At 35.5% G+C, this 57,671-nt stretch carries 42 protein-coding genes (2 of these 42 cut by a window edge); 16 read left to right on the forward strand and 26 right to left on the reverse strand.

Going from position 1 to position 57,671, the window contains the following annotated elements; all coding sequences use genetic code 11:
* Together GGR32_RS02480 and GGR32_RS02485 are read left to right on the forward strand one after the other, a co-directional pair.
* Positions 1–820 carry the 3' portion of an efflux RND transporter periplasmic adaptor subunit gene (locus GGR32_RS02480; protein WP_183476021.1) on the forward strand. Its footprint begins 356 nt before the window's first position, so 820 of the gene's 1,176 nt are visible here — the last part of the coding sequence; its start codon lies beyond the left edge, outside the window; it ends in the stop codon at positions 818–820.
* 44 nt (positions 821–864) lie between these two features.
* Positions 865–4,401 carry an efflux RND transporter permease subunit gene (locus GGR32_RS02485; protein WP_183476023.1) on the forward strand — a complete coding sequence of 1,179 codons (3,537 nt, stop codon included), beginning with the start codon at positions 865–867 and terminating at the stop codon, positions 4,399–4,401.
* 316 nt (positions 4,402–4,717) lie between these two features.
* On the opposite strand, the gene GGR32_RS02490 is transcribed toward GGR32_RS02485, so the two are convergent.
* The 11 genes from GGR32_RS02490 to GGR32_RS02540 form a co-directional block, all read right to left on the reverse strand.
* A complete protein-coding gene (locus tag GGR32_RS02490) occupies positions 4,718–5,629 on the reverse strand; it encodes a DUF3078 domain-containing protein (protein ID WP_183476025.1) in 912 nt (303 codons plus the stop codon).
* Positions 5,630–5,704: 75 nt separating this feature from the next.
* Positions 5,705–6,217: a DUF2480 family protein gene (locus GGR32_RS02495; protein WP_183476027.1), complete on the reverse strand. Its 513-nt coding sequence runs from the start codon at positions 6,215–6,217 to the stop codon at positions 5,705–5,707.
* A gap of 3 nt (positions 6,218–6,220) precedes the next feature.
* On the reverse strand, positions 6,221–6,547 hold the full coding sequence (locus tag GGR32_RS02500; protein WP_183476029.1) for an SUF system Fe-S cluster assembly protein: 327 nt from the start codon (positions 6,545–6,547) through the stop codon (positions 6,221–6,223).
* A gap of 182 nt (positions 6,548–6,729) precedes the next feature.
* Complete coding sequence (locus GGR32_RS02505) at positions 6,730–7,149, reverse strand: SufE family protein (RefSeq protein ID WP_183476031.1); 420 nt, start codon at positions 7,147–7,149, stop codon at positions 6,730–6,732.
* A 5-nt stretch (positions 7,150–7,154) separates the two neighbouring features.
* Positions 7,155–7,562 (reverse strand): META domain-containing protein, encoded by a 408-nt coding sequence (locus tag GGR32_RS02510; protein WP_183476033.1) that lies wholly within the window; start codon positions 7,560–7,562, stop codon positions 7,155–7,157.
* A 37-nt stretch (positions 7,563–7,599) separates the two neighbouring features.
* Entirely contained in the window at positions 7,600–8,814 is a 1,215-nt protein-coding gene (locus tag GGR32_RS02515) for an aminotransferase class V-fold PLP-dependent enzyme (protein WP_183476035.1), read from the reverse strand.
* 9 nt (positions 8,815–8,823) lie between these two features.
* Positions 8,824–10,140 (reverse strand): Fe-S cluster assembly protein SufD, encoded by a 1,317-nt coding sequence (sufD, locus tag GGR32_RS02520; RefSeq protein WP_183476037.1) that lies wholly within the window; start codon positions 10,138–10,140, stop codon positions 8,824–8,826.
* An 84-nt stretch (positions 10,141–10,224) separates the two neighbouring features.
* The gene (sufC, locus tag GGR32_RS02525; protein WP_183476038.1) at positions 10,225–10,980 is read right to left on the reverse strand and encodes a Fe-S cluster assembly ATPase SufC; all 756 of its coding nucleotides are present in this window, start codon (positions 10,978–10,980) and stop codon (positions 10,225–10,227) included.
* Positions 10,981–10,990: 10 nt separating this feature from the next.
* The gene (locus GGR32_RS02530; RefSeq protein WP_183476040.1) at positions 10,991–11,404 is read right to left on the reverse strand and encodes a hypothetical protein; all 414 of its coding nucleotides are present in this window, start codon (positions 11,402–11,404) and stop codon (positions 10,991–10,993) included.
* A gap of 18 nt (positions 11,405–11,422) precedes the next feature.
* Positions 11,423–12,871: a Fe-S cluster assembly protein SufB gene (sufB, locus tag GGR32_RS02535; protein ID WP_183476042.1), complete on the reverse strand. Its 1,449-nt coding sequence runs from the start codon at positions 12,869–12,871 to the stop codon at positions 11,423–11,425.
* Between the two features lie 54 nt (positions 12,872–12,925).
* The gene (locus tag GGR32_RS02540) at positions 12,926–13,255 is read right to left on the reverse strand and encodes a HesB/IscA family protein (RefSeq protein WP_183476044.1); all 330 of its coding nucleotides are present in this window, start codon (positions 13,253–13,255) and stop codon (positions 12,926–12,928) included.
* Between the two features lie 248 nt (positions 13,256–13,503).
* Here GGR32_RS02540 and thiL point away from each other — a divergent pair, with 248 nt between their 5' ends.
* The gene (thiL, locus tag GGR32_RS02545) at positions 13,504–14,568 is read left to right on the forward strand and encodes a thiamine-phosphate kinase (protein WP_183476046.1); all 1,065 of its coding nucleotides are present in this window, start codon (positions 13,504–13,506) and stop codon (positions 14,566–14,568) included.
* 52 nt (positions 14,569–14,620) lie between these two features.
* On the opposite strand, the gene GGR32_RS02550 is transcribed toward thiL, so the two are convergent.
* The gene (locus tag GGR32_RS02550; RefSeq protein WP_183476048.1) at positions 14,621–15,277 is read right to left on the reverse strand and encodes a hypothetical protein; all 657 of its coding nucleotides are present in this window, start codon (positions 15,275–15,277) and stop codon (positions 14,621–14,623) included.
* 98 nt (positions 15,278–15,375) lie between these two features.
* On the opposite strand from GGR32_RS02550, the gene GGR32_RS02555 reads away from it, so the two are divergent.
* Positions 15,376–16,698, forward strand: coding sequence for an aspartate kinase (locus tag GGR32_RS02555; protein ID WP_183476049.1), 1,323 nt, complete (start codon positions 15,376–15,378; stop codon positions 16,696–16,698).
* A 45-nt stretch (positions 16,699–16,743) separates the two neighbouring features.
* Here the strand turns inward: GGR32_RS02555 and GGR32_RS02560 are convergent, their stop codons facing one another.
* Positions 16,744–17,520, reverse strand: coding sequence for an alpha/beta fold hydrolase (locus GGR32_RS02560; RefSeq protein ID WP_183476051.1), 777 nt, complete (start codon positions 17,518–17,520; stop codon positions 16,744–16,746).
* Between the two features lie 64 nt (positions 17,521–17,584).
* Complete coding sequence (locus GGR32_RS02565) at positions 17,585–18,877, reverse strand: aminopeptidase P family protein (RefSeq protein WP_183476053.1); 1,293 nt, start codon at positions 18,875–18,877, stop codon at positions 17,585–17,587.
* Positions 18,878–19,139: 262 nt separating this feature from the next.
* On the opposite strand from GGR32_RS02565, the gene GGR32_RS02570 reads away from it, so the two are divergent.
* The 8 genes from GGR32_RS02570 to GGR32_RS02605 all read left to right on the forward strand — a co-directional run bounded on the left by GGR32_RS02570 (position 19,140) and on the right by GGR32_RS02605 (position 32,491).
* Positions 19,140–19,799 carry a succinate dehydrogenase cytochrome b subunit gene (locus tag GGR32_RS02570; protein WP_183476055.1) on the forward strand — a complete coding sequence of 220 codons (660 nt, stop codon included), beginning with the start codon at positions 19,140–19,142 and terminating at the stop codon, positions 19,797–19,799.
* 14 nt (positions 19,800–19,813) lie between these two features.
* Complete coding sequence (locus GGR32_RS02575) at positions 19,814–21,817, forward strand: fumarate reductase/succinate dehydrogenase flavoprotein subunit (RefSeq protein ID WP_183476057.1); 2,004 nt, start codon at positions 19,814–19,816, stop codon at positions 21,815–21,817.
* Positions 21,818–21,891: 74 nt separating this feature from the next.
* The gene (locus GGR32_RS02580; RefSeq protein ID WP_183476059.1) at positions 21,892–22,638 is read left to right on the forward strand and encodes a succinate dehydrogenase/fumarate reductase iron-sulfur subunit; all 747 of its coding nucleotides are present in this window, start codon (positions 21,892–21,894) and stop codon (positions 22,636–22,638) included.
* A gap of 270 nt (positions 22,639–22,908) precedes the next feature.
* Positions 22,909–24,303, forward strand: coding sequence for a tetratricopeptide repeat protein (locus tag GGR32_RS02585; protein ID WP_183476061.1), 1,395 nt, complete (start codon positions 22,909–22,911; stop codon positions 24,301–24,303).
* A 144-nt stretch (positions 24,304–24,447) separates the two neighbouring features.
* A complete protein-coding gene (locus tag GGR32_RS02590) occupies positions 24,448–26,796 on the forward strand; it encodes a T9SS type B sorting domain-containing protein (RefSeq protein WP_183476063.1) in 2,349 nt (782 codons plus the stop codon).
* 75 nt (positions 26,797–26,871) lie between these two features.
* Complete coding sequence (locus tag GGR32_RS02595) at positions 26,872–27,807, forward strand: PorP/SprF family type IX secretion system membrane protein (protein ID WP_183476065.1); 936 nt, start codon at positions 26,872–26,874, stop codon at positions 27,805–27,807.
* 38 nt (positions 27,808–27,845) lie between these two features.
* The gene (locus GGR32_RS02600) at positions 27,846–29,711 is read left to right on the forward strand and encodes an OmpA family protein (RefSeq protein ID WP_183476067.1); all 1,866 of its coding nucleotides are present in this window, start codon (positions 27,846–27,848) and stop codon (positions 29,709–29,711) included.
* 116 nt (positions 29,712–29,827) lie between these two features.
* The gene (locus GGR32_RS02605; protein ID WP_183476069.1) at positions 29,828–32,491 is read left to right on the forward strand and encodes a T9SS type B sorting domain-containing protein; all 2,664 of its coding nucleotides are present in this window, start codon (positions 29,828–29,830) and stop codon (positions 32,489–32,491) included.
* Between the two features lie 90 nt (positions 32,492–32,581).
* Here the strand turns inward: GGR32_RS02605 and GGR32_RS02610 are convergent, their stop codons facing one another.
* On the reverse strand, positions 32,582–34,495 hold the full coding sequence (locus tag GGR32_RS02610) for a DUF5689 domain-containing protein (RefSeq protein ID WP_183476071.1): 1,914 nt from the start codon (positions 34,493–34,495) through the stop codon (positions 32,582–32,584).
* 18 nt (positions 34,496–34,513) lie between these two features.
* Positions 34,514–37,279, reverse strand: a complete 2,766-nt coding sequence (locus tag GGR32_RS02615) for a carboxypeptidase-like regulatory domain-containing protein (protein ID WP_183476074.1) — start codon at positions 37,277–37,279, stop codon at positions 34,514–34,516.
* 136 nt (positions 37,280–37,415) lie between these two features.
* On the opposite strand from GGR32_RS02615, the gene GGR32_RS02620 reads away from it, so the two are divergent.
* Positions 37,416–38,480 (forward strand): endonuclease/exonuclease/phosphatase family protein, encoded by a 1,065-nt coding sequence (locus GGR32_RS02620; RefSeq protein WP_183476077.1) that lies wholly within the window; start codon positions 37,416–37,418, stop codon positions 38,478–38,480.
* Positions 38,481–38,561: 81 nt separating this feature from the next.
* On the opposite strand, the gene GGR32_RS02625 is transcribed toward GGR32_RS02620, so the two are convergent.
* The 5 genes from GGR32_RS02625 to GGR32_RS02645 all read right to left on the reverse strand — a co-directional run bounded on the left by GGR32_RS02625 (position 38,562) and on the right by GGR32_RS02645 (position 44,943).
* On the reverse strand, positions 38,562–38,993 hold the full coding sequence (locus tag GGR32_RS02625; RefSeq protein ID WP_183476080.1) for a hypothetical protein: 432 nt from the start codon (positions 38,991–38,993) through the stop codon (positions 38,562–38,564).
* 100 nt (positions 38,994–39,093) lie between these two features.
* Positions 39,094–41,709, reverse strand: a complete 2,616-nt coding sequence (locus GGR32_RS02630) for a TonB-dependent receptor (protein WP_183476083.1) — start codon at positions 41,707–41,709, stop codon at positions 39,094–39,096.
* A gap of 121 nt (positions 41,710–41,830) precedes the next feature.
* Positions 41,831–43,099: a M23 family metallopeptidase gene (locus tag GGR32_RS02635; protein ID WP_183476085.1), complete on the reverse strand. Its 1,269-nt coding sequence runs from the start codon at positions 43,097–43,099 to the stop codon at positions 41,831–41,833.
* A 120-nt stretch (positions 43,100–43,219) separates the two neighbouring features.
* Positions 43,220–44,176, reverse strand: coding sequence for an OmpA family protein (locus tag GGR32_RS02640; RefSeq protein ID WP_183476088.1), 957 nt, complete (start codon positions 44,174–44,176; stop codon positions 43,220–43,222).
* Between the two features lie 2 nt (positions 44,177–44,178).
* On the reverse strand, positions 44,179–44,943 hold the full coding sequence (locus GGR32_RS02645) for an exodeoxyribonuclease III (protein WP_183476091.1): 765 nt from the start codon (positions 44,941–44,943) through the stop codon (positions 44,179–44,181).
* Between the two features lie 113 nt (positions 44,944–45,056).
* Between GGR32_RS02645 and GGR32_RS02650 the strand changes: the two genes are divergently transcribed.
* Complete coding sequence (locus GGR32_RS02650; protein WP_183476093.1) at positions 45,057–48,488, forward strand: hypothetical protein; 3,432 nt, start codon at positions 45,057–45,059, stop codon at positions 48,486–48,488.
* Between the two features lie 2 nt (positions 48,489–48,490).
* On the opposite strand, the gene hflX is transcribed toward GGR32_RS02650, so the two are convergent.
* Positions 48,491–49,714, reverse strand: coding sequence for a GTPase HflX (hflX, locus tag GGR32_RS02655; RefSeq protein ID WP_183476096.1), 1,224 nt, complete (start codon positions 49,712–49,714; stop codon positions 48,491–48,493).
* A gap of 91 nt (positions 49,715–49,805) precedes the next feature.
* Between hflX and GGR32_RS02660 the strand changes: the two genes are divergently transcribed.
* Both GGR32_RS02660 and GGR32_RS02665 read left to right on the forward strand, forming a co-directional pair.
* A complete protein-coding gene (locus GGR32_RS02660) occupies positions 49,806–52,103 on the forward strand; it encodes a M20/M25/M40 family metallo-hydrolase (RefSeq protein WP_183476099.1) in 2,298 nt (765 codons plus the stop codon).
* Positions 52,100–52,894: a Rossmann-fold NAD(P)-binding domain-containing protein gene (locus GGR32_RS02665; RefSeq protein WP_183476101.1), complete on the forward strand. Its 795-nt coding sequence runs from the start codon at positions 52,100–52,102 to the stop codon at positions 52,892–52,894. The genes GGR32_RS02660 and GGR32_RS02665 overlap by 4 nt, the downstream gene beginning before the upstream one ends.
* 60 nt (positions 52,895–52,954) lie before the next feature.
* Here GGR32_RS02665 and aspS read toward each other — a convergent pair whose 3' ends face one another.
* From aspS to GGR32_RS02685, 4 genes are all read right to left on the reverse strand, one after another.
* Positions 52,955–54,709 (reverse strand): aspartate--tRNA ligase, encoded by a 1,755-nt coding sequence (gene aspS / locus GGR32_RS02670; protein WP_183476103.1) that lies wholly within the window; start codon positions 54,707–54,709, stop codon positions 52,955–52,957.
* A gap of 141 nt (positions 54,710–54,850) precedes the next feature.
* Positions 54,851–55,090: a virulence RhuM family protein gene (locus GGR32_RS02675; protein WP_183476105.1), complete on the reverse strand. Its 240-nt coding sequence runs from the start codon at positions 55,088–55,090 to the stop codon at positions 54,851–54,853.
* Between the two features lie 261 nt (positions 55,091–55,351).
* Positions 55,352–57,103, reverse strand: a complete 1,752-nt coding sequence (locus tag GGR32_RS02680) for a restriction endonuclease (protein ID WP_183476106.1) — start codon at positions 57,101–57,103, stop codon at positions 55,352–55,354.
* 222 nt (positions 57,104–57,325) lie between these two features.
* Positions 57,326–57,671, reverse strand: partial view of a hypothetical protein gene (locus tag GGR32_RS02685; protein ID WP_183476109.1) — the 3' portion only. The gene runs 353 nt beyond the window's last position; 346 of the gene's 699 nt are visible here — the last part of the coding sequence; its start codon lies beyond the right edge, outside the window; its stop codon occupies positions 57,326–57,328.

Here is a 57,671-nt window from a genome sequence, read left to right on the forward strand (position 1 = left end):
ACAATCGGTAAAAAAAGGACAGCTATTGGCTAAAATAGACGATGGCGGTTTAAGCCAGCAATTAGCGCAAATAAAAATTGAGGCCAACTTAGCCGAAACTACCTATGCGCGCCAAAAACGTTTATGGAATCAAAACATTGGAAGCGAGATTCAGTACCTACAAGCAAAATCTACCTATGAAGCACGTAGCAAAGCAGTAAAACAATTAGAACAGCAAATTAATAAAACTACCGTAAAAGCACCTTTTTCAGGAACTATAGATAACATCATCACAGAGCAAGGTAGCGTTGTAGCCGCAGGACAAACTCCCCTAATACGTATTGTAAACTTAAACGATATGTATATAGAAACCGATGTACCCGAACGCTACCTAACAAGCGTTACCAAAGGTAAACAAGTAAATGTAGAGCTTCCTGTTTTAAACAAAACAGTAACTACAAAAATAAGACAAGCAGGCGATTACATAAATCCAGACAATCGTACATTTAGAATAGAGGTAGCTATCCCTAATAAAGAAAAGGATATTAAACCCAACCTAACAGCAAAACTAAAAATTAACGATTACATAAACCCCAAAGCCATTTTAGTTCCTCAAAGCATTATCTCAGAAAACGCAGAAGGCCAGCAATACCTTTACTTAGTTAAAAACAAAAAAGAAAACAACGAAGGCATTGCCACCAAAACAATTATAAAAACCGGAAAAACACAAGGCGATTATATTGAAATTTTAGAAGGAATCTCTGATGGTGATGAAATTATCAATGAAGGAGCAAGAAGCGTAAAAAACAAACAAACCGTAAAAGTAATAGGAATAAAATAACCTTATTGCTATAAGGAATATAACTTCAGACAAGATCCCTATTTATGGAAAAACAACAAAAAAGTACAGAGAAAGAGTTTCCAATTTCTTCGTGGGCAATAAATAACAAAACAACCATTTATGTGCTCATCCTAATTATTTTTTATTTAGGAATATCGGCATTTTTCGATATGCCCAGAGAAAGCTTTCCAGAGGTAAACGAAACAAAAATATACGTAAGCACTGTTTACCCAGGAAACACCGCCGAAGATATTGAAAAACTTATTACCGACCCTCTAGAAGACCGCCTAAAAACGGTAAGCAATGTAGTCGAAATAACCTCTACTTCTAGTGAAGACTATGCAATAATTATTGTTGAGTTTGATGAAAATATAGAGGTAGATGCCGCCAAGCAAAAAGTAAAAGATGAAATAGACACCGAAACCTCTAGCGAAGATTGGCCAACCTTTAATGGAGCAAAAGTAGAACCCGATGTATTTGAGCTAACCATCTCGGAGGAAATGCCCATCTTAAACATCAATATCGCCGGAGATTACCCTATAGAAAAGCTAAAAGAATATGGCGAATACCTTCAAGATGAAATTGAAGACTTGATGGAAATTAAAGAAGTAGCCATACGTGGAGCACAAGAAAAAGAAGTAGAAGTAGCCGTAGACATCTATAAAATGATGGCCGCAAAAGTTACTTTTAACGATGTTATTAATAGCATTAATGGCGGAAACACCACCATGTCTGCAGGGAACATTGTTACCAGTGGGCAACGCCGAACCATTAGAATTCTAGGGGAAATAGAAAACCCACAAGACCTCAACAATTTTGTAGTAAAATCTGAAGGAGGCCATCCCATCTACCTAAAAGATATTGCTCAAGTTACATTTAAAGAAGAAGACAAAACTACTTACGCCAGAGAATTCGGTCACTCGGTAGTCATGCTCGATGTAAAAAAACGTGCAGGAAAAAACATGGTAGAAGCTGCCGAAAAAATCCAAGAAATTGTAAAAGAAACCAAAGCAAACATCTTCCCCCAAGATTTAGAAATAAGCATAACCAACGACCAATCATCGGTAACCATTGGACAAGTAGACGACCTTGTAAACAACATTATTTTCAGTGTCCTGCTAGTAGTTACGGTACTTATGTTTTTCTTAGGCTTTAAAAATGCCATTTTTGTAGGTTTTGCAATCCCTATGTCTATTTTCATGTCGCTTATGATTTCAAATGCCGTAGGCTATACCTTAAATACTATGGTATTATTTGGACTCATCATGGGACTTGGAATGCTTGTAGATAACGGAATTGTAGTAGTAGAAAACGTTTACCGCTTAATGGATGAAGAAGGCATGAGCCGAAAAGAAGCGGCAAAAAAAGGAATTGGAGAAATTGCTTTCCCTATCATTATTTCTACAGCAACTACCGTAGCCGCCTTTATGCCACTAGGCTTTTGGCCTGGAATTATGGGAGAGTTCATGATGATTTTACCCATTACACTCTCATTTGTATTAGGCTCATCGCTATTTGTAGCCATATTCTTCAACTCTGTGCTTGTAGCCAACTTTATGAGTACCGAAGATAAAAACATGCCGCTAAAACATATTATCGCACTTACCGCTATTATGGGTGTTATTGGGCTGTTAGTATTTTTTACAGGAAACGAGTATCGCGGTCTAGGTACACTCATGATTTTTACTGCTGGAATGCTCTGGATTTACAGAATTTTCCTACGCCGATGGGCAAATTACTTCCAAGCAAACACCCTTGTAAAACTAGAAAACTGGTATGAAAAACGCTTACGAAATGCCTTATCTGGTAAGAAACCTTATATTTTAAGCATAGGAACCTTTGTTTTACTTATTATTTCTTTTATGGTATTTGGCATGTCGCTTAGCTCTCAACGTACCAAAGTAGAGTTTTTTCCAGACAACAAACCTAATCAGATTATTGTATATATCGAATATCCTGAAGGCACCGATATAGAGAAAACCAATGCCATTACTAAAGAAATTGAACAACGCGTATATAAAGTATTAAACAGCAAACAATACAAAGACGGCGATTACAATTTTATGGTAGAAAGTGCTGTTTCTCAAGTAGGAGAAGGAGCAGGAAACCCACAAACCGATGGGGGTTCTTCGGCAGAAATGCCACATAAAGCAAAAATTACCGCCTCTATGCGCGAATATAAATACCGTAGAGGAGAAGATAGCGAATTGCTAAGGCAAAAAGTACAAGAAGCGCTTGTAGGTATCTATCCAGGGGTACTTATCTCTGTAGAAAAAGATGCTGCAGGACCCCCTGCAGGATCGCCAATTAATATAGAAATAGAAGGCGCCGACTATAATGAACTTATTAGTACCGCCGAAAAAATGCGCGACTTCATCAATACAAAAAACATCCCCGGAATAGATGAGCTAAAAATAGATGTTAATAAAAATAAGCCTTCTATGCGTGTAATTATTGATAGAGAAAAAGCGGGAGAACTAGGTATTAGCGCAGCACAAGTAGGGCAACAACTCCGAAACTCTATTTTTGGTGCTAAAGCAGGTATTTATAAAGAAGACGGGGACGATTATGATATCTATGTACGTTTTAACGAAGAAAACCGCTACAATACCAGCGCTTTGTTTAACCAGTATATTACTTTTAGAGATAATACAGGGAAAATTAAGGAAATCCCCGTATCGAGTATTACCAAGTACGAAAACACTTCTGGATTTAACGCCATTAAACACAAAAACACCAAGCGTATTGCTACAATTTATTCTGCTTTAGCCCCTGGACATACCGATGCTGGGGCTGTAGTTAGTCACATCCAAAACGAGATGAAATCTTTCGAAGGCATGCCAGAAGGTATTAAAGTAGATTATACAGGGCAAATTGAAGAACAAAATAAACAAATGACCTTTCTTGTTTCTGCCTTTTTTATTGGGTTAGGGCTTATTTTCTTTATCTTAATTTTTCAATTTAACTCCATTTCTAAACCGGCTATTATTATGCTTGCTATTTTCCTAAGCTTTATTGGAGTTTTTGGAGGAATAATTATCACTGGAAGCGCTTTTGTGATTATGATGACCATGGTAGGGATAATTTCTCTTGCCGGAATTGTAGTAAACAACGGGGTTGTATTATTAGATTACGGGCAGTTATTAATAGACCGCAGAAAAGAAGAATTAGGATTAAACGAAGACGAATATCTAGAAACTAAAGATCTTTATGAATGTGTTGTAAAAGCAGGTAAGGCGCGTTTACGCCCTGTACTCCTTACTGCTATAACTACAATTTTAGGACTTATACCACTCGCTATAGGACTTAACATTAACTTTTTCACCCTTTTTAATGATTTTGACGGAAATGTGTATTTTGGAGGAGATAACGTAATTTTCTGGGGCCCTCTAGCATGGACGGTAATTTATGGACTATTTGTTGCTACATTCCTAACCTTAATTATTGTGCCTAGTTTATTTTTCTTATCTATAAAATTAAAAATGTGGTTAAAGAAAAAATTAAAATCAGAAAACACAACAGCTTTGGTTGTTACCGAAGAAAAAATTAATGATAACTTAGAACCAAACGAAGCTTCATAAACAACAAGCTTCAAAAAAGTAAAAACAGCAATCTTTACCATGAAGATTGCTGTTTTTTTTTATGGGGTTATCCCTTCTATTTCTTCTAAAAATTCTCTTGATAAAACATCTAAAAAAAACGGGGATTAATTTCCGTAAAAACCACTTCTAGTTTACAACCCATATATCAGGTTTATTATTAAAGTAAATAATTCATAAAGCTAGTAATAAAAAAACAGCAGTAACCATAAAGTTACTGCTGTTTAAGTTGTGTAAATTTCAATCTTAAGAAACCTTATATAATAAAGTACCCGATTAAAATTAGATTCTTACCTTATTATAGAGCATAATTAAACCCTACGCCTAACACTTCTCTAACCTGAAATCCTGAAACAGCATTATCATCATATATTGTTTGGAAGATAAAATTAGCCGATAAGTGCTTATTAACTTTCATATTTAAGTTCATAGTGTAGTTTAAATCTATATTCTGAGGCTTATCTAAGTAATTAGAATATAAAGCTAACATGTTTTCCATGCTTACGTTATCTGCTAATTTAAATTTGTAATATCCGCTTACAGATGCACCAAATTCAAAACGGAAAGTTTCTCCTTTATCTATTCCAAAATAATCACCATCTACATAAGGATCTCCTGTAAGCACATTGTTCTCTCCCGTAAATCTATCCGAAACAAAAATCATACGTGCAGTTGCTGGAGAAACATTTACTTTTAGGTTTTCGCTATCTTTCCAAAGCATACCTGGACCAAACTGTAAGTATCCTGGAGACATAAACTCGGTATATTTTTTTCTGCCATCTGGATATGTATCATCATACTCGTATCCTTGTGCAAATTGCGTTCTGAAGTTCAAGAAGAAAGAGTAAGACCATTTTGTTTCTTTATTTAATTTATAGCCCACTACAGAGTTCAGTTCTAAACGGTCGTTAGTTTTTCGAGACCAATCTTCATCTTTAATTTTTGTCATCCCATAATCTCCTAAAAACTTGTTATCCCACGTAAGTCTTCCTTTAGAATAATTCAAGTCGTAGCTTATGGAAATATTCCCAGCATAATTTGAGCTTCCACCGCCTTGCCATTCTGCATTAAATGCTGCCTGGTTAAATAACACTTGAAAAGTTCCTGAGCCTTTCCAGCCTTCTTTTTTTTCTGTTTTTCCTTTGTCTTCTTGAGCAAACAAAAATCCTGCTTGCACTGTTAACACTACCGCTAGTAATAATTTTCTCATAGTATATTGATGATTAAAAATTTCTTGTAAAAATAATTATTTATAAAAGTTATAGTTTAAGGTTTTTAGTAAAATTTAAGTTTTTCTTTTTTTATATAAAGGTACAGAAGAACAAGCCTCGCCAAACATAAGGCTTTTTACCACTGGCTGTAATTTCTGTACAATGGCTACATAAGCACTTTCTGGCACGGGTTTATTAGCACAGCCTTTTATAATAACGGGGAGGTCTTTATATTCATTGACAGGTAATTTCTCTATAAGCTGGTTATAGAGTATGGTATCTATATCTGAAAGCTCTCCTAAGATAACTTGGGTGGCATAAGGCTGCAACTTGGTAGTAACTAACATATATGCCCAAGATGGTATTATTGCGTCTGTACTGCAATGTAGCGCAACGTAAGCTCCAGAATAAGCTTCCCAATTATGCGCTTCTACTGCGGCTCTAAACTTTTTTTCTTGAAGTACAATGCCTTCTAAAAGCCAATCTTTAATGTCTATTTGCTTTCGTTCTCCCGATGGGTATAAATCTTCTAGGTCGAAGGTTTTTAGCTTACTATTAGCAACTCTATTTACAATTTCTTTTTCCATAGCTTAGAGCATTCCTAATGCAAGTTTGGCTTCCTCGCTCATTAAATCTTGAGACCAAGGTGGATCGAAGGTTAATTCTAAATCAACATCATTAATCATCTCTATCATTTTTACCTTTTCTTGTACCTCTTGCGGAAGGCTTTCTGCAACAGGGCAGTTTGGTGTGGTGAGCGTCATTAAGATTTTAACATCGCGATCTTCATTTACAAAAACATCATAAATTAGTCCTAGTTCATAAATATCTACAGGGATTTCTGGGTCGTAAATGGTTTTTAGTACGCGAACAATTTTTTCACCTAATTCATTTACATCTATATCGTTTTCTGCCATTTTGTTTCGTTTATGGGGTTTGTATAAAAGTGTATTTCTATCTAACCAAAAGTAGAAGTAATACAACCTTTGCAAAGTTAATTAATTCTAAAATAGTATAGAAAAATAATAATTCCAACCTTTTTTGATAAAGATTGGAATTACCTTGTTTTAAAAATTGTGTATTTCTGAGAATTGTAAAATCAGCCTTTTGCTTGAAAGGCTAATGCATACATCTTTAATTGTTTTAGCATACTTAGCAAACCATTTGCTCTGGTTGGAGAAAGGTGTTCTTTTAGCCCTATCTCATCTATAAATGCGGTATTCGCCTCTATAATTGCTGCTGGAGTTTGATTGGAATATACCCGAATTAAAATGGCAATTATACCCTTGGTGATAATCGCATCAGAATCTGCAGTAAAAACCACTTTCCCTTCCTGCATTTCTGCATGTACCCAAACTTTACTTTGGCAGCCTTTTATGATATATTCGTCAGTTTTATATTGCTCGTTTATAAGTGGTAACGATTTTCCTAACTCTATCATATACTCATAGCGTTGCATCCAGTCATCAAACAGGGCAAATTCATCTATAATTTCTTCTTGTATGGCTGTAATTGTCAAGACGCTTATTTTTTCTGAAGTTGTGCTTTAATGAGTGTTTTTCCTTCTGTAGTATTTAAAAGTAGGACTTCGCCATCAAACATATAATTAGAAACGGCTGTCATGGCTTCTATAAAACTGCGTTCTATCTCCATCTGATCTTTACAATACATTCTTGTTAGTCCTAATTTATCGGCATCAAAGGTATTGTTTTCTCCTAATGTTAAAGCTCCTGCATAACTATTACATGCACTTTTACCGCTTAGTTTTGTTTTGGTCTCGTCTATTACAATGCTAACATTAAATGTGGTTACATCTTGTGTTTCTACATTAGTTACGTTGTAAGTTCCTTCAACCAAATCTTTAGATGGGCTTGTGTTTTGGCAAGCCATAAGGCTAAATGTTACTGTAAGAAAAAGAATTATTTTTTTCATCTATTTTTTTATTTTTTTAGTTCTATCGATTTACTTTTTAAGCTAACATAATTTTAGCCCGTTTTACCGCTTTTACAAGGTCGTCTATTTCTTCTTTTGTATTATAAAAGGAGAACGAAGCACGTACGGTACCTGGTATTTTGTAGTAATCCATAATGGGTTGTGCGCAATGATGTCCTGTTCTAACAGCTATACCTAATTTATCTACGATAGTACCTATATCATACGGATGCAAGCCTTCTATATTAAACGAAATAACGGCTGTTTTTTCAGGAGCGGTTCCATAAATTTTTAAGCCCTCTATTTTTAATAACTCTTGAGTAGCATATTGCAGTAATTCGTCTTCATACTGTGCTATTTCATCAAAACCTATTTCGTGTAGATATTCTATAGCACGACCAAAAGCAATCCCTCCGCATATATTTGGCGTTCCTGCTTCAAACTTATGTGGTAAACCTGCGTAAGTTGTTTTCTCGAAGGTTACTTGGTCTATCATTTCTCCTCCACCTTGGTACGGAGGCAATTTTTCTAAGCTGGCTTTTTTTCCATACAAAACACCTACTCCTGTAGGTCCGCACATTTTATGAGCAGAAACCACATAATAATCTACATCTAGCGCTTGTACATCTGCCTGAATATGTGGTGCTGCCTGTGCTCCATCTATCAAGACTTCTGCATTATATGTATGGGCAAGCTCTATTATTTCTTTAATAGGATTTATTGTACCTAAAGCATTAGAAACATGGTTTACAAAAACTAATTTTGTATTCTCCGAAACTAGATTTTTGTAAGCAGCATAATCTAACTCTCCGGCATCGGTCATTGGGATAACCTTTAGTTTTGCGCCTGTTTTCTCACAAAGCATTTGCCACGGCACAATATTAGAGTGATGCTCTAAGGCTGAAACAATTACTTCATCACCTTTATTTAAAAGCGAAACATAACCATTAGCTACTAGGTTTATACCGTGTGTTGTTCCGGAGGTAAAAATAATTTCTTCGCGATGTTTTGCATTAAAATGGCGACAGATTACATCTCGGGCATATTCATAAGCATCGGTAGCTTCTTGCGAAAGCGTATGTACCCCACGGTGTATGTTTGCATTGTAATGTTGGTAATAATTTACAATACAATCTATAACCTGTGTTGGTGTTTGCGAGGTTGCAGCATTATCAAAATACACTAAAGGATGCCCATTTACTTTACGTGAAAGAATAGGAAAATCTGCTCTAATTTTTGCAATATCTAACATAAGAATATCTTATAAATCAAACCCTAAATCTACATTAAGCTTTTTTGCTATAAGTAAGTTAATGCGTTTTTTTAGTTCGGGTATTTTTACACTTTCTAATACATTATTAGCAAAAGCATACATAAGTAACGCTTTTCCTTCTTTTTCTGGTATTCCTCTGGATTTAAGATAGAATAAAGCCTCTTCATCTAACTGACCAATAGTACAACCATGGCTACAGCGTACATCGTCTGCAAAAATTTCAAGTTGAGGTTTTGAGTTGATCGTTGCCTTATCGTCTACTAAAATGTTATTATTGCTTTGATAGGCATTTATTTTCTGAGCAACTTTTTCTACGTAAACTTTACCATTAAATACACCTACTGATTTATCATCATAAATTCCTTTATAATCCTGATGACTCTCACAATTTGGCTGTGCGTGATGTACTAATGTATTATGATCTACATGTTGCTTCCCTTCTATAATAGTTACTCCTTTTAGGGTAGAGTCTATATATTCTCCCTTTTGGTAGAAGTTTAAATTGTTACGCGTAAGCTTTCCTCCTAAAGAGAAGGTATGTACGGCACAATTACTTTCTTGCTGTTGTTCTATAAAGGTATTGTCTATTAAAGACGCGGAAGCCTTATCGTTTTGTATTTTATAATAATCTACCATCGCTCGTTTTTCGGCAAAAATCTCGGTTACCGAATTGGTAAGCACCGGATTTTCGGTTAAGCTTTGGTGACGCTCTATAATTTGCACATGCGAGTTTTCTTCTACCACAACTAAGTTTCGTGGTTGTATCAATAAAGCCGACTCATTTCCTGTAGAGAAATTTAAAATCTGTATCGGCTTATCTACCATCACATTTTTGGGAATATAAATAAAAGCCCCTTCTTTAGAAAAAGCAGTATTAAGTGCATTTAGGCTAGAGTCTTTAGGTGCTATTTTATTAAAATAGTTATCTATTATTGGCTTATACTGTGTTTTGGTCAAAGCCGAAGACATTAAACATGCATGAAATTTATCGTGAGTGGTTTGCGATAAATGCGAAGCATAAATTCCGTCTACAAATACAATGGTATAGGTATCTATATCGTGTATAAAGTATTTTTTTACTTCTTTGTATTCTAAGGCTTCCTCTTTTTTAGGAAAGATGCTATAGTCTTCTTTTAAAAGGCTATTAAGTGATGTGTACTTCCAAGCTTCATCTTTTTTGGTAGGAAAACCTTTCGCTTCAAAAAGCTTAAGTGCTTCGTTACGTAATTTATGTACATCATTATTTACATCTACCTGATCTTCAAACACGAAGAAAGAAGATAATAATTTATCTTTTAAACTCATAATATATTTCGTTTCTCGATAAAACAGGGAGTGATTATTTCCCTATAATTTAAACTATGATACTGAATTGGATTGTGTTATTAATTAATCGTTTACGGCTTCTTTTTTCAACCAATCGTATCCTTGCTCTTCTAATTTCAAAGCAAGTTCTTTTGTACCTGACTTTACAATTTTCCCGTTTAATAAAACGTGTACAAAATCGGGTTCTATATAATTAAGTAAGCGTTGGTAATGGGTAATTACCAGTACGGCATTATCTTTATTTCTTAATTTGTTAACTCCGTTAGAAACTACGCGTAAAGCATCGATATCTAGCCCAGAATCTGTCTCATCTAAAATTGCCAATTTAGGTTCTAACATGGCCATTTGGAAAATTTCGTTACGTTTCTTTTCTCCTCCAGAAAAACCTTCGTTTAAAGAGCGTGATAAAAATTTACGATCCATCTCTAACAGCTCAGATTTTTCTCTAATTTTTTTCAACATTTCGCTAGCTGGCATTTCTTCTAAGCCTTTTGCTTTACGTGTCTCGTTTATGGCGGTTTTCATAAAGTTAGTTACCGTAACTCCTGGAATTTCTACAGGGTATTGAAATGATAAGAAAATCCCTTTATGCGCTCGTTCATCTGCTTCAAGCTCTGAGATTTCTTCATTTTCTAAAATTATTTCACCATCGGTTACTTCAAAATCTTCTTTTCCTGCAATAACAGAGGCTAATGTACTTTTCCCTGATCCGTTTGGTCCCATAATAGCATGAACTTCGCCAGGGTTAATTTCTAGGTTTATTCCTTTTAAAATTTCCTTATCTTCTACACTTGCGTGTAAATTTTTTATCTTTAACATAGTACTTTGCTTATTTTTCAGGCTGTTTTGCCTCTAACTTTATTAGGTTTGTCTCTTCTGGTTTAGAAACGTTTAATATTTCTTTTATTTCTAGCACCTCATCCCAACCTTCTTCTAGATTGGGTTTTATAACGCCTCTTACAATTACGGGTATCATATCGTAATCATCTTTTTTAAAGGGTGCTACTTTTTTGGATAACTTCATTACCATAGAGTCTAAAACAACACCATAGATAAAGTCGTCTCCTTTTAATACAGCTGCATCTGCCATATAAAGAAATTCTCCTTTTAGGATTTGTGTTTTTTCTTTTTCGTTGGCTATAGCGGACTTCGCTTCTTTTTGAGCTTCGGTAGTTTTGGTTTCGTTTTTACAGGCAGTTAATACTGCTGAAAAAACCATTAAGGTAACAAGTATTTTTTTCATAAAAACATTTTTGTTTAATTAACCTACAGAACCTTCTAACGAAATTTCTAAGAGTTTTTGCGCCTCTACAGCAAACTCCATAGGTAGTTTATTGAGTACTTCTTTACTAAATCCGTTTACGATAAGCGCTATTGCTTTTTCTGTATCAATTCCGCGTTGGTTACAGTAAAATATTTGGTCTTCTCCAATTTTACTTGTAGTAGCTTCGTGTTCTACTTGAGCGGTTTTATTTTTTGCCTCGATATACGGAAATGTGTGCGCCCCACACTGATTTCCCATTAATAAGGAATCGCACTGTGAAAAATTACGGGCATTTTCTGCTCTTGAATTAATTTGAACTAAACCTCGGTATGAGTTCTGAGATTTGCCCGCAGAAATTCCTTTAGAGATAATTGTACTTCTTGTATTTTTCCCTAAATGAATCATTTTGGTTCCGGTATCGGCTTGTTGGTAATTATTGGTTACGGCAATAGAGTAAAATTCTCCAATAGAATGATCTCCTTTTAGCACGCAACTTGGGTATTTCCAAGTTACGGCACTTCCCGTTTCTACTTGTGTCCAACTTATTTTTGCATTTTTCTCACACAGCCCTCGTTTGGTCACAAAGTTAAATACCCCTCCTTTACCTTCGGCATTTCCTGGGTACCAGTTTTGTACCGTGCTGTATTTTATTTCGGCATCATCTAACGCGATAAGCTCTACTACGGCTGCGTGTAATTGGTTTTCATCGCGCATAGGCGCTGTACAACCTTCTAAATAGCTTACATAGCTACCTTCGTCTGCCACTACCAGTGTACGCTCAAACTGCCCTGTTCCTGCTTGGTTAATTCTAAAATAGGTAGAAAGTTCCATAGGGCAACGTACTCCTTTAGGTATATAACAGAATGACCCGTCACTGAAAACTGCCGAGTTTAATGCTGCATAGAAATTATCTTTTTGTGGAACAACACTTCCTATGTATTTTTTTACAAGTTCCGGGTGTTTCTGGATAGCTTCAGAAATAGAGCAAAAAATAATTCCTTTTTCTGCTAAGGTTTCTTTAAAAGTTGTAGCTACCGATACGGAATCCATCACCACATCTACGGCAACCCCAGCTAATTTTTTTTGTTCATCTAGCGATATTCCTAACTTACTAAAGGTGTCTAACAGCTCTGGATCTACCTCATCTAAACTTTCGTATTTAGGTTTTTTATTGGGTGCCGAGTAATACGAAATATCCTGAAAATTAGGCTTTTCATAATTTACATTTGCCCAATCTGGCTCTTCCATAGCTTGCCAAATACGAAAGGCTTCTAAGCGCCATTCGGTCATCCACTCGGGTTCTTCTTTCTTTTTAGAGATTGCTCGAACAATATCTTCATTCAAACCAACAGGAAAGGTATCGGATTCTATATCGGTATAAAATCCATACTCATATTCTTTGGTTTCCAACTCTTTTTTTAAATCGTCTTCCGTAAACTTATTCATAGTATCAATAAAAATCGTTAAAAACTCAAGAAACTTAGTCTCTTGAGGTATATATTATAGCGAAAAGCTTTCTCCGCAACCACAGGTACGCTCTGCATTCGGGTTATTAAAAACAAAACCTTTCCCGTTTAGTCCTCCCGAATATTCTAATGTTGTTCCTACCAGATAAAGAAAACTTCTTTTATCTACTAGGATTTTCACCGCATTATGTTCAAAAAGTTTATCTTCTGCTGCCTGCGAATTATCAAATTTTAATTCATAAGACAATCCCGAGCATCCGCCACTTTTTACGCCAACACGCACAAAATCTTGACCTACATTATAGCCATCTTCTGCCATTAATTCGGCTATCTTTTTCTTTGCGGTATCACTTACTTTTATCATAGCCTTAGGGTTTTACATCTTTTTACGGTGCAAAGATACCATTTAGGAGTGTGAAAACCATATTTATAAGCATTAATCTAATCGATATCTAGATAAGCTAAAGTTATAAGCCTATTTCTTAACAAAACTTAACACAAAACTAGGTTTATTAAACCACTATTCTAATACTTAAAAAAGATTATTTTTCTATTTAAGAATATCCTAACCTAAAAATATTAATTTTGCTTTTCTTAAAAATAATATTGAGTATGTTTGATAATAAAGGTAGCAAAACGAGTTTAGCAGAATTAGGAGAATTTGGACTGATAGAACACTTAACCCGTTTTGTAGAATTAAGCCAAGCTTCTACCAAAAAAGGCATTGGTGATGATGCTGCTATCTTGCAATTTAACAACGAGGAAGACGTAGTAGTATCTACCGACATGCTTGTAGAAGGCGTACATTTTGATCTTGCTTACATGCCACTAAAGCATTTAGGTTATAAAGCCGTCATGGTGAACTTATCAGACATTTATGCCATGAATGCTGAGGCTACGCAAATAACGGTTTCTATCGCCGCTTCTAACCGATTTCCTGTAGAAGCTCTAGAAGAGCTCTATACTGGAATTTTACTAGCTTGTAAAACCTACAAAGTAGATTTAGTGGGCGGAGACACCACTTCATCTACCGCTGGATTAATTATTAGCATTACCGCCATAGGAAAAGCAAAGCCTAACGATATTTGCCAACGTAACGGAGCAAAACCTAACGATTTACTGGTTGTAACAGGCGATCTTGGCGGAGCATATATGGGATTACAGGTTTTAGAAAGAGAAAAACAGGTTTTCAAAGTAAATCCTAATGCTCAGCCCGATTTAGAACCTTACACCTATATTATTGAAAGACAACTAAAACCTGAAGCAAGAAAAGACATCCCAACACTACTAAAATCTCTAGAGGTTACACCTACTTCGATGATAGACATTAGCGACGGGTTATCGTCAGAAATTATCCATTTATGCAAAAACGCGAAGGTTGGCGCAAACTTATTTGAAGAAAAAATTCCTTTAGACCCTACTGTAATTTCTGTTTGTGAAGAGTTTAATATAGACAGTACAACCATTGCTCTAAGCGGTGGCGAAGATTATGAGCTATTGTTTACCATCAACCAAAAAGATTACGATAAAATTAAAGGAAACCCTAACTTTAGCATCATAGGTCATATTACAGAAGAAAAAGAAGGCATGCACATTATTACGCGAGCAAATCAGAAAATTGCCTTAAAAGCTCGCGGATGGAACTCTTTTGAAGAAGACGAACAAGAAAACAAATAAGCTTCTAAAAATTATCATCCATTTCATAAAGAAAGCTTAGCCTAGCTAACCGCTAAGCTTTCAACCCTTTTATTACCGAAAAAGCCTGCTCAACCAAAGCTTCTTCTACCAAAATCGTAAATTCGTTAGCCGTAGAAATAACTTCATATAAAGCTATATCTCGCCAAGCCAACTGTTTTAGCAAATGATAATATAAACCCACAGCTTTATAATTTCCTAAAGGAAGTTGTAAGCTTATTGCCGATAACTCTTGATGATGACTCAACAACTCTTGTTTCCCAAAAAAACGATTAACAACTTCTACCGCAGCACCCGAAATCATTAAATTACTTTCTAAAATTCCACGTGTAAACGCATAAAACAAATTCGGATTATCAGAAAAATAGCCTAACATTTTCGTATGGCTACCTAACAAAGAATTGGTGTTTTTAAAAGTAAACGAATGAATGTTAGACCGCACCGTAATATCTCCCAACTGCTTAAAATAATGTTCTCTCACCCCTTTTTCTGCAATTCCTGCTGGAAATCTATAACGTCGCAACGCCATCATAATGGCTGCCGATTTTATTGGTTTACGTACAAAATCTGACACCTGCGGCCGCAACTCTTCTGCTAACGCACTATAATTTATAATTTTTCGCTGTAAAGCTTCTACTAAAAAAGGCTGATTCTTTAAAATCTGCTCCACTCCCTGAGTAACCGTTCTCATTTGTTATATATTTAACACATTGCATAAAAATAGTAAAAAATATTGAGTTTTTATGTTTCTACAGAAGCACAAATTACTTTCGCCCAAAAATATACAGTATGAAGGTTTTAAAGTTTGGAGGCACCTCGGTAGGTACGCCAGAAAACATACAGCACATCTATGAAATAGTTAATAACAACACCCCTAAAATTGTTGTTTTATCTGCCATGAGCGGAAGCACCAACAGCTTAGTTAAATTAAGCCAAGCTATTTTAGAGCAACAACCGCAAGAGGCACAAAAAATTGCAAAAGCTCTGTTTTTAAAACAGCTTCAAATTACCGCTGCACTCCTTACCGACAAAAAAAGAATAGAAAACCTAAATAAGTTTTCAGAAACCTTATATAAAGAATTGCTTTTTTACATAGAAAGTATAAATGATAATCGGTTTAAAATTTTAGCTCAAGGCGAACGTTTTTCCACCTATCTTGTTCATCAGTTTTTAGAAGAAAAAGGCATAAAAACCGCTCTTATTTCTGCGTTAGATTTTATGCGCATCGATAAAAACAATGAACCCGATATGTTTTACATCAGGCAAAACCTAAGGCGTTTACTTTCTGAAAGTCCACAAAAAACAGTTTACATCACACAGGGGTTTATTTGCAGAAATCACCAAGGAGGTGTTGCCAATTTAGACCGCGGCGGAAGCGACTATTCTGCCACGCTTATCGGAGCTGCACTTTATGCAGAAGAAGTACAAATTTGGACCGATATAGACGGATTTCATAACAACGACCCAAGGTATATTAACAACACCTATCCGTTAGCCAACCTGTCGTATAACGAAGCGGCAGAACTGGCGTATTTTGGTGCAAAAATTTTACATCCACAAACCATTTTACCTGTAAAAGACTTAAAAATTCCTGTACGATTAAAAAACACGCAAGATGCACAAGCTAACGGCACATTAATAACACACGAAACTACAACTAACGGAATTAAAGCAATTGCCGCAAAAGATGGCATTACCGCTATCAAAATAAAATCTGAACGCATGCTATTGGCTTATGGGTTCTTAAAAAAAGTGTTTGAAATTTTCGAGAAATACCAAACCGCTATCGATATGATAACCACTTCGGAAATTGCAATTTCACTAACCATAGACAACCCGATACATCTAGCAGAAATTACAAAAGAGTTGCAAAAATTTGCTAGCGTAGAAATTGAACAAGAAAAAAGTATTATTTGCTTGGTTGGAAATGAAATTATTCACCACCCAGACACCCCACAACTATTTAAAATTTTAAACGATGTTAATATACGTATGATTGCTTATGGCGGAAGCAATAACAATATTTCTTTACTGGTAAACACTCAAGACAAAATAAGCACTTTAAACCTGCTTAACAACTATGTATTTAGGCTAGAAGAGCGTTTGGTTTAGCTTCTAGCAACTCCCCTTTTGTTTACTTCAGCAATATGGGGAGTTTTACTTGTTTAAAATAAATTGAACTTTAGCTAAAAGGGCTTCTTGAGCCTCTAAATAAGACATGTGCCCACCTTCAAAAAGCACCAACGGAACTCCTGTTTCTTCCGCCAATTGTTCTTGTGAGCTTCGCAAAATCAACGGATCCTCTTCTCCACCTAACAAATACGTTTTCTTGGCAAAATCCGCTAAAACATCCACTCTATTTTCACGCTCTTTCAAGCCTCTTAATGATGCCACAACAGCTTCTACCGAAAGTTTTTTAGCTTCCAAAACCATTGCTTCTATCTGCTGCGAAAATTTATTTTTATTAACTTCTGAAAATAGGTTTTTAATTGCCATACTTACAAAAGCCTCTTTATTTTGTTTTACCAACCTTATGGCTCGCTCTCTAACTTTTTTACGCGCTTCACTATCGGTATAAGCAGTAGAGTTTAACAATAAAAGCCTATGTACTTTTTCAGGAAATAATTCTGCAAAAGCCAAAGCCACATATCCACCCATAGAATGCCCTAAAAAAGCTGCTTCTGTTACATTTAATTTTTCCAACACCGCATTTACCGCTTTCGCCATTTCTGACATTTTATGCTGATCGCCCTGTTGTAGTGTTTTTCCGTGTCCAAACAAGTCTATGTTTATACATAAAAAATTTTTATTTAACGTAGCAACTGTAGGATTCCAAATTTGAGAATTTTCTAAAAACCCGTGCAACAAGACAACCGCCTTACCTGCTCCAGAAATTTCAAAATGTACTGGTCTATTATTATAGCTTACTTCCATAATTTTCATTAAAAAATGCCGCAATAAAGCAAAGCGGCATTTTTATTTTATTTTTAGTATTTTACTAAGCGTTCATCAAATCTTCAATTTCATCAGCTAAAATCGGGATATTTCTCATCAAATTAAAAGGCTCCCCTTTTTCTTGCACAACCACATCGTCCTCTAGGCGTATCCCAAAACCTTCTTCTGGAATATACACACCAGGCTCTACGGTAAACACCATATTGGCTTGCATTGGCTCGTGCAACAATCCGTAATCGTGCGTATCTAAGCCCATGTGATGCGATGTTCCGTGCATAAAATATTTTTTATATGCCGGCCAATCTGGGTTTTCATTTTGCACGTCTGCTTTATCTAGTAAGCCCAAATCTAAAAATGCAGCAGTAGCCAACTTACCTACTTCTTTATGATATTCTGCCCATAAAGTTCCTGGCACAAGCATTTTAGTAGCCTCATCTTTTATAGATAGAATTTTGTTATAAACTTCTTTTTGACGTTTTGTAAATCTCCCTGAAACAGGAATGGTACGCGACATATCGCTTGCATAATTAGCATATTCTGCTCCTATATCTAATAGAATAAGTTCTCCTTCTTTACACTGCGCTTTGTTTTCTATATAATGCAATACATTGGCATTTTGCCCCGAAGCAACAATAGGCGTATATGCAAAGCCTCTAGAGCGATTTCTTAAGAATTCATGCATAAACTCAGCCTCAATCTCAAACTCCCAAACCCCTGGTTTTACAAAACCAAGTACACGTTTAAATCCTTTTTCTGTAATGGCACACGCCTGTTGAATAGTTTCTATCTCTAAAGAATCTTTTACAGAGCGTAAACGTTGTAAAATAGGGTTACTTTTTGCAACTGCATGAGCAGGGTAAGATTCTTTTAGCCATTTATTAAAACGAGCCTCTCTAGTTTCGGTTTCTACATTGGCACGGTAATGCTCGTTAGTATTCACATATACCATTTCGGCTTGCGCCATAAGTTCGTAGAATATTTTCTGAAAATCATCCAACCAATATACCGTTTTTACTCCCGATACCTCAAATGCTTTCTCTTTGGTAAGTTTTTCGCCTTCCCAAACGGCAATATGCTCGTTAGTTTCTCTAAGGAAAAGAATTTCACGATGTTCAGGTTTAACAGCATCTGGAAAAAGCACCAAAATACTTTCTTCTTGATCTACTCCGCTTAAATAATAAAGATTGCGATCTTGCTGAAAAGGGATTGTACTATCTGCCCCAATAGGATAAACATCATTAGAATTAAAAACCGCTAAGCTATTCGGTTTCATCTCCTTTATGAAATTTTTTCTATTCTTTACAAATAAACTTTTATCGATAGGTGTATATCTCATAATAACTTTTGATTTTCCTCAAAGGTACAAATTCGATTCAAGACAGAAATAAGCACCTCCGTTAATTTTATTTAACATTTAGTAGCCTTTGTATTTTCAATACTCATCACTGCTATTTAACAAGATTCACATTAAGATTTAACAAATTTTAAGATTTAATCTTTATACCAATTCTAAATAAGAATAATGCTAAGCTTAAAGTTTGTTAAAACCAATATGAAGCGTATTTTTGTAAAACATTTCAAAAAAAATTTCAGAACCAATGGGTGGATTTATACAATCATCGACCATGAGGAAGTTTGCCATGGCACTATCTGGCCTTTTCCTTGTTTTTTTCTTATTACAACATTTTATCATTAACCTAACCTCTGTAACAAGCCCTGACACTTTCAACGAGTTGTCGCACTTTATGGGAACAAACCCTTTAGTACAGGTGCTTTTACAACCTGTTTTAATTTTCGGAGTGATTTTTCACTTTGCAATGGGCTTTATTTTAGAGGCCAAAAACAAAAAAGCACGTAATGTAAATTATGTAAAGTACAATGGCGGAGCTAATGCTTCTTGGATGTCTAGAAACATGATTTATTCTGGAATTGTAATTCTTGCTTTTTTAGGATTGCATTTTTATGATTTTTGGGTTCCAGAAATGGTACACAAATACATCCAATCACATCCAGAAGATGCTACAAGATATTATGCAGAAACAATAGCAAAATTTGAAAGCCCTGTAAGAACAGGTATATATGTAGTAGCATTTATTTTCTTAATGCTTCACCTATTACACGGTTTTTCTTCATCATTCCAATCTATAGGATGGAATAACAAATATTCAAAAGCTTTAAAAGGCTTCACGCAAGCCTATGCCATTATAATTCCTTTAGGATTTATTTTCATAGCTGTTTATCACTATCTTAATCATTAGTAATACGTAGATTTATGTCAGTTTTAGATTCAAAAATACCAGTAGGACCACTTGCAGACAAGTGGACAAAACACAAAAATGATATCAACCTGGTTAACCCTGCAAACAAGCGTAATATCGATATTATTATAGTGGGAACAGGATTAGCAGGTGGTAGTGCTGCTGCTACCCTAGCAGAACTTGGTTATAATGTAAAAACATTTTGCTACCAAGATTCACCTCGTAGAGCACACTCTATTGCTGCCCAAGGAGGTATAAATGCCGCAAAAAATTATCAAGGAGACGGAGATTCTAACTACCGTCTTTTCTACGATACAGTTAAAGGAGGGGATTATCGTTCGCGCGAAGCAAACGTGTACCGCTTAGCTGAAGTATCTGGAAATATTATAGACCAATGTGTTGCACAAGGTGTTCCTTTTGCCCGTGAATATGGTGGATATTTAGATAACCGCTCTTTTGGAGGAGTTCTTGTATCACGTACTTTTTATGCAAAAGGTCAAACAGGTCAACAATTGTTACTAGGAGCATACTCTGCCATGAACCGCCAAATAAACCGTGGTAAAATCCAATCTTTTAACCGTCATGAAATGATGGATTTAGTATTGGTTGATGGTAAAGCTCGTGGAATTATTGCAAGAAACATGGTAACAGGAGAAATTGAACGCCATTCGGCACACGCTGTCGTAGTAGCCTCTGGAGGTTACGGAAACGTTTTTTTCCTGTCTACCAATGCAATGGGGAGTAACGTAACAGCTGCTTGGCGTACACACCGCCGTGGTGCTTACTTTGCAAACCCATGTTATACACAAATTCACCCAACTTGTATTCCTGTATCGGGAGATCATCAGTCTAAATTAACCTTGATGTCTGAGTCGCTTCGTAATGATGGAAGAATTTGGGTACCTAAGAAAAAAGAAGACGCTATCGCTATTAGAGAAGGACGTCTTAAACCTACCGATTTAAAAGAGGAAGACAGAGATTATTACTTAGAAAGAAGGTACCCAGCCTTTGGTAACCTTGTACCTCGTGACGTAGCCTCTAGAGCCGCAAAAGAACGTTGCGATGCTGGCTTTGGAGTAAACAAAACAGGAGAAGCTGTATTTCTAGATTTCTCTAGCGCTATCCAACGTTACGGTAAAGAAAAAGCATTTACACAAGGGCATAAAAACCCTAGTAAAGAAGAAATTACAAAATTAGGAAAAGGAGTTGTTGAAGCTAAGTATGGAAACCTATTCCAGATGTACGAAAAAATTGTAGATCAAAATCCATACAAAACTCCGATGATGATTTACCCTGCGGTACACTATACCATGGGCGGACTTTGGGTAGATTACAACTTACAAACCACCATTCCAGGATGCTACGCCGCAGGAGAAGCTAATTTTTCTGATCACGGTGCTAACCGCCTTGGGGCTTCTGCCTTAATGCAAGGGCTTGCCGATGGTTACTTTGTACTTCCTTATACAATTGGCGATTATCTTTCTGATGATATTAGAACAGGAAAAATATCGACAGATTTACCTGAATTTGAAAAAACAGAAAAAGATGTACGTGACAGAATTCATAAATTAATGAATGCTGGAGGTAAACACTCTGTAGACCACTACCACAAAAAACTTGGTAAAATTATGTGGAACAAGTGTGGTATGGCCAGAAATGCTAAAGGGCTTGAAGAAGCACTAACGGAAATTAGAGAATTACGTGAAGATTTCTGGAAAAATGTAAAAGTAACAGGAAAAGAAAACGCTAAAAACGCTGAGCTTGAAAAAGCAGGACGTGTAGCCGATTTCCTTGAATTAGGAGAACTTTTTGCAAAAGATGCCCTACACAGAAACGAATCTTGTGGAGGTCACTTTAGAGAAGAATACCAAACCGAAGAAGGAGAAGCTTTAAGAGATGATGAAAACTTTAAGTATGTTGCTGCATGGGAATATGCAGGAGACCCTAAAGAAGCTAAACTTCATAAGGAAGAACTTGATTTTAAAAATATCGAATTAAAAACCAGAAGTTATAAATAGACGTCAGTATTGCAACTGAGGAGTTAGATATTAGCTTACTCACCACTCAATACTCAATACAAAACCTAAACAATATGAAACTTACATTAAAAATATGGCGTCAAGAAAATGCTAACGCAAAAGGAAAAATGGAAACTTATCCCATCGAAGGAATCGAAGGCGATATGTCTTTCCTTGAAATGTTAGACGTTTTAAATGAAGAGTTAGTAGCCAAAGGAGAAGAGCCTGTAGAATTCGATCACGACTGCCGTGAAGGAATTTGCGGAACATGCTCATTACAAATTAATGGAGAACCACACGGACCAGATAAGCTGATAACTACTTGCCAGTTACACATGCGTACGTTTAACGATGGTGACACTATTGTAATAGAGCCCTTTAGAGCTACTGCATTTCCTGTAATAAAAGATTTAATTGTAGATCGCTCTGCACTTGACCGCATACAACAAGCAGGAGGATATGTTTCTGTAAACACTTCAGGTAACACCATTGATGCCAATAGCATTCCTGTAAATAAACATGATGCCGATGATTCTTTCAACGCAGCTACTTGTATAGGATGTGGAGCTTGTGTTGCGGCTTGTAAAAACGCCAGTGCAATGCTTTTCACCTCGGCAAAAGTATCTCAATATGCATTACTACCGCAAGGTAAAGTAGAAGCCACAGAACGTGTATTAAATATGGTTAGACAAATGGATGAAGAAGGATTTGGAAACTGTAGTAATACTGGAGCTTGTGAAATTGAATGTCCTAAAGGAATTTCATTAGAGAATATCGCTAGACTTAACCGCGAATACTTATCTGCATCAACAAAAAGCTAGCTTAGTAGTAAATAAGTTCATTTTTTAGAAACCGCCTTGGAAATTTCCAAGGCGGTTTTTTTTATTATAAAATATCTTGATAACTATAGAAAACATCCCTAACACTAACAATATTTTTCCTATAAACATAAATATTTGAAAATTTCTTACTTAAATTATATCTTTCTACAAAGAAGAGCTTAAATAGTTATTTAGATTGATTCTAAAAAATATTTGTAAATTGCTCCGCATATTCACTATTAACAAACGCTTAGTAAGCTTTAATTAAAAATGAAAAAGCTTTATTTTATTCCTATTCTATTTATAAGCTGGTTTAGCACATTAAATTCACAGACTACAGCTTTCGAAAATCTAACAAAAAAGATCACTAACAAACAAGCTACTCCACTACAAGCCTATAAGCAATTAGACAGCTTGCTAACCGAAGCTATCAACGCAAATGATGCAGAGACCGAGCTCAAAATCCTATCTAAACGCTATGAATACGATTATCTGCAAAAAATAGATTTCGAACAAATGATTAGTGCTGCACAAATTCTAAAAGAGAGAGCTCAATACCACAACAACTTATTATACGAAGCCAAAGCTTATAAGTATTTAGCACAGGTTTATACTTTTAACGGACTCTATGAAAAAGCATTGAAAGAGCTTTCAATAGGTTTAAAAACTATAAACAAAGTAACCCCTGAAACTCCTAAAACAATTATGGAGCGAGCCAATATATATACCGCGTTTACAAATACATATACTCAAAACAACGAACCATTTAAAGGTATACAATACATCTATAAAGCTATCGAAGAACATGGAAAACTTACTAATCCTGAGCAAAAAAGAGGCACACAATTTATGGATTATGCTAACCTAGGCGGTATTTACCTTAAAGTAAACCTAGATTCTGCCAAATATTACGCCGAAAAATCCATTACGTACAGTAAACCCCATGAGTATAATCACAACTTAATGTTTCTCAATTACCTTGTTATTGGTAATGTACACCTCGCTAAAAAAGATTACCCAAACGCTGAAAAATATTATAAAAAAGCCGAAGCCATAAAAGAAGGTAAATATTTTATGAACATTAAAGAGCTATACAAAAACTTGATTAAAACGTATGCTGAATTAAATGAAACAGAACTAAAAAAAGAATACGAGCTAAAACTTAAAGATTTATCATTAACCATTGCTCAAAGCCAAAACAACTCCTTACGTAAAATCATACAAAACGACAAAAACAACATTAACAGCAGCCCTAAAAGTCGAAATAAAAATAATTATTATTGGATTTTGGGCGCTTTAGCTGTAATGGGTTTGGGAATAATAGCCCTAGTTATCTATAAAAGAAAAAAAACAATAACACACCCTCTTACCCCGAAAGAATACAATGAACTTATTGATTTACTCAAAGATAACGACCAAAAATTCCTGTTAGCCTTTGATACAAAATTTCCTCACTTTTCAAAAAAACTACTAAAAGAAAATGCCAACCTTACTAATTCAGAAATAGAATTATTAGCAATGGTAAAACTAGGAATAACCAACAAAGAAATTTCACAATATAAATATATACAACACCGAACCGTACAAAACAAAAGATATTTTATCCGAAAAAAACTCAATCTAGCTTCAGATATAGACCTAAATAAATGGATTGAGCACTTTTAACAAATGGAATTCAAAACATTCAAATACAGTAAATTAAACTAAAAAGTGAACCTAAAGTGAACCTGTAATGAGTGTACTTTTTAGCTTTTTCATAAAACCTCTGTTAGATTAGCTTAACCATAATTTAACTTAAGACTGAAATTTATGAAAGCAAAAATGACTCTTTCCTTAATAGGATTGCTAATACCGTTAATAGCAATCTCCCAATGGACACAATTAGGAGACACATTTGTAGGCAATGAGGAACAACTAAACCTAGGCTATGCCATTAACCTCTCTGCAGACGGAACAACACTAGCCATAGGAGAACCTTTACAAAAAGGCTCAAGCTATGAAGGTAACGAAAAAAGTCGTGTAAAAATTTATCGATGGAATACCAATGCAGGAACATGGCTACAATTAGGTCAAACCATATTTGGAGCAGAGCATTTCCTAGCACCTCCTAATAATCACAGCACTCCTCCTCCAAATAACGGAAGCGATGTAATACTTACCCCAGACGGAAATACCATTGCTATGGTAGAGAGAGGGTACTATTACATAAACCCTAATGATGAAAGTGATATTATTTTTAATGATCGCATTAGGGTTTTTAAATATCAAAACTCCCAGTGGGAACAGATAGGAGAAGACATTTTGGGAGAAGCCAGAAACATTGCAATCGCTGATAACGGCAACATATTGGCCGTTGGTATTGATTATGACGATACTGTAGCCGAAAACTCAGGAGCAGTAAAAGTATACCAATATCAAAGTAACGCTTGGACACAACTCGGAAACACCTTATACGGCTATGAAGATTTAGATTATTTTGGAACCTCTGTAGATTTATCTGGAGACGGAAGTATCCTTGCTGTAGGATGTTCTGGATGCGCAGCAGGAGGTTTAACTCCCGATCCTGGTTATGTAAGAATTTACAACTTGCAAGCAAATACCTGGACAGAGCAAGAAACCATCGCTGGGTTATATACAGACTTCTATGGACATGGGGGCTCAACAGGTTCTAGCGTTGCCCTTTCTAACAACGGAGAAGTGGTAGTTATTGGAAGTCAGCACCACAGAGACAGCAATAACAACTTGACTGGAGCAATAAGGGTTTTTAAAGACACTAACGGAAATTGGGCACAAGTAGGACAAACATTAGAAGGAGGAAAATCCTATAATGAAAACACCAAAAATATGGTTAGCATATCAGACGATGGTAATATTATCGCCTTTGGAACATCAGAATCTGTTTTTTCAGCTAACTTATCGAGTGTAAAAGTATTTCAAAACACCAACAATAATTGGCAGCAAATAGGACAGGCAATTCATCAAAGCTCCGAAAAAGAAAAAAGACAATTTGGACAAGTTGTCTCTTTATCTGCAGATGGTAATATCTTAGGTATAGGAATATCGGGAGCACAAGTTCAAGAAATACAAAACGCAGGAACCGTTAAAGTCTACCAAAACTGTAACCTAACTAATATTTCAACAAGTTTCTCTGGCAATACAGCCATTTGCACTGGAAACAACACCCATATCTCTGCCATAATCGATCAAGAACACTATCAAGAAAGAGGCGTTATAAACTGGTATGACAGCCTTACTGCAGATTCTCCCTTACATACAGGTGACAATTATCAAACTTCCGAATTATCAGAATCTACATCCTATTGGGTAGAAGCCGTAAGCCCTACAGGATGCCCTTCTGAAAGAATAGAGGTAAACATCACGGTAAACCCTGTACCTCAATTAAACGTTCAAAACACGGTAATTGATGTTTGTAACGGAGCCAAAGCAACCCTATACGCTACTACCGATATCGGAACCCTACAATGGTATAAGAACCTAGAAGATAGCCAGCCTATAGCGACAGGAAACACATTTAATTCACCAGCACTTACACAAGATACCACCTATTGGGTAGAAGCCATTTCTGATGAAAACTGTAACTCCGAGCGTACCGCCATAAATGTGTTTGTTAATGATAATATACAACCGAATATCGTTTTTAATTACAACAATAGCTATTGTCCTGATGGCACAAAAGCAATGCCTACATTAGAGCAATACTTCTACCCAGGAGGAGCTTTCTCTGCCAAAAATGGAATTATCATAGACCCTATAACTGGCGAGATAGATGTAGAAAATTCTACTCCAGGAAATTACAGCATCACCTATACCGTAGAAGAGGATCTTGAGGCTTGTATTACAGCCAAAAAACATACGCAAGAGGTTGTTATTAGACCTTGTTTTGTGCAACGAGGCATCTCGCCTAATGGCGATGGTATTAATGATAATTTTGATTTAAGAGGAATCCAAGCTCAGAAAGTCAACATCTTTAATCGCTACGGAACAGAGGTTTATAGTTTTAATGGAAACTACACCAACCAATGGGACGGGAAAGACAACAACGGTAAACAACTTCCCGATGCTACTTACTTCTATACCATCTTCACTAAAAACGGAGAAAAACTTACAGGGTGGGTATACATCAACAAACAATTTTAATAGCATAATTTCTTAAGCAGCTATGTCTTTCTAGAGAGAACTATGCTAGGCATGCTGATTCTAAAAATAGACATCATGAAAAATATATATTTCCTTTTAACCTTAGGCTTTATCATCTCGACAGGATTAAATGCACAACAAGACCCTCACTATACACAATACATGTATAACATGAATGTGGTAAACCCGGCTTACGCAGGGTCTAAAGAAAACCTTGCTGTTGGACTGTTATACAGAACGCAATGGACAAGTATAAACGGAGCTCCTAAAACAGGTACTTTTGCTATACATAGCCCCGTAACCGATAAGGTTGGTTTGGGATTATCGGCGATTACCGATCAAATTGGTCCTGTTGACGAAACCAATGTTTATGCAGACTTTTCCTACACTTTAAATCTTGGTGGAGAACATAAACTTGCTTTTGGAATAAAAGCAGGAGCTACTTTTCATAAAGTAGGTTTGTATAGTGATATTGGCAGTAGCTATCTTCCGCAACCTAACGACCCTGCTTTTAGCGAAAACATAAGCAATACTTACATAAATATAGGTACAGGTGCTTTCTATTATACCAATAAATATTATGTTGCGCTTTCAGTCCCTAACTTATTAAAAAGCAAACATCTTGATATTACGCAAAATGGACAGGAGCTTGAATTTGGGTCAGAAACTCAACATTACTTTATTACTGCGGGTTATGTTTTTAATCTTACAGAAAACACAAAATTTAAACCTTCATTTTTATTGAAATCTGCTTTTGAGGCTCCTACATCGTTAGATGTTTCTGCCAATTTTTTATTCTATGATAAACTAGAAATAGGAGGAACCTACCGATTAGATGATGCCGTGGGTGGACTGATAAACTTTGCCGTAACTCCTTCTTTACGCATAGGCTATGCTTACGACCATATTGTATCTGATCTTGATGTTGCTACGTCTGCTTCTCATGAATTCTTACTCTTGTTTGATGTAAACTTTGCGAAAAAAGTATCCATCTCTCCTAGGTTCTTCTAAATCAATTCTAAGAAAATCAATCCCTAATACTAAAAATCATGAAAAAAATATATATCACACTGGCAATACTTATAGCTTTTTATAGCCATAGTTATGCCCAGAATAAAAACACAACTAAAGCAGACAACTTATTTTACAGCTATCAATATACTGAGGCAATAGAGGCTTATAAGCAATTGCTATCCAACAAAAAAGCTACCGCTTACATCTATAAGCAATTAGCAGACAGCTATTACCTTGTTGCAGATATGAAAAATGCAGCGGTATATTATGATAAAATCAATGAAAAAGATAAAGATGAACAATCTTACTATAGGCATGCACAAGCACTAAAAACTCAAGGAGAATATACGCAAGCGCATAAGTTGATGGACAAGTTTGTAAAGCTAAACCCGGTAGACCAAAGGGCTTTAGCTTATATGCAGAATAAAAATTATGTAGCGGAACTTAAGACCACTGAACAAAGCTTTGAACTAAAAAAAGAATCCCTAAATTTAGAGCACAGCAGCAGCTATGGGGCTAGTTTTGGGATATTAAACAACATTTACTTTGTTTCTACTTATAAAGGGAATAAAACCGACAACTGGACAGGAGAGCCGTATTTAAACATTTATCAAACCTCTTTTGCCAACAATGCTTTTACCGAGCCTAAACCTATACCAGAGTTAAACTCCAAATACCATGACGGCCCTCTTACCATAAACAAAGAAGAAAATATTATATTTTTTACTAGAGACGGACATCTACAAGGAAATACCTTAAAAAGTAAAAAAACAAATACTAAAATAGGAAAACTCGGAATATACAGGGCTGAGAAAAAAGAAGGTAAATGGACCAACATCACACCGCTTCCTTTCAATAGTTCTAAATACTCGGTAGCCAACCCTTCGTTAAGTCAGGACGGAAAAACATTATATTTTGCTTCTGATATGCCTGGAGGAATGGGCGATACCGATATATGGAAAGTAACCATTCATAGTGATGGAACTTACGGAAAACCCATAAATTTAGGAGCCCATATTAATAGCCTTGGCAAAGAAAATTTTCCTTTTATAAACAAAGACAATGTTTTATACTTTGCTTCAAACGGACACTTAGGGCTTGGTGGTTACGATATATTTAAAGCTGATTTAACAACAAACGAAAAAGCTAAAAACCTAGGAGCGCCTATTAATAGTAAAAGTGATGATTTTTCGTTTGCTTTAAACCACGCACAAAATTTAGCGCTATTTTCTTCCAACAGGGAGGGAAATGATAAAATCTACCTTGCTTCTCCTATTTGTAAAACAGAAAACAACATCATTGTAAAAAACGCCACTACAAAGCAACCGCTTTCCAAGGCAAAAATTAGTTTACTTGATAAAAATGGGAAAAACACACAAAGTTTATATACCAAGAATGACGGGACAATAAGCTTTACAACTTCGTGCAAAGCAATTCCAAAAATAAAGGTGCAATTAACAAACTACCAAGAGCAACTTGTTTCGCTTACAGCAGAAAAACAAACCCTTGTTTTACTTGAACCTACACCAAAAAACGAGGTTATCATTACAGAAAATCAAGTCATACTAAAACCTATATTTTTTGAATTCAACAAAAGTAATATAACTCCACAAGGCGCTTTAGAGCTAGATAAATTAGTAAGTGTAATGAATAAGTATCCCAACATGAGCATCCTTGTAAAGGCACATACCGATACTAAAGGAAATGCAAACTACAACCTTAAGCTATCACAGAAAAGAGCTAAGGCTACCGTTGCTTACATCATTGAAAAAGGAATCGATAAAAATAGAATAGATGGAAAAGGAATGGGCGAAAAAGAACCTAAAATAGATTGTGGGGAAAATTGTACTGATAAAGAAAATGCGCAAAACAGAAGATCGGAGTTTATTATTGTGAAGTAATAGCGCAGTAACACCATTAATTTAAGCGGGTACAAACTTATGCTCGCTTAAATAGATTTAGTCCTCAATAATAATATTTCCGCCTAACAAATCTAAGCTATCTGAAAACAAACTATATGAAGCAAAATTTTCTACTCATAATATCTTTTATATTCGGGGTTTATATTCATGCACAAAACAATGGGCAAATGCAAACCGCACATTGGTATTTTGGAGATCATGCAGGCTTAGATTTTTCTAGCGGAACGCCTGTAATAGATACCAATGGGCAAATAGCTACCATAGAGGGGTCTTCTAGCATTTCTGATGAACAGGGAAACCTCCTATTTTATACCGACGGGAGAAGAGTTTATGATAGCACCCATAACATTATGCTTAATGGTACAGGACTACGTGGGGATAGGTCCAGCACTTCTTCTGCTGTAATATTACCTGTTCCTGACGATTGCCATAGGTACTACATATTTACCATAGATTTAGATGCCAGTAAGGTTCCGTCTTGGAGACCACAAAGAGGAATAGAATATAATATTGTAGACATGTCTCTTAATGGAGGCTTAGGAGAAGTGGTTCAGAAAAATATCTCTTTGCCTTTAAACGGGATTATTCAGGGTTACGAAAAACTTGCAGCAATAAGCAATGCCACCAAAACAGGCTATTGGATAGTTACCCATTTTCAAGGCGATTTTTACGCCTTTGAAGTAACCAGCACAGGGGTTAGCACAACTCCTGTCATATCGCCTTCTTCTATCTATGGTGGGGTTGAAAATATTGGCTATTTAAAAGCCTCTCCTGATGGAACTAAACTAGCCATGGGAATGAGTTTTAGTGTGCCTTCTGGTACAGATAAATCACTATCTTTATACAGCTTTAATAAAGCTACAGGTAATATTCACAACGAGCAACTCTTATACTCTCCAAACACATCGCAAGACTACAAACACCACTTTTATGGCATTGAATTCTCACCAAACAGCAACTTATTATACGCCACGGTACGAAAACTCCCTTATGATCAGACAGTAGACAAAATCTGCGAAATATGGCAATTCAATACAAACTCACCAAATATAAACACCAGCAAATATATTTTTGGCCTAGAAAATATCTGCTATGGCGGAGCTTTACAACTAGGCTTAGATGGAAAAATATATATAAATACACATACAAATCAAGCTAATGGGTATTATTTAGGTAGAATAGAAAACCCCAACACTGCTTACAATACCACTACAGGAGAGACGCCTATTTTTACTCCAGAGTATCTTAATTTTGGGAATACCTCAACAGGTGTTGGCCTTCCTACTTTCCTGAACCATTATTTCCGCATTGCGATTAATGTAAATGGGTTATCCATTCAAGAAGATCAGTTGTATTGCACGGGAGAACTGTTAAGTTTTGATTTCTGTCACCAAGGCGGTGAAATACAAAGTGTTTTATGGGAATTTGGAGATGGTAGTACTTCTACGGAGTTCTATCCGCAATACGCCTACAATACTGCTGGTGTACATAGCATCACATTAACCCTAATGGTAGATGGGGAGGAGTTCATCAGAACCTTTGATATTACCATTACCGGACCACCAGAGGTGTCAAATGCAGAGCAAGAAATATGTTTGTATGAAGGCGAAGAACATGCCTTTAATTTAACGGAAAGCCTAGCCGATATCAACCCATCCAACGGAAATCACCAAATCTCTTTTCATTTAACCCAAGAAGAAGCTAACAATAACAACAACCCTCAACCAACTACTTATACCTCCAACCAAACCACTACGATATGGGTTCGTGTAGAAGACCAACAAGGGTGTTTTGTGGTTAGAGAATTAGATTTAATTGTTTATTTTATTCCTACAATTTCTATCGCATCGCCTATTAATATTTGCTCGGGAAACACGGCTACTCTTCAAGCAGAAACAGAAACTACAAGTACCGTAAACTGGTATGATCATGAAAATAGTGCTACTCCTATTTATACTGGCAACCCTTTTGAATCGCCTATTATTACACAAGAAACCACTTATTGGGTAGAAGCCATAAGCCCAGAGGGGTGTATTTCTGAAAGAGCAAAAGTTACCCTAACAATAGAGACTGAAGAAAAACCTTATTTCGACATTCCAACCATTTATTGCATAAATGAATATGCTCCTCCGTTACCTCAAAAATCGATGAATGGCATAGCAGGAACATGGAGTCCTAGTTTTATAAACACCGCTACTACAGGAAGCACTACTTATACTTTTTCATCGCTCCCCAATGCATGTGGCAATAGTTATACCTCCCAAATAGAAATTACCGTAGAGGATATTAAAGTGCCTGAATTTGATATTCCGACCTTATACTTTTTTAATGAAGAGCCTTCCGAGTTACCGCTAATCTCTAAAAACGGCATTAAAGGCTATTGGGAAGAATCGTTTAACGGACATATAAAATATTACACCTTTTACCCTGATGAAAGCAGTTGTGCAGAATATTTTAACGTGCAAATAATAAGTTATCCTAAGTTTTTCACCCCTAATAATGATGGGATTAACGATACTTGGAGTTTAGCCGATATTCAGCTTAAATATAAAGAGCTTAACATTAAACATGTTTCTATTTTTGATCGGTTTGGAAAGCTATTAACAGGATTTGGTGCTTATGGAGGCTGGGATGGCACATACAACGGAAAGCAAATGCCCGCTAACGACTATTGGTTTAAATTAGAATATACCCTAACTACCCCCGATGGCGATAAAATAGAAAAACAACTTATAAAAAACCTCACGTTAAGAAGGTGAAATAAATAATTTACTCCCTGTGCTATTAAATTAAAAAGCCAGTAGATTTTAAAATCTACTGGCTTTTTAAAACTATTTATAAAGGAGTGTTTACTCTCCGATAAAAATATTATCAATTTGCATCGTAGTAGTTACACCATTTGCGCTACCTACGTAAACAAAAGCAACAAATACATTCTGTCCCGCATAAGCTGATAAATCTACTTGTCCTGAATCTGTAAAATTAGGAGCATGACCACCTGTAGATCCTGTTGCGATTATAGGGTCAAGGTCTGTCCAAGTTGCAGTAGTTACATCGCCAGAAAAATCTGTAGATACTTTAACCGTAAGCACATCTCCGTTATTATATGCATCTTTAGAGTCAAACTGTAAATAAGGCGCCGTAATTCCTGTTAAATCTACTCCTGGGGTTACTAGCCAACCTTCTACATCTCCTCCTGCATTATGAGCATTAAGTTGTGCATACATATTTCCATCATACGCTCTAGCTTGCCACACACGGTCTCCTGTAGTTTTTACATTTGTCCATCCTGTAAGGCTAACATTATCGTAATCTGCAAAACTCTCAAAATCTTCTGTAAGTGGTGCTGGAACAATAGTTACATCTCCTCCAGGATTTTCTCCTCCGCCGTTATCTCCTCCATTTCCTTGTTCTCCTGCTTCTCCAATATATACATTATCAACTTGGAATGTTGAAGTTACTCCATTCGCATCACCTTCATAGATAAATGCAACAAATACATTTTCTCCCACATAAGCCGATAAATCTATCTCTCCAGAAAAAACAAAATCACCATAACCTTGAGTCGTTCCTGTAGCCAATGTTGGGTTAATATCTATCCAAGTAGCTGTATTGATATCTCCATCAAAATTTGTACTAATTTTTACGGTAAGTGCATCCCCATTGTTGTGCCCATCGGCAGTTTCAAAAGATAAAACAGGGTTATTTACGGTAGCTATGTTAATACCTGGAGTTACTAACCATGCATTTACAGCACCCGAAGCATTAAAAGCACTAAGTTGTGCATACATGTTATCACTATGTTCTCTAGCTTGCCATACACGGTCTCCATCAACCAATATATTAGACCATCCGTCAAGGCTTACATTATCATAATCTGTAAGGCCCTCAAAATCTTCACTAAAAGGAGCGTCAAAAACACCTACTTCACCTGCTCCACAACGTGCGCCTGCAAAGTCTACATCTTTATCGGTGTTGATAAAAAACTGGTAGTTATCTCCGTATTTTGCGATAATTGCTTTTATAGTTCCGTTTCCGTTTGGTAATGGGTTATCTGCAAAATCTGCAAACGAGCTATTTCTTAACTCTACATTAGCACCTTCACAATCTTCAACAGAAACACTGGTATTCTCACTATTAGTGGTATAATTTTGATTTGGGTTTGCAAATTGTGCGTTAGCAATTTCTGCATACATCCCTAAGTAAGTATCGTTTTTAGCTTCAGATAAAGTTAGTGCTAAAGGAACTATTTCTGCAATAGTTGTAGAAGGCAATACGTGCTCATAGAATTTATTTTCGCTAATACGTGTTGCACCATAATTTGAATCTGGTGTTCCTCCTATAATAGGCATCCCTTTGTTCATAGCCACAGTTAATCCATCTATACGAATATATACTTTTCTACCTTTTCCGTAAATAGCAAACATTCCTGTTGCTTCTGTAGAAATCATAATGGCATGTGTTGGATTTTCTGGTTTATCTTGAACATATACTTGTTTATAGATATTTCCTTCTTTATCGTTAGAAACGATATAGGCCTCTAAGTACATTGGCTCAGATACGCCTTCTCCTACTTTTACAGGTGCTCCTTCGCTTGCAACAAGAAGCTGTTTAAGTTCTCCTAATGTATAATTCACCGTTACATTAGGCTCTTCGATACCTGCTTCTGGTGTATTATAATCGTCATCTTGCACACAAGCTGTTAGTACAGCCCCAAACAAGGCAAGAATAGCAAAAAGTTTAAGGTTTTTTATGGTTTTCATATTCTAAGGTTTTCTATATTAAAATCTTACGTATAAATTTAGGTAATAAGTTGTTCCGTATCCGTACCAGTATTTAGGTCCAAAAACACGTTTTTCATTTTGGTTGTCTTCTAACAAAGAAGTGTAGTCTGAGTTACGCCCTTGCTCGTATCCTCCTGTTTTATATTTTGTATCGAAAATATTGTTGATTGTTGCAAAGAAACCGATATAATAATCGTTCACTCTCCAAGATTTACCTCCAATAAGGTTTACCAATGTATAATCTCCAAAATTTTCTTGACGTAGAAGTTCTTTTGCTACCGCTTCGTCATACTCTGGGTTTAATACATCTGTTCCGTTTAAAGATACGGTGTTAAAGTTTTTGGTGCGCATTAGTGGCGAAATATCCACATAAGCATCTGCAAAATAATTTACCGTTGCTCCTACAAACCAGAAGTTAGGGTCGCGGTATTCAAAACCTGCTTGGTATGCTTGTTGCGGCCCTCCGGCTACACGATAATTTTTTAGGTAGGCTTTCCCGTAGTCAAGTTCTTGACTAAAATCATCTGATGTAATGTATAGGTTTGGATTGTTATTATAAGTATATTCTCCGTAAGAAGCAGCTCCTTTTAACTTGATGGTTGGAGTTACTTGGGCTTCGATACCAAACTCTGCTCCTATATGTTGCTTATCTATGCCTGTTAATATTTCTTGAATAAAGGCACTATTTGATGCTTCAGTTGCTAATGAAATTCCGTCGGCATAAAAGAAGGATACATCGGTTTCATCTTGGAAATTTGTATAATATCCTGTTAATCGTGCACTAATTGTTGGTGTACGGAAAATATAACTAGCATCGATGGCTGTTTTTTTCACCGTAGTCGCATTTTTTACTACAGCATTATTTTGGCGTGAGTTAGAGAATGACGAACGGATACCAGGTGCATCTGCAATATAAGCAGCGTTCATGTTAAATTGGTGACGTCCTGTTAAACGGTAAGTAAGTCCTAGCTTTGTACCATAGGTTGTAAAGTCTAGTTTTTCTCCTTTCCCATAAGAGTTATTAGGGAAAGACCCTGAGCGATACAGCCCATTACGTTGGTAAGTTGTTTTTCCTATTTTTCCTCCTATATAGAAGTCTAATTTATTAAAGTGAAATTGTGCTTGAGCAAAACCTCTATATTCTTCTGCATCTATTTCATAATGATATTTAAACGTATCGTCTGTACCTATAATACGGTTCGGATTGTTTAAATCGTTTTGTGAGGCATCTCCTGTGTTAAAGGAATCGATGTCTAAATAGCCAGTTCCCCCTAATAAATCGATCATGTTTGCAAAATTCTCAGAATTTAGCTTGCGGTAATGCAGAGATCCATTTACGGTAAGGTAATCGTTAACACGTGTAGTTAAAATAGTGTTTGCGGTAAGTTGGTTATCATCTACTCTATCTTCGTATAAATAGTAGTGAGACGTTTCTCCTTGTGCTTTTAATGCTTGGTTTACCCCATACATTCTATTCCAGTCTATTTGTCCATCTTGTTGGAATCCTACTGTTTTTCGGTATGCTTCCTCATAATTAACAGGGTCTTGCGCTAATTCAAAACTTGGTAATTTTCGGTAATATGCAGGACTTGGGTTTGCTACATTGTCATAGCCTAAACGAGAGTTCCCCATTTTCCCAAACTGATATGCTACGTTGGTGTTTAACTCTGTGTTTTCAGAAATATTCCAATAATGGTTTAGCATAAATATTGGTTCCTCGATTTCTTTCATACGAGAGTTTCTTTTCTCCCCATCTTGATACCCCCAATATTCGTTGTATTTAGTATCTTTTAAATCGTAAACTTCTTGTGTATTTGCCGATGTTTTCCCTCTTCGGTTTGGAGTATACAAAGCAGAGAAGTTTAAACTATGCTTCTCGTTTAATTGTTTTTCTACCGAAAGGAAAAAAGAGTTAGCATCGTAAGAAGAGGCATCACGGAAACCTTCTTCTCCAAATCTTCTTGAAGCAAGAACGCTAAATGCCCATCCTCCTTTTAGCATGCCAGAGTTGTAAGACCCCATTACACGTCCAGTGTAACTACGGTTAGACGCGGCGTAAGACACTCTACCTCCTTTACGGTATTGGGAAGCTCGCATAATAATGTTTGTTGTACCTGCTAGGTCTCCAAAATTATAATCGTTAGCCTGTGTACCCATGGTAAACACACGGTTACGTTGTGCATCGTTTAAACCTCCCCAGTTACTCCACTGTGGACGACCGTTAAACATTTTATTCATTTCTATACCATTGATAAGTACTTTACCGTTGGCAGAATCAAATCCTCTTGGTTTAAAAAAGGTTGCACTAAAATCGTACGAGGCTGCATTTAAGAATACATCGTTTGAGGCTTGTAAAAGTCCCGATAGGTTATCGGCAGTGCTTTCTTCACTACTCAACTCGTTATCAGAAAGGCTTATTGTACCGATTTCTATGCTTTCCTGATTGATATCTACATTAATTTCTAACACTTCTAGTGTTAATGTTTTTCCCTGATTAACAATAATCGGGTAACGTTTTGCTACGTATCCTTCTTTTTCTAGGGTTAGTACCTGCTCCCCTAAAGGAAGCTCTTGGTTTAAGAAGTTAAATTTACCTTGATTGTTGGTAAAAACTTCAATAAGGGTATTTTCTATTCCTACCCTAACACCTTTAATCGCATTATATGTACTCGCGTCAATAACTTCTCCGGTAATGTTGGTTTTCTGAGCGTAACCTACTACACCAAAGAACATTACCCCAAGTACACAAACTAGCTTTTTCATGGTTAAAATGTTCATTAATAATTGTTTAAAGTTAAGAAACTATTATTTTCGGGCTGCAAATGTACATTATTTAATTGCAATAGCTACTTTTGCCCCCTACCTTTGTAAAGATTTTACAATTAAATAATATCAAGATATGAAAAAAATTACTCTTAAGCTATTAATATGTTCAGCTTTTTTAAGCGGACTAACAGCAAGTTATGCTCAAGAAAAGAAAACCTATAAAGTAAATACCGTTGCGTTTTATAATGTAGAAAATCTTTTTGACCCTGTAAATGATCCTAAAAAGTATGACGAGGCCAGCCCTATTATGGAAATGAGCGAGAGCTTACGCGAAGAGGTTTACCAAAAAAAGCTAAAAAACACCGCTAAAGTAATTGCCGAAATAGGAAAAGAGGTTACCAAACACTCCCCTGCAATTGTTGGACTAGCAGAAGTGGAGAATAGAAGAGTACTTGAAGATTTACTAAATGAGCCTACGTTGCGCAAAGACGATTATGGAATTGTACATTTTGATTCTCCAGACATGCGAGGAATTGATGTGGCTTTAATCTACAAGAAAAAGTTATTTAAACCTACACAAACCAGTAGTCATGAGCTTTTAATTTACGATAATGAAAACCCAGAAAAAAGAGTTTATACAAGAGATCAACTGCTTGTAAGCGGACTCTTGGATGGAGAAAAAATTCATTTTATTGTAAACCACTGGCCTTCTAGAAGCGGAGGTGAAGCCAGAAGTAGCTATAAAAGAGAGCAAGCGGCGGCACTTAATAAAAAAATTATCGACTCGCTTTTTGCTTTAGACCCTTATGCTAAAATAATCACCATGGGCGATTTAAACGACGGCCCATATAACAAAAGTTTAAAAGAGGTTTTAAAAACAAAAGCCGATAGAGACGAAGTAAAACTAAAAGAACTTTATAACCCTATGGAAAACCTACAGAAAAAAGGTGTAGGAACCATTGCTTATCGTGACAGTTGGGATTTATTTGACCAAATGATTGTTTCTGAAGCTTTACTTAAAAAAGATTATAGCAGTTATCGCTTTTATAAAGCAGGAATCTATAACCCTCGTTATTTAACTACGCCTAGTGGAAAATATAAAGGTTACCCATATAGAAGCTTTTCTAACGGAGGTTTTTCTGGTGGTTACAGCGATCACTTTCCTGTTTATGTGTACCTTATAAAAGAAATTAAGTAAGGCAACAGGAAATTGTAACATATACAAAAAAACCTTCGATAATCATCGAAGGTTTTTTTGTATCTAAATTGTACCAAAATATTAAAACAACCAAGCTTTCCAAGGAATCATCAATAACATTGCAATTAATGCTAATGAATAAAATATAGCTATGGTTTTAAATTTAGGTGCAGAAATTAATTTCTTCTTATGTTTAGAGTAACCTATTGTTACTAAAATTGCAGCCACAATCATTAAAAAAGGGTGTTCTACATTATATAACCTTAATGAGGAGGTTTTCATAATTAAGCCTACATCTACATTATCGCGAAACCATAAAACTTTATCGCTCATAAAAAATAGAATTGCCCCAAACATAAATTGTGTATGTGTTGCAATAAGTCCAAATAGGTTTACTTTAAAGTCTTTGTTGCCAAAATCTTTCTTAGTTAGCACTCCTGCAATAGCATTTACAGCCCCTAAAGCCACTGTAAAGATTACCAAAAATGCCCAATACGAGTGTATGTCTTTCATAAAATAAAATTTTTCTGGTAAATATAGGTAAAAGTAACGCATTAAAAAACCGCCCTAAGAAAACTTAGGGCGGTTTTTACTACAAATGTATAATATTTGTTTAGAATAAATATTTTGCAGAGAAGTTCCAGGTTAACCCATTTCCGTAATAGTATCCGTAATCATCTCTTTGGTTGATGTATTCATTATCAAAAAGATTATATACATTACCTCTAAAAACAATTTTGTTTTTTCCTACGTTCATGTTATAAGAAGCTCCAACATCAAACAACATATAAGAGTTCAATTTTTCTGCTTTGTAAGTTTCGTTATTTAACGATTTTACCATGGCATCTTCAAAATCTTCTCCATATAAGCGTCCGTAATAATTCCAATCTAAATCTACAGATAATTTACTAGGAATAACATCGTAAGTAGTTCCGAATCCCATAGAGAACTGTGGTGCCATCCCTACTTTTACGTCAGATAAATCAACTTCTGCTTTATCAACAATAGTAAAATCATCGTTATTTCTAACTTCGATTGGGGTTACTCCATCATACTTCCAGTCTCCAATAGAAGTATAACCTCTTAACTTCCAATCTTCAGCTGGCTTAGCTTGGAAATCTAATTCGATACCTTTATGTAACTGAGCTACATCTGTCATTCTAAATCCTGCCTCGTCTAAATTTAATTTTCCGTATTCTCCTGTTACGTATTTAAATCTGTTATCCCACTTTGTATAATATAAATTCAGGCTTACTTTAATATCATCTGAAGAGTATCTATAACCTCCTTCAAAACCTGTAATATCTTCGTTTTCAATTTCAGGATCTGCAAGTTTAGTAATATCTCCTCCGTCAAAAATATTATCTAAGTAAGGCTGTCTGTTATAACGTCCTGCATTTGCAAAAATGGTGTTATTATCGTCAAATTTAAACGCTGCACCTCCTTTTAAGTTGTATCCTGTTCTGTTTTCTTTATCTGATTTTAAACCATCCCAACGGTCTTCTCTCTCATAAGATTGGTTTGAGAAAGCACCTTGAACAAAGGCTGAGAATCTATCTCCTTCGTATTCTACTTGACCAAAACCACCTTGGTAGTTAATCCACTCCGAGTTATCATAAGCTACACGCTCACCTTCTTTTGCGTAATCAAATAATGCTGCCCATGGCTTTGCATCAAATGTTTTTGAAACAACGTAATTATCTGGGCGATTAACATTTTCAGAAACTCTTCCGTCTAAACCTAATAAATCTACTAACTGACGGAAGTGGTCTCCTTTATAGAAACGCACATCTCCTCCTACATTAAACGACAGCCCGTTATTAAGGTCATAGCTAAAGTTTGTTACTCCTCCATACCATAAGTGATTATTTACAGAGGCTCTTAATACGGTTCCGTTATACCCATCACTAAGACCATTTGCTACAGTTGGGTTGTATTCGTTTTGGATATAATCCCAATCTATTAAACCTGTTTCATCATCATAAGCTCCACGTTGAGTTGGGTTTGCTGGAGCATTAGCATAATTGATGTATCTTACACCATTACCTAAATCTCCTGTTCCTCCTCCTCGTCCCATAGAGGCATATAATACGGTAGATAAGTTTGCTTGGTCATTAATTTCCCAATCCCAGTTAAAGTTTGCTACTGGCTTGTGGTAATAGTTTCTTCTTAGAGATAATGGATCTCCATCTTTAAAACCATAATTATTGTTGTATTTTTTACCATAACGCTCGTATAAATTCATAGATTTAGAGTAGTTCTGGTCGTGCCATTGAGGAGCTCCTGTAATTAAGAAGTTAAAGTTATGATTTTCTGTTTTCTTACCTACAGAGAAGAAATAGTTCTGACCTTCTCCCGCAGTACCTCTTGCATACTTTCTATGTGCAGACCAGTAATCTATTAAAACAGAGAATCCCCAACCTTTATCACTAATACCAGAATTGTAAGAGATAGTTCCTTTTTTGTAAGAATCATTTCCTGTCATAAAACGTACAAAACCACCTTCTGTTAAATCTGTAGTTTTAGTTACTAAGTTTATTGTTCCTCCTACAGAAGAGATGGCTAATTTAGAAGAGCCTAAACCACGCTGTACTTGTACTGCATTTGCAATATCGGTAATTCCAGACCAGTTAGACCAGTACATTTTACCGTCTTCCATCCCGTTAATAGGTTGCCCGTTTAATAAGAATGCTGTATTGGTTTGATCAAAACCTCTTAAAAACATTTGAGAGTCTCCAAACCCACCTGCTTGGTTAGAAACATAAACAGAGGGTGTGTTTTTTAGCACTTCAGGAAATTCTACGTTTCCTACGGCTTTATTCTGGATTTCAATTTTACCTACGGTACTAACAGCAACAGGTGTAGCACGGTCTCTTTCAAGATCAATCACTCCTTTTCCTACTACTACAATTTCTTCTAAAGCATTCTGATCTGCTTCTAAAGCAATTGTTCCTAAATTTTGCGTCTGCCCATTAGCAACGTTAAAAGAGATGGTTTTTTTCTGAAAACCAACATAAGATATCACTACTTTCCCTGAAGCTTTATCTACATTAAGGGTAAAGTTCCCATCAAAATCTGTTGTGGTCCCGCTAGAAGCGCCTACAACAATAATATTAGCTCCTGGTAACGGAGAGTTCATTTCGGTATCTGTAATAGTACCTGTGATTTTACCCTGCGAAAACGCTAGAGTAGTTGCAAAAAACAACAATAAGGATAATAATTTTCTCATTGTAAATATTTATTGAATTTGGTTATTGAATTTAAGTACAAAAGAATAGTTTTTATACAAAACTAGGTTTAATAGAATATTAAATATGTATTGAATAGATTAAGTAGATGTTAAGTAACACCTATAGTTTTGGGGTTGTTTTTATAATCTTAAAAGGAATACTGTCCAGTTCTTTTCGCAAAGGTTCTATGGCTAAAAAATAATCGGGTTTTAAAGTTTCTTTAAGCGGTTCTGAGCTTGGTAAATTTTGTTTATAAGGATCTACTTGCACACCGTTTACCCAAAAACGATAACAAACATGAGGACCTGTTGCTAAGCCCGTGCTTCCTACATAGCCTATAATATCTCCCTGTTTTACATGCTGTCCTACTTTGGCGTTACGCTTAGACATGTGCAGGTATTGGGTTGTATATTTCTGATTATGCCTTACTTTTACATAATTTCCGTTTCCGCGTGTATAACTAGACGCTACTACAACACCATCGGCAGTAGACCAAATAGGAGTTCCTGTTGGTGCGGCATAATCTGTTCCTTTATGGGCTTTCCAACGTTTTTGTACAGGGTGAAACCTGCGTCTTGTAAATCGTGAAGAAATTCTAGAAAACTTTAATGGAGCTTTTAAAAAGAAACTTTGTAATGAGTTTGCCTCATCATCATAAAATTTAGAAAATCCACTAATACTATCTCTTCCAAAGCTAAACGCATAATATGGGTGTCCGTAATGTGTAAGTACAGCTGCTTCTATATTTTGTACACCTGCATAAATGGTATCGTTAATGTACTTTTCGTTATAAATAAGTTTAAATTGATCGCCTTTTTGAATTTTAAAGAAATCTACTTTCCACTGGTAAATATCTGCCAACATATCAGAGAGTAAAATGCTTAGCCCCTCGTTATCCATTGCGGCCGATAATGAGGATGTAATTACACCCGAAGCTACTTTACGTTTAACGGTTACAGGTTTTTTAGCGCGATAGGCGGTAATGGTATCGGCAAGATCTACAACGGTATAGTTTATACGGTCGTTTTCGTAGATAAAAGCTTGTACATTGCTAATAGTATCTTTAGTTTTTAAAATCGCATAAGGTTTCCCTACTACAAGCCTTGTAGGGTCTAAGGTATCGCGTACAGCTTGCATAATGTTATAAACCTGAGTACGGCTTACCCCATGAGTATCCATGATTGCCCCAAAACTATCTCCAGATTTAATGGTATCTCTCACCACCTTAAAATCGTCGAGAATATACCCATATTCTTTTACAGGATCAGGGATTTCTTCCACAAGGTTTTCAGCTAATTCTTTTTCAGAATTATCTTCTTTACACGATAAAAAAACACTTACTAAGCTAAGTGCTATAATATAAGAAAATCTATTTTTCAAAAACCTCATTAAAATATGCGTTTTGAGCGATACAAAAATATTTAATGTTACTGGCTTACACAACTATTTTACAAAATTGTTAGTATTTCTTTGATTTTTAGTTCAAAAAAACAAAATAAACCCTATTTTTTAAATATCCCCTAATAACTTAGAAAGCTTGTCTAGCTTTGGAGTAAGCACTACTTCTATCCTTCTGTTTTTAGCTTTTCCTTCGCTACTTGTATTTGAAGTTACCGGGCTGTATTTACTTTTTCCTGCTGCGGTAAGGTTTTCGGGTTTAATTTGGGCATTAGCAAGCAGTAAACGCACAATTGATGTTGCTCTTTTGGTTGATAAATCCCAATTATCGGTCATTATTGAATTTCCTTTATACGGAACATTATCGGTATGTCCTTCTATAAGAATATTGATATCTGGGTTTTCTGCCAATACTGTTGCTAGTTGAGAAACGGCTTGCCTACCTTGCGCTCCTACAGACCAACTCCCGGAACGAAACAATAGTTTGTTTTCCATAAGCACGTATATTTTCCCATTTCGTTGCTCTATACTCAATCCTTTTCCCTCAAAATCGGTAAGGGCAGTAACAATATTGGTTTTTAAAGCCGTCATTTTTTTATCCTTATTTGCAATAAGTGCTTCTAATTCATCTATACGTTCAGAACGTGCTTTTAAGTTTTTTTGCAACTCTTCTAAACGGTTTTTTTCGATTACTAAAGCAGCCTGTTTCGCTTCTAATTCCTTTAATAAATCCCTATTTTTTTCAGAATTTTCTCGAAGTGAAGCACTGGTATTTTTCTCCAATGCATTGTAAGAAGCCTGCAAGTTTTCATGATTCTTGGTTAATGCCGCTAATGCTGCTTCTGCAGCCGCCAATTGCTCTTTTTTTACTTTTAAAGAAGCTTGAAGGTTTTGCAGCGTCTCCCCACAACTTTCTTGAAAAGAAGTAGCCGTATGTAAATCTGCCGAAAGCGCTTCATTTTTTTCCAACATTGCCTTATACTGCTCCTCTAAATCTGCAAACTTCTTTGCTGGAACACAAGAAATTATAAAACTTACGAGAAGAAAACTTACACTTATTTTTTTCATTTTTATGCTTTTAATTCTAACATTACAGGACAATGATCACTATGATAGGCTTCTTGCAAAATAACCGCACGCGATATAGCTGGTTTTAATGCCTCAGAAACCATGTGATAATCTAAACGCCACCCTTTATTACGCTCACGTGCATTAGCCCGGTAACTCCACCAAGAATATTGTTCTTTTTCTGGGTGTATATGCCTAAACGAATCTATAAAACCACCAGCAATAAACTTGCTTAGCCATTCGCGTTCTTCTGGCAAGAAACCTGAAACTCTTTTTAAACGTACAGGGTCATGAATATCTATAGGTTCATGACATATATTATAATCGCCACAAACCACCATTTTATTGCGCTCTTTAAGCAAATTTTGCATATAGGTATAAAAATCGTCCATGTAGGTAAACTTAAAGCTTAACCGAGCGTTGTTTGTGCCCGATGGCAAGTATAAGCTCATTACCGAAACATCACCAAAATCGGCACGAAGGTTTCTTCCTTCTTTATCCATATACGGTATTCCTGTACCGTAAATTACCGCATCGGGTTCTGTTTTACTAAGAATTGCCACGCCGCTATATCCTTTTTTTTCTGCTGGATACCAATAACAGTATTTATAACCTATTTCATGAAATACTTTTTCATCAAACTGTTCTGGAGTTGCTTTTATTTCTTGTAAACAAACCACATCGGCATCTGCTTGTTGTAACCATCGCAATAAATCTTTACGTAATGCCGCTCTTATGCCGTTCACATTGTACGATACAATAACCATTGTTATATTTTTTAAGCAACAAAAATATAACTAATCGAGTGTTAAACGAAAGTTTACAACTTAAAATTACAGATGCTTATAATATTCTAGAATTGTAATAGTTTTGTTACTGTATGCGTTTTTTATTACTTACATGTTGTTTATGCTTTGGGTTAGGGCTTTTTGCCCAGGATTACCCTAAGCTTACGCATACCAAAAAATTTAGCGTAAGCGACACCATTATTATCGAAAACGAAAGCATCAACCCTTTCGGATTTGCGGTTTTACAAAAAAACGGACAAGCTTTAGACAGCACATTTTACACTACCGATTTTCCTAATGGAAGAATTTTTATTCATGAAAATCTTAAAAAACAGTTAGACAGCCTCACCATAACTTACCGTAAATTTCCCCGTTTCTTAACCAAAACCTATCAGCAGTTCTCTGAAGAAGATATCATAGAAAACACCGATAACCTCTCTAGGGTATACAAACTAAACCAACAACAACAAAATACAACACAACCACTATTTGATGGATTGAACACCTCGGGTAGCATTGCGCGAGGCATTACCACAGGAAATAACCAGAACACTGTTTTAGACTCAGAATTAGACCTACAAATTACAGGTAAAATAAGCGATAATGTAAGCATTAGAGCTTCTATACAAGATGCAAATGTTCCTGTACAAGAAGCTGGATACTCGCAAAATTTAAATGAGTTTGACCAAATTTTTATCGAGCTTATCGGTAAAAATTGGCAAGTACGTGCTGGAGACATAGACCTTGTTAATAACACCTCTTATTTTGCATCTTTTCAGAAAAAAGTACAAGGACTATCGGTAAAAGCCGACCTTAATTCAGAAAACAACCCTACACATGCCTTTGTAGCTGGAGCGCTTGTAAAGGGCGTTTTTACCCGAAATCAATTTACCGCACAAGAAGGTAATCAAGGTCCGTATAAACTTTCTGGCCCAAATGGAGAACTTTACACCCTTATTGTTTCTGGAAGCGAACGTGTTTTTGTAAACGGGCAACTGCTTAAACGTGGCGAAAACAACGATTACCTTATCGATTACAATGCAGGAGAACTTATTTTTAACGCTACTTTTCCCATAACTTCCGATATGAGAATTAACATTGAGTTTCAATATACCGAGCGTAATTATTCTCGTGTTATTGCAACTGGTGGTGCAGAACATAAAAACGAAAAGTTTAGTATTGGTGCTTTTGTTTATTCTGAAAACGATTTAAAAAACCAACCATTACAACAAAACCTTAGCGATAACCAAAAACAAATTTTAGCAGAAGCGGGAAATAATCCCGATAAAATGATTGCTCCAAGTGCTATTCCTGATACTTATAACGAAAACAAAATATTATATACCAAACAACTTATAAACGGCACAGAAGTTTTTGTTTATTCCAACAACCCAGAAGACGATTTATATGCTGTGCGTTTTTCCTATGTAGGCGAAGGTCTTGGCAATTATAAATTAAGTGACCAATATACTTCGGCTATCAGTAAAATATACGAATATACAGCACCAGAAAACGGAGAGCCTCAAGGCGATTATGCACCTGTAATTCGTCTAAAGCCCCCAACAAAACTTCAACTTGCGGTTGTTAACGGAACGTATACCCCTAACGAAAAAACACATATTGGTTTTGAACTTGCAGGAAGTAAAAACGATGAAAATTTATTCTCCTCGATAGACGATACAAGCACCAACGGTTTTGCAGGACGTATAAAAGCTAAACAACGTTTGTTTAAATCTAAAGATAGTCTTTTAACGATGTATGCTTCTGCAGAAGCAAATATAATAGACGAGAAATACAAGAGTATAGAACGCTTATACGATGTGGAATTCAATAGAAATTGGAATTTAGAAAACCTACTAGAACTTCCAAAAGGCAACCAACATTTTATAACAACCGAACTTGCTTTGGAACACCAAAAAAGAGGGCAACTACGTTATGCTTTTCAAGAATTAGGTTATAGGCAAAATTATAAGGGTAATAAACACAACATAACCAGTTTTTATAAACATAAAAACCTACAGGTTTATGCCAACGGAAGCTACTTAAGCAGTAACGCAACAACACAAAACACCAATTTTTTACGCTATCATATCTCTAGCATATATTCCTTAAAACCGGTTTGGGTAGGTGTAAAAACCACCCACGAAAACAACGAGAAATACAACAAAACTACCCAAAGCATTAGTAGTGATAGTCATAAATTTAGCAGCTATGAAGTGTTCTCGGGCATAGGCGATAGCACCAAGGTTTTTTTACAAGCTGGTTATAAACACCGCATAAACGATAGCTTGCAAAACATGCGCCTACAGGAAGTAAGTAAATCTCACACCTATTACCTAAATAGCCAACTTATCAAAAATACAAACAGCAAACTTGAACTATTTGCAAATTATAGACTGTTGAAAAATAAAGACAAACAGAAAGAGGATGAAAAAACATTAAATACAAGACTCCTGTATCAGCAGTTTTTATGGAATAAAATAATAAACCTTAACACAACTTACGAAACCAGTAGTGGGAAACTGGCTCAACAAGAGTTTACTTACATTGAAGTAAACCCAGGAGAAGGAAAATATACTTGGAATGATTATAACCAAAATGGTATTCAGGAATTGGAAGAATTCGAGATTTCTCCTTATCCCGATCAAGCTAAATTTATACGCGTTTTATTGCCCAACCAAGTTTATGTAAAAACCAACCAAACAAGATTTAGCCAACTGTTAAATATTAATTTCAGCCAATGGCAAAACAAGAAAGGTTTTAAAAAGTTTGTATCACACTTCCATAACCAAACTTCATACCTTATAGAGAAAAAAATAGCTAAAACCGGTCATGATTTTCATTTCAATCCTTTTGCTTTATATGAAAATGAACTGGCTAGCAATATTAACTTTAGAAACACCTTGTTTTTTAATCGTGGGAAACAACGTTACACAACCTCTTACACTTACCTTAGCTCTCGTAATAAAAACCTTTTATCTACCGGTTTGCAAGAACACAAAATAAATAGTCATGTATTAGATTTCAACCATAAAATACAAGAAAGCTGGTTAATTTCGCAAAAAACACAATTTAACACTACCGAAAACTGGGCAGCTAATTTTAGCAACAGAGACTACGAGCTCGACGCTTTTTTAGCAAACCCTAAAGTTTCGTACTTATTGGGCGATAATACTCGCTTCTCTATATTTTACCAGTATCAACTTCAGGAAAACAAAAAATCTACCAAAGAGCATCTTACTCAACATAAATTAGGAACTGCGTTTATGTTTGCAAACACACAAAAATATACGTTTAACGGAGAGTTTAACTACATCTATAATAAATTTGACGGCAATGCCCTATCGCCTGTTGCTTACCAAATGCTTCAAGGTTTACAACCAGAAAAGAATTTTACCTGGACGCTTTTAGCCCAACGAAAACTCACCGATTTTCTAGACCTTAACTTTTCTTATTTTGGCAGGAAAAGTAAAAATTCTAACACGATTCATACAGGCAGCATACAGCTAAGGGCTTATTTTTAGTTTTATTCTTCCTCTCCAGTATATAAGTCGTATTCGGGGTATAAGAAATTATTATACGGAAATCGCGTGATGTGTATTTTACGCACAGCTTCGTACACTTTTTTTCTAAATTCCTCGATGTTTTCTTTATTCACTGCCGAGATAAAAAGAGCTTGATCGCCTACCTTATTCATCCAAGTTTTTTTCCATTCAGCCAAAGTATAATGTGCTGGTGTTTTTTCAGTAACCAAGTCATCTTCATCCAGTGGTTCTGGCTGGTAGGCATCTATTTTATTAAAAACCATCAATATAGGCTTATCGGCACTTTTAATTTCGGCTAAAATTTGATTTACCGAAGCAATATGCTCTTCAAAATTAGGGTGCGAAATATCTACAACGTGTAATAATAAATCAGCTTCTCGAACCTCATCTAAAGTAGATTTAAACGACTCTACCAATTGTGTTGGAAGCTTCCTGATAAAACCAACGGTATCGGTAAGTAAAAAAGGTAAATTACGTATTACCACCTTACGCACAGTAGTATCTAAAGTCGCAAAAAGCTTATTTTCTGCAAACACCTCGCTTTTACTTATTACATTCATCAGGGTAGATTTCCCTACGTTTGTATAACCTACCAAAGCAACCCTAACCAACTGACCTCGATTGCCTCGCTGCGTTGCCATTTGTTTATCTATAGCCTTTAATTTCCCTTTCAACAAGGTGATTTTATCGCGTACTATACGGCGGTCTGTTTCTATTTCAGTTTCTCCAGGCCCTCGCATCCCGATACCTCCTCGTTGGCGTTCTAAGTGCGTCCATAAACCTGTTAATCGTGGTAATAAATACTCGTATTGCGCAAGCTCTACTTGCGTGCGTGCATAACTTGTTTGTGCGCGTTGTGCGAAAATATCTAAAATTAGGTATGTACGATCTACTACTTTACATTGCAGAATTTTTTCTATATTTCTTTGCTGCGCAGGGCTAAGTTCATCATCAAAAATAGCTGTACCAATATCATGCGTTGTGATATAAGCCTTAACATCTTCCATTTTTCCTGTTCCAATAAATGTTTTTGGATTAGGAACATCTAGCTTTTGTGTAAAACGTTTTAACACTTCTCCTCCTGCGGTATAAGTAAGAAACTCTAACTCATCTAAATATTCTTTAGATTTTTCCTCATCTTGATGTTGTGTAATTACACCTATTAAAACCGATTTCTCGTAAACTATTTTTTCTTGTTCTAACATATATTTGCTTTGTAAAAACAAAGGTACAAAAACAGTTTGATAGCCAAAGTATTTAAATTTTGGCTATCTTTAACCAACCTAACTTTTCCAGATGCGAACTTTTACCAAATTTTTAATTTTTATAGCTTTAGGCACATTAATCTACCTTAGTTTTTCTACGCTAACTCCAACTAAAAATTATTACGGCAGTGATAAAGCTGAAAACTTTTCGTTAACCAGAGCGCTACAACATGTAAAAAAAGTTGCTCAAGAACCTCATAGCATAGGAACCGAAGCACATAGCAAAGTGCGTAATTATTTAGTACAAGAATTACAAAAATTAGATTTAGAAGTACATACACAAAAAGCATACAATTTAAATGCCAGTGGAATATTTACGGCTCCGCAAAACATCATTGCAAAAATACCTGGCACCAATCCTTCTAGCAATAATGATTTATTAGTTTTAACCCATTATGATAGTGCTGTACATTCCTCTTACGGGGCTAGCGATGCCGCTTCTGGATTGGCCGTAATTCTGGAAGGAATTAGAACCTTAAAAGTTCAACAAAAAAACTTTAAAAATAACATTATAATCTGTTTTTCTGACGCTGAAGAAATCGGCTTAAATGGAGCTGAAATTTTTGTAAAAAAACATCCTTGGGCAGAAAACATCGGACTGGTGATAAATTTTGAAGCCCGAGGAAGCGGCGGTCCATCAAATACAATTATCGAAACCAACACCGGAAACGCAAAACTCGTAGAAGCTTTCCAAAATGCAGATATTCCCTATCCGTTAGCTACCTCATTAATGTATAGCGTTTATAAAGTTTTGCCCAACTCCACCGATGCCACCGTTTTTAGAGAAAACAAAAACATTCCTAGTTTTTTCTTTGCTTTTATAGACGACCACTACGACTATCATACTGCCAACGATACTTACGAACGCTTAGACCGAAAATCGCTAGCGCATCAAGCTAGTTATTTTTTACACATGATTCCTTATTTTGCAAATACCGATTTAAAAAGCCTAACAACTAAAGAAGATTATGTTTATTTTAATTTCCCTATTGCTCATTTTGTAAAATATCCGTTTAGCTACATAACCCCTATGGTTTTCTTAGCTTGGATAGGCTTTATAGGGTTGATCATCTATGGTTTTCGTAAAAACAAATTATCTGTAAGAGGAATTGGAAAAGGATTTTTAAATTTTGGTTTAGCCTTGCTTACGCTTGTATTTGTTGGGGTTTTTGGATGGAAATTAATGTTGCTATTAAATCCTGAATATGTAGAAAATTTACAAGGTTTCACTTCCAATGGTCATGCCTATATCGCGATGTTTGTTTGTTTAAGCATTGCCATTATCTTTTTTATTTACCGAAAAAAATTTAAAAACCCCACAGATAGGAATTCTTACTTTATAACTCCTTTATTTTTATGGTTGCTTATTAACACTGGGATTGCTATTTATTTTAAAGGTGCAGCGTATTTTATAATTCCTGTTTTTTTCGCCCTTTTTTCACTATGGATTTTATTTCGTCAAAAACAACCTAATCCATGGTTACTTTTACTGTTAGGCATTCCTGCTATATTTATTTTTAGTCCTTTAATTCAGTTTTTTCCAATTGCTTTAGGTTTAAAAATGTTAAGCATTACCACCCTGCTTTGTTTACTTCTATTTGGGTTATTATGGCCTATTTTCGCCAACTATAACAAAAAACATTTTATTAGTTTTATGGCATTAATGGCCTGTGGTTTCTTTTTTATTAAGGCTCAAACAAAAGCTTCTTTTTCAGAAGAAAATCAGAAACCTAACAGCCTTGTTTATCTTGCAGATATCAATAAAACAAAAGCATATTGGTGTAGCTACGACCAGATTTTAGATACTTACACCAAACGTTTTCTTACAGAAGAAAGCTTAATGCAAAATACAGACAACCGTGTTTTTCATAGTAAATATAATTCTGGTTTTACTTTTGCGCAACCAACAGAATATATCAATATTCCCAAAGCTTATATTGAAATAAAAAGCGACGTTGACTCTATAAACAAAGGCTATACAAACTATAGGCTTAAAATTCTTCCTAAAAGAAATATTAACCGCATGGAGTTGCTTTTAGACCGCAACGACACCTTAACTAAGGTAAAAGCTAACGGAGAAACACAAAAGCAACTTCCCGCAAAAGCATATAAAAGTTTTCTTACTTACTATGCTGTTGATAAAGACACGTTGAACCTTTCTTTTTCTCTTAAAAACAATAAACCCGCTAAATTGAGTATTTATGAAGCTAGCAACGACTTACTCGATAACCCTTGGGTACATGTTCCGCCTAGAAATAAAGACATGATGCCAAAACCTTTTGTTTTAAACGATGCCATTATCACAAAACAAGAAATAGCTTTACCATGAAAACAGTGAGCATTTTAGGCTGTGGTTGGCTAGGCATAGCTTTAGGAAAAAAGCTAAGTGAACGTTTTTATGTAAAAGGAAGCACTACGCAAATAGAAAATTTTAATACGCTAGAAAAAAGTGGTATTACACCTTTTTGCTTAAATGTATTACCTCATGAAATTAAAGGGAATTCTGCTTCTTTTTTTAAAGAAACAGATGTGCTTTTTATTTGCTTACCTCCTGGAAAACAAGAAATAGCCGACTACCCTAAAAAGATAAAAACCATTATCAAAACAAGTAAAGCTTTTAATATCCCCAAACTTATATTTACAAGCTCTACGCGTGTTTTTTTAGACACCGATTTAATTCCTACTTATACAGAAAATGATGTTCCTAATGCAACAGGTAACCGCGCAAAACATATAATAGCTGCTGAAAATTTAATCTTAAACGAAAAAGGATTTGTTGTTAGGTTTGGCGGACTGTTAGGAACCGACAGGCATCCCGTACATTTTCTGTCGGGAAAAACACAGATAACAAAGCCTAACGCTCCTGTAAACCTCATCCAACAACAGGATTGTGTACGTTTACTTACACAGCTATTAAGCTACACAGGAAAACAACAGGTTTTTCATGGTGTAGCAAATAACCATCCCACCCGAAAGGATTTTTACACACAAGCTGCTCTTCAGAAAAAATTAAACTTACCACAGTTTATAAAAACAGAAATCACTGCTCAAGGTAAAATAATTAATGCTTCGCTTACCGAAAAAATTCTTGATTTATCTTTTATCAACCTAACGCCTTAATATAAAACATAAAAAAAGCTGCTTCGGTGATGAAGCAGCTTTTTACAATTTATATTATTTTTACGAGGTATGTGTTATGGCTAGGTGTAACTCTTGGAGTTGTGTTTGGTCTATTGCAGCAGGCGCATCTATCATTACATCTCTTCCTGCATTATTTTTAGGGAAAGCTATAAAATCTCTAATAGATTCTTGTCCGCCAAGTATAGCTACCAATCTATCTAATCCAAAGGCTAATCCTCCATGTGGTGGTGCTCCGTATTGGAAAGCATCCATTAAGAAACCAAATTGTTCTTGTGCTTCCTCTGGGGTAAAGCCTAAATGCTCAAACATCATGGCTTGGGTAGCTTTATCATGGATACGGATAGAACCTCCGCCAATTTCATTTCCGTTAAGCACTAAATCGTAAGCATTTGCTTTTACCGCTCCAGGATTGCTATTAAGCAACGGAATGTCTTCTTTTTTTGGTGCCGTAAATGGATGGTGCATAGCGTGGTAACGTTGTGTTTCTTCGTCCCATTCAAGCAGTGGGAAATCGATAACCCATAGCGGAGCAAACTCGTTGGCTTTACGTAAACCGAGTCTTTCTGCCATTTCCATACGTAAAGCACTAAGTTGTGCTCTTACTTTATTGGTTTCTCCAGAAAGGATACAAATTAAATCGCCAGGTTTTGCTTGTGTTTTTTCTGCCCATTGTTTTAAATCGTCTTGCGTATAAAACTTATCTACAGAAGATTTTAAGCTGCCATCGTCATTATATTTCGCATAAACCATTCCTAAAGCACCTACTTGCGGACGTTTAACCCAATCAATTAATTTGTCTATTTCTTTTCGGCTATAGTTGGCAGCGCCAGGTACGGCAATACCTACTACGAGTTCGGCTTCGTTAAAAACTTTAAAATCTTTATGTTGTGTTACTTCGTTAAGCTCTCCAAACTCCATCCCAAAACGAATGTCGGGTTTGTCGTTTCCGTATTTTTTCATGGCTTCGTCGTAGGTAATGCGCGGAAATTTTTCAACCTCTACTTGATTGATTTCTTTTAGCAAGTGTCGTGTAAGCCCTTCAAAGGTGTTTAGAATATCTTCTTGCTCTACAAATGCCATTTCGCAATCTATTTGTGTAAACTCAGGCTGTCTGTCTGCGCGTAAATCTTCATCTCTAAAGCATTTTACAATCTGGAAGTACTTATCCATTCCGCCAACCATAAGTAGCTGTTTAAAGGTTTGTGGCGATTGTGGTAAGGCGTAAAATTGCCCTTCATTCATTCGGCTAGGAACAACAAAATCTCTAGCGCCTTCTGGAGTAGATTTTATTAAATAAGGCGTTTCTACCTCTACAAAATTATCATTGGTAAGGTAATTGCGTACCGCCATACTTACTTTATGTCTGAAAATAAGTTTCTCTTTTACAGGGTTCCGACGAATATCTAAATAACGATATTTCATTCGTAATTCCTCTCCGCCATCCGTGTTGTTTTCTATGGTAAACGGCGGTGTTTTTGCGGTATTTAAAATTTCTAATTTAGTTACTAAAATTTCTATTTCCCCAGTAGGGATATTAGGATTTTTAGATTCTCGTTCTATAACGGTTCCAGTTATTTGGATTACATACTCACGGGCTAAGCTTTTTGCTTTTTCGATCACCTTAGCATCGGTGCGTTCTTCATCAAAAATCAATTGGGTAATTCCGTAGCGATCACGGAGGTCTACCCAAATCATAAAGCCTTTATCTCTTACTTTCTGAACCCATCCTGCTAGTGTTACTTCTTGGTTGAGCTTAGTAGCGTTTAACTCGCCATTTGTATGCGTTCTGTACATGGTGTTTTTTTATGAAAATTTCAGCAAAAATAATAATTACTAGGCACTTTAGGATAAAAGCGGGATATAATTAATTTTTAGGTTTTGTATATTTAATGACTTGTGTTAGGGTTACTAGCTTAGCCTTTTATATCATTCCTGTTAATCGTTCCCATCTTGGGCAGTTGTCATGTAATTCTTTACAACTGATTTTTTATTTAACTCATTGTCATTTAATATGTTTGAGATGTGTTGACTGATATTTTGTTTAGAGGTGTCAAAAAGTTCAGCTAATTGATTTTGATTCATCCAAACCTGACCATCTTTGGCATATAAAGCTACAGATGCTTTTCCGTCTGCCATATTGTAAATAATTAAATTTTGTTCGTGTTTTTGTTCCATAACAACAATAATTTAACTCGTGAATGATTCTGATATAATTAATTTTAGGTTTTTGCGACTAATTGCATCCAGCGTTTTTGTGTAAGATTAGTTGCGGATTTACAAGCACTAATTTTTCGGTTTAGTACATGCCTTTTTTATATTTCATATCTCAAGTGTATAAATTTAAAATATCACTCTGAATTTATGTGGGGTTAAAGTACTTTCTTTCAAAAATATGGGTATGCCTACTTATTAAATTATTTTTGAAATGATAAATGACTATTCCTTTTGTTTTAATATGTTTTTTGCTTCTTTAATATCGATTCTTGATTTATGCCCATGCTTTTCTAAAAGGTATAACAAGTTAGCTCCGTTCATAAGGGTTAAGGGTTTGTTTTTTGAAAAATTATAGGCATCAGGACCATAATCGGCTGTAGTAACCAGAATCCCTTTAGTCGCACCTTCGTTTAAAACTGTACCATACAAATCCCTCACAGCAGAAACCCCTACTGTATTTGTATATCTTTTTGCTTGAATTACAATTTTCCCTCCTCTTATTGGATCAGGGTCAAATGCGATAGCATCGACACCTCCATCTCTACTGGCTTGGGTCACTTTAACTTCACCTCCATTATTACTAAATTCTTTTTCAAACAATTCCCTTATTAAATGTTCAAAATCTTCCCAAGGCATTGCTGCAAGATTTTCTCCTTCTGCATCTATGGCGACATCATACGATTCTGTAAATCTTTTGTCTGATTTTTCAATTTGTATAATTGGTTGAATAGAGACTAGAGCATTTAGTTTACTACTTCCAATTCCTTTCAAGTTTTTAAAACAAGCTTTAGGATCAATTTGTGATAAGTCTATTTCTTCAAATTCTTTTTTATCAGTCTTTAATGAAACAATACAATTGTTAACAGGCTTTCCTGTTGCTTTGTTTATTGAATTAACCCAACCATTAAACACAACGGAATTTATAGCGCTTGCTGTGTCTGCTTCAAATAATTCGTGTATAGTTCTTAACGTTATTTTATAAATAACCTCATCATAGATTTTTCTCTTTTTTGCTTCTGTAATATAATATTTTTTTAATTCATCTTTTGTAGTTATATATTTTACTTCTTTTAAAGTTGGCATATCCTCTAAAGTCGGAAGCATATATTCAACAATGATTATCCCGTTTTCTGGATTATACTCTAGCTCAAAATCTTTTGGGAAATATTCAGGATAAGTAGAGTTGTTTAATACTATTTCACAATAATGTAAAATAGCTTGCTTATCTTTGTTTAGGTAAATTTTTTTAAGCTTATCTATTTTTATGTTAGCTTCTTTTTGTTCAATATAAAATTCTTCCTTATTCTTTTTCCATTTTTCTTCAAGCTTGTTATATTTTTCGTTTATTCTTTTAATTTGAGTATTGTACCATTCAATTTCATTATCAAATTTCTCGTCTATTTTTTCGCATTTAGATTGCCAATTAATTAGGGCTTCCTGAAAAGCTCTGTTTGCAGTTTCCTTTTTTTTTCGTTTTTTAGATGAAATTATCCAATCTAGTAATCTTAATTTTGGTTTAAATTGGTTTGAATATGGTTTTTCGGGTTTAGGAGTATGTACTGGTATAGGTAAGTTATTTAACTCTTCATTTATATGTTTTTTAGGGTTAGGTTCTTGAAATTTTGATTTATCCTTGAGTGTAGACCAATCTATTGTATCATCAATTTTAAGTGTGTGTGTTAAAATATTATCTAAATTTTCAAGAACTTTTTGAGCCTCTAACGTCTCTTCATTAGCAACAGCTTTATTATTTGATCGTTTCAGGTCTTTTAGTCTTTTTGCTTCTTGTCTCTCCCATTGATTGTCCCAAGTTTTAAATTGCGAGTTAATTTTATTTCGTAAAATATAGGAATCAGTATCTTTTAATACTCTAAATTTACTTAGTCCTAGGTGTTGAATTTCAGCAACATACTTTATGTCGTTGCTTCGGGTATATTCTTGCCTTGTTATTATAGAATGTAATTCGTATTTCATAGTTTTTATTTCCTATATTTTTAGTAAGGTTTATTGTTTTTTCTACCTCTAAATCTAGCCGTTTTATAGTTTAGAGTTCTTTTAAACATTTTAAGCTTTGTAATTAGAGTTTACAATTTTGTTAAATCTCAAAACAAAAACCTTTAAAAAGGCTATTTATGTATTGTTTTCTATAATTAATAACCTGTGTAAGGGTACTAGTGTTTTTGCGTAGTACTTTTTTTAATTTTTCATTTCCGATATTAATTGTCTTGTTGCATTTCGCACGAATTCAATTAATTTATCTTCTTCAACAGCTTCGTAAGTTTGTGTTTTCATTTCATCAAGTTCACGTTTTGTAGGACGCTTTGTTGGTCCATAATTACAACCATTTACACATGGGACGTAATTAAACTTATAAATTCCAGCAAACTCGTTAGTATTTATCATAATTACTTTAAACTCAATTGTTGCTCCATAATAGTTTTTATTAGCCAACATTGTAGATGTTTTTTCACGACCATTATTATCATAATACTTATTCGTTTTGTAAACAATACTTCTGTCTAAATTTGTCAATTCAATAATT

Source organism: Mesonia hippocampi (genome assembly GCF_014197445.1).
GTDB lineage: Bacteria > Bacteroidota > Bacteroidia > Flavobacteriales > Flavobacteriaceae > Mesonia > Mesonia hippocampi.

Bases quoted from the DNA above. Each gene is read 5' to 3' on its own strand.
- GGR32_RS02490 (WP_183476025.1), bottom strand. From the start codon at position 5,629: ATGAGAAAATTATTACTAGCGGTAGTGTTAACAGTGCAAGCAGGATTT.
- GGR32_RS02580 (WP_183476059.1), top strand. From the start codon at position 21,892: ATGAAACTTACATTAAAAATATGGCGTCAAGAAAATGCTAACGCAAAA.
- GGR32_RS02635 (WP_183476085.1), bottom strand. From the start codon at position 43,099: ATGAGGTTTTTGAAAAATAGATTTTCTTATATTATAGCACTTAGCTTA.
- GGR32_RS02495 (WP_183476027.1), bottom strand. From the start codon at position 6,217: ATGGAAAAAGAAATTGTAAATAGAGTTGCTAATAGTAAGCTAAAAACC.
- GGR32_RS02530 (WP_183476040.1), bottom strand. From the start codon at position 11,404: ATGAAAAAAATACTTGTTACCTTAATGGTTTTTTCAGCAGTATTAACT.
- GGR32_RS02680 (WP_183476106.1), bottom strand. From the start codon at position 57,103: ATGAAATACGAATTACATTCTATAATAACAAGGCAAGAATATACCCGA.
- hflX (WP_183476096.1), bottom strand. From the start codon at position 49,714: ATGTTAGAACAAGAAAAAATAGTTTACGAGAAATCGGTTTTAATAGGT.
- GGR32_RS02640 (WP_183476088.1), bottom strand. From the start codon at position 44,176: ATGAAAAAAATAAGTGTAAGTTTTCTTCTCGTAAGTTTTATAATTTCT.
- GGR32_RS02570 (WP_183476055.1), top strand. From the start codon at position 19,140: ATGGGTGGATTTATACAATCATCGACCATGAGGAAGTTTGCCATGGCA.
- sufD (WP_183476037.1), bottom strand. From the start codon at position 10,140: ATGAGTTTAAAAGATAAATTATTATCTTCTTTCTTCGTGTTTGAAGAT.
- GGR32_RS02615 (WP_183476074.1), bottom strand. From the start codon at position 37,279: ATGAAAAAGCTAGTTTGTGTACTTGGGGTAATGTTCTTTGGTGTAGTA.
- GGR32_RS02590 (WP_183476063.1), top strand. From the start codon at position 24,448: ATGAAAGCAAAAATGACTCTTTCCTTAATAGGATTGCTAATACCGTTA.
- GGR32_RS02595 (WP_183476065.1), top strand. From the start codon at position 26,872: ATGAAAAATATATATTTCCTTTTAACCTTAGGCTTTATCATCTCGACA.
- sufC (WP_183476038.1), bottom strand. From the start codon at position 10,980: ATGTTAAAGATAAAAAATTTACACGCAAGTGTAGAAGATAAGGAAATT.
- GGR32_RS02485 (WP_183476023.1), top strand. From the start codon at position 865: ATGGAAAAACAACAAAAAAGTACAGAGAAAGAGTTTCCAATTTCTTCG.
- thiL (WP_183476046.1), top strand. From the start codon at position 13,504: ATGTTTGATAATAAAGGTAGCAAAACGAGTTTAGCAGAATTAGGAGAA.
- GGR32_RS02660 (WP_183476099.1), top strand. From the start codon at position 49,806: ATGCGAACTTTTACCAAATTTTTAATTTTTATAGCTTTAGGCACATTA.
- GGR32_RS02600 (WP_183476067.1), top strand. From the start codon at position 27,846: ATGAAAAAAATATATATCACACTGGCAATACTTATAGCTTTTTATAGC.
- GGR32_RS02565 (WP_183476053.1), bottom strand. From the start codon at position 18,877: ATGAGATATACACCTATCGATAAAAGTTTATTTGTAAAGAATAGAAAA.
- GGR32_RS02650 (WP_183476093.1), top strand. From the start codon at position 45,057: ATGCGTTTTTTATTACTTACATGTTGTTTATGCTTTGGGTTAGGGCTT.
- GGR32_RS02515 (WP_183476035.1), bottom strand. From the start codon at position 8,814: ATGTTAGATATTGCAAAAATTAGAGCAGATTTTCCTATTCTTTCACGT.
- GGR32_RS02625 (WP_183476080.1), bottom strand. From the start codon at position 38,993: ATGAAAGACATACACTCGTATTGGGCATTTTTGGTAATCTTTACAGTG.
- GGR32_RS02585 (WP_183476061.1), top strand. From the start codon at position 22,909: ATGAAAAAGCTTTATTTTATTCCTATTCTATTTATAAGCTGGTTTAGC.
- GGR32_RS02555 (WP_183476049.1), top strand. From the start codon at position 15,376: ATGAAGGTTTTAAAGTTTGGAGGCACCTCGGTAGGTACGCCAGAAAAC.
- sufB (WP_183476042.1), bottom strand. From the start codon at position 12,871: ATGAATAAGTTTACGGAAGACGATTTAAAAAAAGAGTTGGAAACCAAA.
- GGR32_RS02510 (WP_183476033.1), bottom strand. From the start codon at position 7,562: ATGAAAAAAATAATTCTTTTTCTTACAGTAACATTTAGCCTTATGGCT.
- GGR32_RS02645 (WP_183476091.1), bottom strand. From the start codon at position 44,943: ATGGTTATTGTATCGTACAATGTGAACGGCATAAGAGCGGCATTACGT.
- GGR32_RS02605 (WP_183476069.1), top strand. From the start codon at position 29,828: ATGAAGCAAAATTTTCTACTCATAATATCTTTTATATTCGGGGTTTAT.
- GGR32_RS02675 (WP_183476105.1), bottom strand. From the start codon at position 55,090: ATGGAACAAAAACACGAACAAAATTTAATTATTTACAATATGGCAGAC.
- GGR32_RS02575 (WP_183476057.1), top strand. From the start codon at position 19,814: ATGTCAGTTTTAGATTCAAAAATACCAGTAGGACCACTTGCAGACAAG.
- GGR32_RS02630 (WP_183476083.1), bottom strand. From the start codon at position 41,709: ATGAGAAAATTATTATCCTTATTGTTGTTTTTTGCAACTACTCTAGCG.
- GGR32_RS02550 (WP_183476048.1), bottom strand. From the start codon at position 15,277: ATGAGAACGGTTACTCAGGGAGTGGAGCAGATTTTAAAGAATCAGCCT.
- GGR32_RS02560 (WP_183476051.1), bottom strand. From the start codon at position 17,520: ATGGAAGTAAGCTATAATAATAGACCAGTACATTTTGAAATTTCTGGA.
- GGR32_RS02540 (WP_183476044.1), bottom strand. From the start codon at position 13,255: ATGATAAAAGTAAGTGATACCGCAAAGAAAAAGATAGCCGAATTAATG.
- GGR32_RS02665 (WP_183476101.1), top strand. From the start codon at position 52,100: ATGAAAACAGTGAGCATTTTAGGCTGTGGTTGGCTAGGCATAGCTTTA.
- GGR32_RS02610 (WP_183476071.1), bottom strand. From the start codon at position 34,495: ATGAAAACCATAAAAAACCTTAAACTTTTTGCTATTCTTGCCTTGTTT.
- GGR32_RS02500 (WP_183476029.1), bottom strand. From the start codon at position 6,547: ATGGCAGAAAACGATATAGATGTAAATGAATTAGGTGAAAAAATTGTT.
- aspS (WP_183476103.1), bottom strand. From the start codon at position 54,709: ATGTACAGAACGCATACAAATGGCGAGTTAAACGCTACTAAGCTCAAC.
- GGR32_RS02620 (WP_183476077.1), top strand. From the start codon at position 37,416: ATGAAAAAAATTACTCTTAAGCTATTAATATGTTCAGCTTTTTTAAGC.